Here is a 57671-nt window from a genome sequence, read left to right as displayed (position 1 = left end):
TTGAACTTTCCCTGTGATTCACCGCAAGGTAAGAAAGTGCATTAATGGTGGTCTCTTCTGCTGCACCCGATTTGTTAAAGCTCAAAGTATGGTCATTTAAGTCTTCGATGTCTGTCAGCGTTATCTGTTCTAGCAAGGCATTTTGAGCGAAGTAACCACGATGACGTTTGAGAACTAACCTCTCTTCGCTCCAGTCATCTAACGAGAAAGGGCCGGTCCCCATATAAGCACTTCGGCCACTAGAGAAATACGTCCGCTTACAACGATAAATAGACGCGTGTGCACTGCACAACGCATAGAGGAACATAGGATTTGCGTGCGTTAGTTCGATAATCAGTTGTTTATCACCCACCACTTGTACATCACGAACTTGTTCAAATAACGACTGCACCGGACCATCAATACTTTTTAACCGCAATAAGCATTGAGCAACATCTTTGGGAGTTAAAGTATTACCGTCATGGAATAGTACATTTGGTCTCAACCAAAAATGCAGAAAGCGCCCTTCCATCTTCCAATGATGTGCGAGGCTAGCTTGAGGCTTACCCTCATGATCTTGGACTAACAGAGTATTGTAGAGGCTTCTTAAGATGTGATGCTCAGCCGTTCTGTACGTTTCGGCGGGCTCAAGGTTATCAACCCATGGGTATTGAGTAATCAATAAATGTTCATTTTGCTCATTGAACAGACTATGTTTTTCAGTCGCCAACGTCAGTGCTTTTATTGCAGGTGCACCATAGTTTTCTAAAAAACGGGGAATAGCGTTAAAACGACCTTGCTCTAAATGCTGTACCAAAACTTGTTCTAACGCTTCGGAAAAACTGACTAGGATTCGGAACTGGCTAAGCTTGCCTCGACCTTTAGATGGAGTCCAACAAATCCAGTGATATTCAGACAAGCACTTAAGAATGATCGAAGTGTTTCTACGAGAGGTCGACAGCGAATGCTCTAGGTCATCTATCGTGAGGTGATACTCTTCGCCTAACTCATACTTTACAATAAGCTGCTGAAGTCTACGTAAATTAGCGTCGTTCATAAGAGTCCAGACTGAAGCGATTAATCAAGTGTCATTAATATCAGTATGGATTTATAAATTCAACCTTATACTGAACATTCCACCACGAGCTTTGTTATTTAATTCAATAAATTACTAAGATATAAAATCCTCGAGTTACTCAATGTTACTTGGGTTCCACTTCCCTTCATGAATCGCCGAGTTGACATCTCTTCTTGGTAGCCAACCCATGGTTTCAAGTTCTGGTTTATCTTTGAAGTGATCAACGTAGCCGATACACAAATACGCAACGATATCGATGTTCTCTGGGATATCTAGAGCATCACGTAGTGTTGAGTCGTGAAGGATACTTACCCACCCTAACCCTAGGTTTTCTGCCCTTGCCGCAAGCCATAAGTTTTGAACTGCACACACGGTGCTGTACAAATCCATCTCTTGTTTAATGGTTCTGCCGAGCACAACCTTTCCAGTTCGATTGCGATCGCATGTCACGCAGATGCCGATAGGTGATTCAACAATACCTTCAAGCTTTAGGCGCTTATACATCGCCTGCTTTTCATCGGTGAACATTTCAGCGGATTCTGCATGCGCTTGATTGAAGCCCACTTTGATCTGCTGCTTGGTTTCGATATCACGAACAACGACAAAGTCCCAAGGTTGCATAAAGCCAACGCTAGGCGCATGGTGCGCCGCAGTTAACACACGCATCAATACGTCTTCAGGGATCTCATCAGGAAGAAACTGACCACGAACATCTCGGCGAGAAAAAATCGTTTTATATACGGCTTCGCGTTCATCTGGTGTAATTTCCATACTTCCCTGTCTTATCGTCGTCTTAATTGAGCCAGTATTATCCAACTAAAGTGTGTATGTTGCTAGCAGTACACAAGCAACATGGTAGAATGCCGCCATTAATCTTATCCTTGTATAAGATTGTTGAACCTTTCCATCGCTATTTAGCCAAATCATACCGAGAAACTTATGCCATTTTCCAAGCTTGGATTAAGCTCACCTATTGTTAAAGCCGTTGCAAAACAAGGCTACGAAAAGCCAACCTCTATTCAAGAAAAAGCAATTCCAATTGTACTTTCTGGTAAGAACCTTATTGCGGCAGCACAAACAGGTACAGGTAAAACTGCGAGCTTTGTTCTCCCTATCTTAGAAATGCTAAGTAAAGGTGAAACACAACGTAAGAAACGCATCCGTGCTGTGATCCTTACACCAACGCGTGAGTTGGCGGTTCAAGTTGAGCAAAACATCAAGAAGTACGCGAAGTTTTTAAACCTAACGTCTTTAGCAATGTACGGTGGCGTATCTTACCAACATCAAAAAGATCGTCTGATTGAAGGTGTTGATATTCTAGTGGCAACACCAGGACGTTTGATCGATATGTACGGACAGCGCGCGGTTCACTTTGATGAGGTTGAAGTGTTAGTACTGGATGAAGCAGACCGCATGCTAGACATGGGCTTCATCGAAGACATCAACAAGATCATCGCTCGCTTACCGCAAGATGTGCAAAACCTGCTGTTCTCAGCAACGCTTTCTACACCGGTTCGTGCACTAGCGAAGAGTGCTATCAGTGATGCTGAAGAGATTTCAATTGCCAAGACAGACGCTTCGAAAGCGAACATTGAGCAATGGCTAGTAACAGTAGATAAAGACCGTAAATCGGCACTACTGAGCCACATGATTACTGAAGGTAACTGGGATCAAGCGCTTATCTTCATCGAAACCAAGCATGGTGCAGCAAAATTGGTTGCTCAACTTGAGAAACGTGGTATTCAAGCTGAAGCGTTCCACAGTGGACGTAGCCAAGCGATTCGTGAAAAGATCTTAGCGGACTTTAAGAAAGGTCACCTTAAGTTCCTAGTGGCAACGGGCGTTGCTGCACGTGGTATTGATATCGATAACCTACAACGCGTTGTTAACTACGATATGCCTTTCCCAGCAGACGATTACGTTCACCGTATTGGACGTACTGGTCGTGCTGATGCAACGGGTGAAGCGATCTCTTTCTTATCAAAAGATAACTTCAAGAACCTATGCATTATTGAAAAGCGCCTTGGTCACTTGATTGAACGCCGAGTAGTTGAAGGTTTTGAACCACGTAAAGAAGTGCCTATTTCGGTGCTGAACTTTGTTCCTAAGAAGAAAAGAGAACAGCAAGCAAAAGAAGGCAAGTAATTAGCCGAGCTTGATTTCAAGCCAAAGCGTATTGCTAAATTATGACAAAACGAAGCCAACTATGGCTTCGTTTTGTTCTTTAGACCAGTGAGAGTTAGAGAGAAGCCAATGATTACCCCAATTGCAACACGATTAACCCGAGGCCAAGACTTAAAGCTTGAACTACAAAAGCTAGTGGCTAAACATAACGTCGCAGCGGGCTCTATTGCATCTTGTGTGGGCTGTGTTTCTCAGATCAATATTCGCTTAGCAAACGCAAACCATACAAAGTTAATTCAAGCGCCGTTCGAAATCGTGTCTGTCATGGCAACACTAACGCCTAACCACCAGCACGTTCACATTTCGTTAGCTGATGAGAATGGCGATGTAATTGGTGGTCATTTACTTGAAGGAACCATCATCGCTACCACCGCTGAATTGATTCTTCATCGCTACGATACCTTGACCTTCAGCAGAGAGCATGACGATTCGACAGGTTACACTGAGCTCACTATCATTGATAACCCGCAATAAGCTGGCTACACCGATGGCAATACCAACGCTTATATAAAGCGATACAGATAAACAGTTATTAGGAAACACCATGGCTCCACACTCCGCAGACTCCGTTATCGTTCTCGATTTCGAAACCACTGGCTTGTCCCCAAATATGGGCGATCGAGCGATAGAAATTGGTGCCGTGAAACTCGTTAATGGCGAAGTGGTCGACACCTTTCAACAACTGATGAACCCAGGATTTCGCGTGAGCGGGTTTATTGAAAGCTATACCGGAATCACTAATCGCATGTTAAGCACTGCTGCTAGCTGTGGAGAAGTGATGGATGAATTTGCGGACTTCATTCAAGACAGCCAATTAGTCGCTCATAATGCCTCATTTGATAAGCGCTTTCTTGATGCAGAGTTAGATAATATTGGTCGCGATTACAATGGACAATTTGCATGCTCAATGCTGATCGCTCGCCGCCTTATCCAAGACGCACCAACTCATAAGTTAGGTGACCTTGTGCGTTTCAAGAGTATCGACAACGATGGTACTTTCCACAGAGCGTTAGCCGATTCAGAGATGACAGCAAGACTATGGTTATTAATGATTGATGAGCTGCAGAGTGACCACGGTATATATCAACCTAGCTTCCAGTTGATGCAGAAAATATCGAAGACAGCCAAAGGTGCAATTCCAAAGCTCCTGATGAGCAACCGAGGTTAAGTACATTCGCAATAATTAGAATAAGTAAAGGCTGCTCTATATTTCTAGAGTAGCCTTTTCTTTTATTGGCAAGGCTTACTTGCGCCCTACTCTTGCAAGGTAATCAATGTTGACTCAAGGCTCTCTAATTCATTCATGAAATAAGACCATTGCTTATCACTACTTACCGCTGCGATACCCACTAAAAACTTGGCGGATATCTGCATATTCTTGTTAAGTTGAGATTCCAAACCGTCAGGGTAATAAGACTCATTGTTCAAAAGCAACTTCATAATAATCGGCTGAGAGATGTGCAAGTCACTCTTCTTTTCCATCAGTAGAGTGAGATCTTGATAAGTATTATTTTGGTACTCTCGCCAGCTATTATTGGTATTTATCCACTCTTGAGACCAAGTCACAATGATCTGTTGTTGTTCTTTTGATACCGATCCTAACCATCGCTCTAGTCGTTCCTCTATTCGCTCGCGATATCGCTCTCTAGAATCATCATCATTCAAAGACAATCTGTCTTCGTAAAACTCCTGCTGCTTTTTTCTAAAGTTCTTTAAGAATTCGATATCTTGTTTAGGGTTAAGTTGCATACTTAACGCGTAAATGTCAGGAGAGAATTTATTAACGATGGTTCGAATGTGATTTTTTATTTGCTCACTTTGTTCAACAATAAAAGCGGGGCTCAACTCTGAACGATTAATACTTTGCAGCACTTCTATCTGTTCAATATAAAGTGGTAGCTGAGTTTCTTTATGCCATGCTTGCAATGAATCTAAGCGCGCTTCTAACTCAGACTCTTGGCTATTGGATAACGAAACAAAGTCTTCTATATAGCTCACCGCAAACCAGCTGATATTGTTATATGCGAATTTGGTTCCGCATCCGACAAATAGGAAACAACCCAATAGAAGTAACCAACGCCATTTTCTCATTACACCCTCTCACAGCCTATTACTCATCAGCAAACACAAGCGAACTGATAGATTTAATCTTGACCTTATAACATTAGCTATAAAAGCAAGTTCTCGTAAAACTTTGAGATAATTTGAGACTTAGCCTTGCCAAATAAGTAATTTCGGCAAATGATTAAAATAAAATATATTAATAGTAGTGATGAGATTCAGCTTTTATTACTCGCAACCTAGTACAAACAGTCAATATTTTTGTTTAGGTTGAATGAGTATTGAATGATCAGTATTTGGGAGGCACGCTATGGCCGCTATTCCTGAGAATACCAGCTCGTTGGAATACGAGCTTTGCTATTTTGACGATGGGAAAGTAACCACCATCACAATATTAGCAAGCAACCGACAAGAAGCGATGACTTGGTATCTTAACGAAGGGAAACATCTGAATGACCTTTATTCGATAAGACCTGATGAATAGAGAGTTGGTTAATCGTCTTATATAATGGGTCAATAGACCAACCCATTGTGAAAGACCCTTTACTGCACCGCGCTTAACGTGACAGTAAAGGGCTAGAATCTCGAATTACTTCAGAATTCGGGCGCGGAATTGACGCCCCTTCATTTTACCTGATTCGATCTTGTTCAGTGCTTTTTTAGCGACAGAGCGTTCTACAGCAACGTAAGCACGCATTGCAAACAAGTTGATCTTACCTACTGATTTACCATCGATACCACCTTGACCAGTCAATGCACCAAGAATATCACCCGCACGAAGTTTAGCTTTCTTACCACCATCAATCTGGATGGTTACCATGTTTGAGTAGTAAGGCTTAGCAATTGGTTTTGCCGGTAACTCAGATGGCTCAATCGGCATGTCCATGTACTCATCAATTTGAGCAACACGGTACATCTCTTTTTCGCTAAAGAAACTAATAGCGACGCCTTTGCTACCAGCACGACCTGTACGACCAATTCGGTGTACGTGAACTTCAGGGTCGCGAGATAACTCGAAGTTGAATACTGCGTCTAGGTTATCAACATCTAGACCACGAGCCGCAACATCTGTCGCCACTAGAATCGAGATGGTTTTGTTTGAGAACTGGACCAAAGCTTGGTCACGTTCACGCTGTTCCATGTCGCCATGCAGCTCGATAACACTGAAGCCACGGTGGCTAAGTTCGTCAGTTACGTTCTGTACTTCTTTCTTAGTGTTACAGAACACAACCGCAGATTCTGGTTGGTGATGAAGTAACAGCAACTCTAGAGCGTCATCACGAGCTTCAGAACCTTCTAACTTGTAGAAGTGTTGTTGGATGCTTGAGTGATCGTGTGTTGATTCAACCTTCACCATTTCAGGGTTGCGCATGATGCGGTCTGCAACAGATTTGATCTGTTTAGGGAAAGTCGCACTGAATAGCAGAGTTTGACGTTCTTTTGGTGCTGCATCGATAACTGCATCCAACGCGTCTTGGAAGCCCATCTCTAGCATGCGGTCCGCTTCATCTAACACAAGCGTGTTCAGCTCAGACAAGTCAATGCGGCCTTTCTCTAGGTGATCAAGAATGCGACCAGGAGTACCTACAAGAATGTGCGCGCCATGCTCTAGTGAACCAATCTGTGGCCCCATTGGCATACCACCACATAGTGTCAGCACTTTAATATTGTGAATGCCACGAGCAAGAGTGCGAATCTCTTTTGCTACTTGGTCTGCCAGTTCACGAGTCGGACATAACACTAAAGACTGAACACGGAAACGCTTAACGCGCAGGTTTTGTAGCACGCCTAAACCAAAAGCAGCTGTTTTACCTGAACCCGTTTTACCCTGACCGATAACGTCCTTGCCATTTAGGATAGTAGGAAGACTTAACGCTTGGATCGGCGTCATTTCAGTATAACCAAGAGAATCCAACGTATGCAGAAGCTCAGGTTTAAGGGCGATTGAAGAGAATTTTGAAGTGCTCAATGGAAATATCCAACTGGTGAAAAACAGAGTGCATTATGAGTGTTTTTGAAAATTATTCCACCTTAATCACAGTTTTGAAGAAATAGGTCGGGCGAACACAAAAAAGCCAGCTTACATAGCTGGCTTTGACTTCTATACGAATTGCTTTCTATGGCACACCGTGGCCTTTAGAAGCTACCCACACGCGATACCATTGTTCGCGGGTCAGTTCGATTTTCAGTGCATCAACTGCAGTCTTAACGCGCTCAATCTTACCTGAACCAATAATCGCGATCGGATTCGATGGTAAACGACGAACCCAAGCGTAAATCACTTGGTCAATGCTGTCTGCACCCACTTCTTGACGAATCGCTTCTAGCTCATCACGAACGCGAACCGCTTGTGCTGAGTCACCACTAAAGATGCTACCACCACCAAGACAAGACCACGCCATCGGGCGAGTGCGGTTCATCTGCAGTTGATCTAGCGTGCCATCATGGGCAACGTCGAAATTCAATGGGTTGATTTCAACTTGGTTGGTCACTAACGGCTTACCAAGGCGAGATTGAAGAAGTTCGAACTGACGCGGTGAAAAGTTAGAAACACCGAAGTGCTTAACTTTACCTACTTTGTGTAGCTCTGCGAACGCTTCTGCTACTTCATCTGCATCCATCAATACGTCTGGGCGGTGAATCAACAATACGTCGATATCGTTAACACCTAAACGCTCTAGCGAGTTATTTACTGATTGGTAAATATGCTGCGCGCTGGTGTCATAGTGATTGATCTTACGATCAGGAGTGTGGTCACCACATAGGTTAATATCGCACTTGGTGACGATTTGAATATCATCACGAAGGCTTGGTTCAAGCGCCAATGCCTCACCAAATAACTTTTCACATTGGTAGTTACCGTAAATATCCGCGTGATCAACCGTTTTGATACCAAGATCAATATGTTGCTTCAGGAAAGTCAGGCGTTGTTGCGGGGTCATGCCCCACTCTGCTGTACGCCAGTATCCTTGCACCAACTCAGAAAGTTCTGGGCCTTGTGGCGCTATCGTTACTTTTGCAACCATGGGTTGTCTCCTTTATCAATACTGAGCGTATCCTATGCTCGTTTTACCGAGGGCTCAACGTTTAACAAATGGCAAAGGTAAACGCTTGCTAAAACTGTGAGAGCAACAGAAAAACCAACACTCAAATCAATAATAGCTTGCTGTCTGGCTCTCAGGCGTTCTACGAAAAAGGTGGTTTACTCGAATGAAAAATAACACTTTCTATAAATTTGAGTGATTAAAAGCGATTAAGTTCCACGGTCAGACTCGCACCATCGCTAATGACCTCAACCCAAGGTGATTCAACATTAGGGACATTCCACCGGCTTATTTGCTCCGAAGAGTTGTGCGAACCATTCATAAACTCGATCAACCGCTTGTCCACGATGTCAGCACTTACTCCTTCCCTTTCTGCCTGCTCAAGTTGGCTCACAACATCGAACTCATCTTCCCCAATACGAATTGAACTGAGCGCAAAACCATCTTGGCGTAGGTAAGCTTGAAGTTTGGTATAACTTAATTTGGAATATGGCAGGGTGAAACGAACGGCTTCGACACTTAATTCTCTTAAGTCCAACTCTACATACACATCAAGATCGTAGTACTGCGTTAGGTCACTGCACAACTGAGTGCCTTCGACTTCACCACAATCCATTAAATCTATGTCGTTAATATAGTGCTGGGAACTAGGCTGAGAGGGACTCGTGTTAAACACGGTTCGCAGCCACCAGCTTTCACTCGCGTATACAGAGAAAGACAATATATTGAGAGCTAAGAGTATGGTGAGGGCAGAAAGACTTTTCATTAATGTTGCTTATTCAAATCACTAGACGTGACTCATTATACGTGACCAATCAACCAGCAACCTGTTGAGTCGCAAATTTTAGGCGAAAAAAAACGGGCATACATGCCCGCTAGATAAACTCATCACCGAATAACGTAATCCGTCACGTTGAGAACCATTACGAAAGAGAGAATATCACTCTCCCACGATAGTTACAACATATCGTACCAATTATTTATATCCACCTTCAATAACAGGCTCTTCAAGCGACAATCTCACTTTGTTACGTTGAATAGCTTCTGGCGGCAAACTAATGAAACCGTATTGGTTCAACACGCCTTGATGAGCTTCTGAAAGGGTTAGGTCAATAAAGAATTTCTCTTGTTCAGTAAACCCTTTGCGGTGAGCCGGGATGTTCAAATACATATAGTACACAGTCGCTAATGGGTAACGCCCAGAGAGGATGGTCTCTTTGTTAAGGTCGTAATTTACCCCTAAGTTATCGACAACACTTAGCCATTTCACATCAGAGATTTGATCTGAGTATACGGTGTAACCAATCGCCGCCTCTTCGTCTTCAATCTTGTTTATAAGATGCGGCAAGTCCGATAGGAATTGAGTATGTGCATATTCTCCATCGGTTCCGCACTCAACCCAACTCGAAAAGGTGGTATGGCCTTTCAAGTTATGGTCAATGGCGAAAGGCAACATATGAGTGTCGAGGCTTTCGCCGTTGCGAGCATCACTACTTGACGACCATTTAGGGTGCTTAGGATCATTCGAGCATCCAAACACATCGATAAGTTCAGCAACCGTAATGGATGTAGCAGGGTTATCCTCATTGGCCAGAATCGCAATCACATCGGCAGTAAACATAAGCTCTGTCGGTCTATAGCCATAGCGCATGTCAAACCTTGCCATCTCTTTGTCGGTCCACTTTTTCGAAGTAATACCCACACGCGAACGCTGCATGATCATTTGTTCTGCCACGCTGTCACTCAACAAAAGCTCCAAGTCGATCTCTTGACTCTTAAGCAAGTCTTCAACCAAGGCTTCCATATTAGGCTCAATAGCGACTAAGCCGATCTCAGTGACGTCATTCGCTAATATTACTGGTGAGAAAAGGACCGGTATAGTGGCAAGCAGTAAGCCAGATTTATTCGATAGACTCTTCATTACTGGCCTCCTTCCGGGTCAATCATTATCTTAGATTCAACGTCACTGTTACTATCTAGCTGCATCTCTGAGGTGAAAATATTCCAAGATGGATTCACTTCCATACTCTCGGTTTTTAACACAGCAATGGTTCTACGTTTACGCTTGTGAAGATGCTGAGTTAGGCTGGTAATCTGCGTAAATTCTTGCTCAAAGATACGCTTGCTATCGATTCCGCGGTCGATCAGTGCGTCTCGGATAACGCCCGTTCTTTTCTTAGCCAATGCCTTGTTGTAAGTGTTGGTACCCTCTGAGCTGGTATCACCCACCAAGGTTACTGAAGCGTCCGGTTGCTCACCAAGCAAACGAACTAGCTCATTCAACACCGCTGTATGCTCTGGTTTAAGGTCGTGCTTATCGAAATCAAATGCCACGCTGAGCACTTCAACGTCTTCTACGATCTTCCAGTTAGCACAGCCTTTGATATCAACGGTTACGCCTTCAGGTGTGTCTGCACACAGGTCTCGTTGGTTGATGACACCATCACGGTCGTTATCCGCTAAATCATCAATTTGGTGGCGAGTCATGGTGGTGTCTGGCGTTTCTGCACAGCCCATCAACAAAATAGAACTAAGTAGTGCGAGTTTAAAATGTTTCATTACTTGTTCTCCCCTTGCCACTCTTCTGGGTGTTCAACCCTCAATGCGTAGGTCAACATACCCATCGCATTCAATACTCGGTATGCCGCTAATGTCTGATCGTATTCAGTGCTGATGAAATTTCGTCGAGCTAAGAAAACCTCGACCTTGGCATCGAGAACATCCAGTAGGCTTCGTCTGCCGACATTAAATTGCTGGATATAACCTAGCTCGGCTATTTTGGCAGCATCGACGTTCTGTTGAAGCAAAGACTTTTGCTGTTCGAGCATTTTGTAAGCATTCCAAGCGAGTTGAGTCCCCTCTTTCACTTCGCGTTCAGTTCTGACTCGAATCGCTCTAGCCTCTTCTACGCGCCACGCTGATGATTCGACACGTGAATCTGTAGAAAAACCATTAAACAGATCGTAATCCATGGTCAGCATGATTCGCGCATCTTCGTCGACACCACCTGGTGGGTTAGACACGTTGTCATTCTTGTTCGCATGAAGCTCGAGTTTTAGTTCTGGGTAGTAATCCCCTTTCTCGCGGCGCATCTCTTTACGAGCCGCATCAATATCAAGCAAAGAGGCTTTGATTTCCGGGTGATTCTCGACAGCCTGTTCAAGAGCAACTTCAGCAGAACTTGGTAACAGAGCGTAATCAAAACGTGGATACACCAAGTTCACCGCAGGCTTGCCCACTAAACGTAGGTACTGGGTCTGCAAATCAAACAGATTGTTTTGAGCCGCGATCAATGAAGATTGTGCCGTCGCGACACGAGCCGAGATCTGAGCTAAGTCTGAATTACTACTTAAACCTTTGCTCTTTTTATCCTGGATATCTTGATAGATCTCTTGGTGCTCTTTCACGTTACGTTTAGAAAGCTCCAAAAGCGTCTCTGCTTTCAGAATATCAAGGTAGTTTCGCACTACATCCAGTGACACATTTTCAGCACGAGAAATCAGCGTTAAACGCTCCGCTTCCGCTTCATAAGTTAAACGGTCGACATTCGAAGTCGTTTTGAAACCATCGAATAGTAGCTGAGAGACTTTAACGCCAATTTCTGTTCGTGTTAGGCCTCGGTCGTCGGTATCAAGCTTGCTGCCGCTGTTATAGCGAGTCTCTTCATAACCCGCTGCTGCATATAAATTGACTTGTGGCATATACAAGCCACTCGCCGCATCTCCGTCTCGTATTACCGATTGGTATCTGGAGTACTGCGCCAATATCTCTGGACTATAGTCAATGGCAAATGCCACCGATTCTTCTAATGAGGCAGCTTGAGAAAGCCCGCTCATTAGTAAGCAAGAAGAGAGTAAGAATTTTGAATGCATTACACTTCCTTTTATATTTATGCTGACGCACTTCATCGCTCGCGAAGTGAGTTTTCCTTAGCTCGTAAAATAGGTTTTAACCAATAACTCAATACTGTTTTTTCACCGGTTAAGATATCAACCGCCACTTGCATCCCTGGGATAATGCTAAAGGCAGAGTTTTGTTGCTGGTCTTCGTTTAATTGAATATGGGCTCGGTAATATGCGTTGCCGTCTTCAGTTTGCAAGGCATCGGCGCTCACGTAGGTCACCTCGCCTTTTAGCCCGCCATAAATCACAAAATCGTAAGCCGAAAACTTAATGGTGGCGTCTAACCCTTTGTGAACAAAGGCAATATCTTGAGGAGAGATCTTAGCTTCCACAATCAGCTGACTGTTGGATGGGATCAGCTCAATAATCGGCTCACCAGGGCGGACAACACCACCGATAGTGCGAACAAAGATCTCTTTCACCGTGCCATCGACAGGCGCTACGATTTCCGTTCGTTTCAGTTGGTCTGCGATTGCCTGTTGGCTTTCGTTTAGCTGCGCGATTTTGCTGGTTACTTCGTTGAGCTGACCTTGCACCTTAGTTCTAAAATCCAATGCAATGCTGCGGTGATCGGCAATAGATTCCGAATACGCCGCCATCTGTTTCTGAGCTGCCACTCTTGAGCTCGCAATATCACCTTTAAGCTTTACAACGTCACGATTCAGTTTTAATAACTCAACTTCTGCAACCGCACCGCTGGCCACCACATCTTTGAGCATGTTGCGCTCTCGAATCACGATATCTAAGCTGCTCTCAAGAGTCTGAATATTATTCAGGGTATCAACACGAGCCTGAGCTTGTTGCTCGATACGTAGTGCCGCCTCTTCCAGTTCCGACTTTAATTGCCCTAAACGCTCAAGATAGTTCGCTTTGGCGTTCATTAATGCAGGGTGGCTTGATACATCGACAACAATGTCTTGTGGCGCCAATACCACTCGCTCATACCACTCTTTAGCATCGTTGTTTAACACCACGGTCGAGAGTTCGGCTCTTAACCTTAACTGTTGAGCAAGCAAAGTATCCGCTTGTTGAGCCGACTCTAAAAATGCAGCCTTAAAACGCGTGTCTTCTAATTTCGCCAGAGGCTGGCCTTTCACCACAGATTGACCTTGTCGCACCATGATCTCTTGAACCAAGCCCCCCTCTAAACTCTGAATCGTTTGTACCGAAAGGCTAGGCACCACTTTGCCCTCACCAATCACCACTTCTTCGAGAGTTGCCCACGTCGCCCAGCCGATAATCGACACGATCAACAGTGCGCTTAACCAAATCAACTTACGTGAACGAAATGCTAAGTGGTTATTGGTCCATTGAATATCGTTACTCATGACGACCTCCTTTCACCACTGAAACCGTCTTAAAGCGGCTCGCTCCTTTGGGTACGCTTCTCTTCTGCAGAGATAAAATATCTTTGGGCTCACCTTCCGCGACTATCTGTCCTTTATCTAACACAATCACGCGGTCACACATCATCAAGAAGGAAGATTTGTGCGAGCTGATCAGCATAGACGTTTCTCTCGGCATGCTTTGCAGTGCATTGAAGAACTGTATTTCAGCTTGGTTATCTAGCGCGCTGGTTGGTTCATCCATGATCAAAAGTTTTGGACAGCGGTAAAGGGCTCTTGCAATCGCGACAGCTTGACGCTGACCACCTGAGAGCAATCGACCGCCTTCGCCCACTGGCGTTTCTAAGCCATTACTTAAACGTCCCATATAGCCATTCAAACCCGATTGCTGCAGTGCAAGTCTTAACTTCTCTTCGTCAACGTTGGTCGCGCCTAGGGTGACGTTGTCGTATACGCTACCAAAGATAAGGTTGGTATTTTGTCCTACCCAGCCCATACCACTTCGTAAGACACTGGTCGGCCAAAGCTGTCCATCAATTTCTTGATAGAACGCTTGCCCTGTCGTGGGTAGATACTGGCGAGCAACAATCGATAGTAATGTGGTTTTGCCGGCACCAGCCGCACCAATCACACCCACTCGCTCACCCGGTTTAATCTCCAGTGAGATGTCCTTCAATACAGGGCTTTGCGTCTCTGGATAAGAGAAGGTCACTTCATCAAGCCTCACCCCACCATCAAAGTCACCCTTGTCTATCACTTGATGTTTCGACTCTTCCTGAGGCAACTCCATTATCTGGTTCAAGCCTTCAACCGCCGAACGAGTTTGCTGAAACCTCAACATAAGCAGAGAAAGTTGATTAACCGAACTCGCGGCTCTGCCACTCAACATCACGACAGCAATTAAACCACCCATGCTGAGCAGGCCCTCGGAGATCTGATACACGCCGAAGATAATGAGTGTGATGGTGACAATCTGCTGACTCGATTGAATGGAGTGCGTCACGATGTTGGAGTAATGGCGAGACTGAGTCTGCCATTGAGATAGCGACGAGATCGTCTGCTCCCAACGCTTTTGAGTAATGCCTTCCGCGTTGTTCTGCTTGATATCAGGGAGTGTTGTTAAACAATCGAACAGCTGTGCTTGTCTTTGTGTCGATAGACGCGCAGTTTCATCAAACGTTTTTTCTACTTTGCCCTTCATGGCAATGCTGAGCACGATAAGCACCAACATAATAGCGACAGGAATAAACATCATCGCACCACCAAGCCACCCGATCAGTAAAAGGAACAGCAAGGTGAATGGCAGGTCGACTAACGTCACCAAAGAAATGGAAGTAAAGAAATCTTTTACGCTGTCGAAGTCTTGAAGCTGCCGTGCGAATGCACCTACCGATTGCGGTCGGTTTTCGAGCTTCATTCCAAGGACTTTTGAGAATAGTTGGGAAGACAGCTTATTGTCTATATAGCGCCCTGCCATGTCCGTCACAGAGCTTCGTGAGCTTCTCAATACCCAATCAAAAATAACCACGATACCAACGCCGGCGGCCAGTACCCAAAGTGTGTTGAACGCTTGGTTGGGTACTACACGGTCGTATACGTTCATGGTAAACAGCGGAACGACTAGCGCCAATACGTTAATCAAGAACGAAGCGATAAACAGGTCTCGGTACCAAGGTTTCACTTCTTTGACCACACGCCAAAGCCAGCGCGTATTTGATTTACTATCACTGCGTTCGTAAGATTGAACACGAGCATCGTCGAGAGCTTGAGCACCAACTTGCCAAACGTACGATTCGACTTGTGCGACCAACTCTTTTAACGAGATAGTCTGACTAGAATCAGTTTCACAATCTAAAACATCAAAGTCATCACCAGCGCCTTGCGTAACAACTACGGGAGCTCCTGTCGCTGATTTCACAGCAACAACCGGAAACTGACATTGAGTCAGCAACTCTTTTTTTACATGACTCAGAGTCAACCCTGATTTCTCAATCGCTCTTGGGAAAAGGGACTCATTAAGCCTTCCTTGGTCTAAAGGTAGGCCAGACACTATTTTGGACGGGTGGCTACGCACATTAAAATGCTCGCATAACCACTCCACACAACCTAGCCAGCTGTCTTTTTGTTCTACCAATCTAAAACTTCCTTTTATAGACTGTACATCTAACTTACAGCGTTAAATTATTGTCTTCTATCATTTTTTGTAAAATTTGTGCTTCTAATGCACTGCTGCTATCACCCTGATACAAATCGTCATACGTCACATCGGCGAGCAAGATATTTTGTTGGACGTCATCGTCTCCATTGGCCTTGATCGAAATCGTTACGCCTTCCGTTGATTCTTCTAGATCGAGGTACTGTGTCGCACCAATGCCCGTCGCGATACCTAAGCCACCCAGGATTCCTGACAAATCAATCGCATCCGTGTCTGGTGAGGCATCAAAATCTTGAACCACATCGAAGCTCGGCGAATCTGCACTGCCTAAACCTGAAGATTCAAATACAAAGCTATCCGAGCCTGTACCACCAATTAGCAAATCATTGTCATCTGTTGCGGTAATCGTAGAGTCACCTTCAGCCACAAACTCAACCGATACGGTTTGTGGGAGTCCAACCGCTTGGTTATTGCCAATTTCTGCTGATGGCTCAATCGTTAGATCAAATTGATCACCACTGTTATAGCCCCCGGTAATCGCTAGATTAGGCACATCCGCTAATTCCACGACATACTGACCATCAACCATAGAACCATGCGAGAAAGTTAAACCTGCTGGGATGTCATAAATGGTAATAAAACCTTCTTCTGAATCGGCAGGGTTAACCAGAGAAAGGTCTAAACCAAGAGGAATCGTGCCGCTTGCTTCAGCGACAATTGATGGGTATTCAAGGCTTAGCAACGGAGCATCGGGCTCTGGTGTAATCATCAAAGTCATATCTTGTGAACTTGGTTCGCCAGTATCTGTGACCAAATTACCAAGTACCGTATTTTGGTCAACCGTTTGACCTGTGATCGTAATATCGAGGTTGCCCCAAGCGTCTCCAGCAAAGAACTCAAGCTCATCAACGGAACTTGCTTTAACGAGGATCGTAGCTTGTATAATGCCGCCAACATTAGTGAAAGAGCTTGTTTCAGAACCAATGCGAATTCGATCCAAACCAATCAAACCACTCGGATCTGAAGTTCCGTTTACGGTAACCGTAATTGACAAGAATTCATCACTGTTGGTCTCGAAACTATTCGCATCAAGCGGAATAACAATGCCTTCATCTTCACTTCCCGTCATCTGTCCAGGTAGGTCGAAGAATTCCACCTTGTCACCGATAGGATTCACCCCTACGGTAAATTCAGATTCGGTATAACGAATTTCTGTGGTACCGATTTCTTGAGTGATGGCCTCAAGCACAAGGTCCATATCACCACTGAAATCTCTTGGCGGCATAATCACTAAGTTAGCCAACTGGCTTGGATCTAATTGCCACTCATAAGTAGGGTTGCCATTGAACGTGCCGCCATCTGCGCCGTTATTTGGAACCAACTCATATGAGTCCCCCACTTTTATCGCAACGACAGCCCCTTCAGGCACACCTTTTAGTGCCAAAGACATATTTTCAGAGCCATCTTGGTCAATCAGCTCTGCACTGAGTGAGGACAATGAGATATAAGTGTCTTCATCACCAAGAATGTCTTGTGTGACCAAATTAGCCTCATCCGCGACTGGCTCAACAGTGATAGTCACCACTGTGGTTTTATCTTGCGTATCGGTTTCAGTGACACAATCCGCTTCATCGGTAATGTTGGCAGTTACAGTCAGGGTAATCTCGCCACTATAATGTTCAGGAGGTGTGACTAACACATCACTCAATCGGCTAGGGTCTGTAACCGTCCATGTACCGTTACCATTATCAACCAACAAACCTGTATCGGAAGGACTCTCCGATAGAGTTCCTCCGTTTGATATCGTGATGGTCAAAGAGTTAACGGTCTCTTTACCAGTCGCACTATTACCCTCACCAGTGATTAGCTGACCGTCTTCGACACTGTCACCTAACACAAGCTCAAGATTAAGGTCTGTCGCTGTGTCTTCTTGAATTGTCGTGGAGTCAGCTTCCACTGTAATGTCATCAACAACAGGCAGAACTTGAATGCTAATTGTCTGTTCTGTGGTTACGGTCTGACCGTTACATGGCGAGGTCTCAATGGTCTCTATCGTAAAGTCGATACAACCAGCAAAGTCTTCATCCAATCCGGTTAGGGTTAACTTTGACAAGCCATCAGCAGTAATCGAGTAACCCACAATTTCACCTGATGCGTCGTATTCTGCAATCACACCATCACCAGAAATTTCTACGCCTTCTGGCAGTGAATCTGCTGGAATATAGAAAGAAATTTCATTGTCAGGGTCACTCGCCACATCGGTATTTAGCAAGCCCGTTAAGTCGATATCTTCACCTTCGGGAGTCTTAATCTCACCATCAGGTTGAATTGGGCTAGGTGGTCCAACAGGGTCACAAGAGCCTCCACCGCCATCATGCCCAGTGATCTGAATTTGAAATGAGGTATTAATGTACTTCGAGTCTTCGCCATCTATAACACGAGCTCGGACAACGATATCTAAAACCGGCGTATCATTCGGGCTAGAGATTGTCATACCACTCAAGATTTCTTGAGCCAGTTCTTGAATAGAATCACTCGTCAGCCCATTAGCCGAGATAATCCAGTTACCAGAGCCATCTTGAGCTGCACCATTAGGGTGATCGATAATCAAAGAATAGCCATCAGGCACGTCGATCAGGATGTAGTCTAAGTACTCAGAGCCATCGATATCAGCATCAACAAAAGTGACCGCGTCCGATACATTAACTGGAGAGCCATCATCACTGATGTATATTTGCCCGGAACTCTCTAAACGAGTATCTAATTCAACTCTCGCATCTACGGTGACACTGATTGTGCCTGAAATGTCTTTTACATCCGTTGCCCCTGTTGGCGAGGTGTCCGTCACTTCATAGGTAATGGGTATTGTGAATGTGCCACTCAAATCTTCGGTTGCGGTTACCGACAATCTGCCGCTGTTTAAAAGCTCAGAAAGGGTTGGCGTTGTGCTATCTAATAGACTCTCTAAATCTAAACCTGAAGCAGGCACTTCAATCACACTACCATCAAAATAGAGAGTCAGATCAGCAGGAAGGCTATCAATGACATACCCCGTCAAGGACTCACTGCCATCCACATCTTGATTCACAGATGGCTCTAGATTCAAACCTATTTGGCTGTCTTCGATGCCTTGAGTGTTAACGACTTGACCATCTTCTTGATCAACGACAGGTGCTAGCTCGACCTTTAAGGTCATCGGAAACTCGCCCGAGTCACCATCAGGTTCCGTTGAGATAGCAATGACTGTGAGCTCCAATTCACCACTGAAATCAGGTACTGGCTTGAGGTATAAGTCATTCAGTTGAGCGTTAGAAACTTGGAATACTGGTCCTGTGACATCATCAATGTACGCAATCGTCAGCGATACGGGCTGACCCAACGCATCCACCAGCAAAGTGCCTTCAGGGATGTTGGTAAGCAGTACGTTAATCTCTTCTGATACATCGTCGTCTGAAGTTTGGACCACAAAATCCAGTCGGATCAAACCATCTTCGTTAAGCACAGATTGATTACTGATAACTTTAGTATCGCTATCGTATTCCCAGTGCGCGTTGCCCCCATCCACAACGATCGGCTCATCGACCACACCTTTGAGGAAAATATTGATGGTTTCAGTGTCGCTAACCGCCTTAACGTTGACAGGCGCTAGCGAGTCAATAGTCGATTCATAAGAGACGGCCGTTACCTTAATGTATAGGTCTTCTGTAAATGAACTGATGTCTTCTTTTGGTATTAAATAAGCGGTGCCGTTCTCTATCGCTTCTGCAGATACCAGATAAGTGTTAGGACCAATCAGATCAAATAACCCACCTTGAATTGACCAACCGTCTTGTACTTCGATTTGGTAACTTAACGATTCAGAACCGTCAGTATCCGTCAGCGCACCACTGGTTACGTTCTTCAGGAAAATACTCTCATCTTCCAGACCTTGATAATCTTTGACAGATAAAATTGGTGTATCAGCGTCAGGTGAAATGTCTACGGTAACAGTATGAACATTATCAGCCGTTTTATCGTTCGGATCAGCGAAGGAGTTTCCGGATTCAGTGGCAATCGCAGTAATTTCAAATTCAAATCGACCCGCTAAGTTTTCATCAGCTCTGATTTCCATTTTGTCGATTTGATTCTGAGTGTACTCCTTACCCTCTTTAACGGCATTTCCGTTCAAGGTGATATTTAGCCCATCAGGAATACCACTTATCGTATAAGTTAGTGTTTCCGACGAATCTTGGTCAACGAGTTGAGCGGTAATATCAAGCCTGATAGGGTCGACGTCATCTTCCACAGATTGATAAGTGAAAACCGAATCAGACCAATCTGGAGCGTCAGCTACAGGCAAAACAGAAACAGTAATATCAGCGGTAAGCTCTTTTGGTACCGTGTCGGTACTAATGATGGCATTGATTGCCAAAATAACCGTCGACGTTGTATTAGATTCATGAAGCGCAGGGCGATAGGTTAACTGCCCGTTCGGCCCCGTAAACTGACTATCAATCATCGTCAGCTGGCTTCCAGATAAGGTGACCTTGCCGTCAACAACTTGAAGCAATACCCCATTAAGATACAAGCTACCGCCATTTAATGATGCTTCGGAGAACTCGATAGCGGTAACGGTTTCACTTTGGTCAATATCACCGGTTGAGACACTGACGACAATAATCGCATCGTTATCTTCTGTGGTTTCAGAATCTTCATAACGAATAAAACCTTCGTTATCATCGAGGACAAGTGTCGCAGTACTATCGACTTCATCACCATCGGCATCTCGGACCAAGTAATCAATGTCATCAACGATTTTTGGATCATTTGGATCAGTCGTTACATTAGGATTCGTAGTGAGCTGGTAACTACCATCAGGTGAAAGCGTAAACTGGCCGTAAATTGACCCGTTGTCATAATCATTAATCAATTCGATCGTGATTGGCGTACCTGCGCTATCAAACGTATAAGTGACATTACGATAAGTGACGCTAATGATTTCTGCACCGTCGGCGCTTGCAAACTCTTCGGTTAAGAATTGTCCAGTAAGATTATCACCCTCGACCATTTCAATAGAACCATCTCGAGCAGTCGGCACATCATCTTTTACGTTAACAGAATAAATAGCAGGGTCTGAGCTGTCTCCATCCGCATCGTTCACCACTAACTCAAAATTAAGAGCTAAGTTATTCTCACCATTATTACCATATGCGTGATCTAGTGGTGCATAGAGATCAAACTCAGTGGTCCCATCAGTATTAAAGCGAATCCTAAATACGTTATTGCCGTCAGTGTCTTGCCCATAATACCAACCATCAGAATCAACAGCTTGAAGGGATATCGCTTTACCGGCACTGGTGTAGCCAAGTGAATCAAAAGCAGCGGTGTTGACCGTGACAGAAACAACATCATCGGAGCCTTCAATTATACCTAAAGAAGGACTGCTATCTTCGACTCCAACTTGCTGACCATCGCCTAGCAAACCATCTTCATCAACTGAGATGCTTCCAGTCACCGAAATTTCAGGATCTTTACCGTCATAAATTTTAATATCAGACTCTTGCGTGTCTCTCGAACCATCGGAATCAATGGTGACGATAGAAGCTGGAATCGTCAGCTCGGTGTCTTTAGAACCAGAGCCATGATCAATGGACTGATACAGCTCAATAACGACATCAACGCTTGTTGAACCATTGGCTTCAAGGCTGAAGCTATCTGGTAGTTTGATTCTGAAAACAGCATCGCCATTACCAAGAACTGCATCAAAGGTACCATTGCCGTTATCACGCCAAGTCAGCGCTTCACCATTGCTGGTTACCGCTAAACCATCGCTATCAAGAACAGCTTGGCCCGTGGTCACATCCAAACCTAAGAAAACCAGCGGGTCATTACCTGCGGTAACGGCTAAGCTCACGTTTGCTGTTGACCCAACTCCCGATGGAGTACTATCAGCAACAGGAATTTCACTCAATTCAACCATTCCAGAACCAATCGTGGGCTCGCCGCCATCAGTCACTGATACATTCAGGGTTAATTTGGTTTCATCGTTGTCATCATCTCTAGCGGTAACAACAAATGGAATTTGGTCCGTAGGAGAGCTTTGATCCAAGCCTTTGTTTAGAACAAATGTGTAGGTGACATTAGAGTCAACTTGGCTATCGGTTTGAGGGAAGCTAAGCGTAAAAGCAACGTTCTCTGCACTTACAGAACCAACGTAACCGGTGAGTAAGTTTCCGTTAGGCGAGATAGTGTAGACAATCTGTTCGCCTCCGCTAAACAACAAGGGTTGATCTGCTAAATTGAAAAAGAGTGCCCCCTCATAATCACTACCTAAATTGAGGCTGAAAACACCTGTGCTTGATGTGACGCCACTTGAGAGATCAGATTCATCAACGGCAGCATTGCTCACACTATCTAAGCTAGGATTCCCCCCATCTTTGACTACCCATTTAAAATTGCCGTCAGTTAATGCGGTGCCATCCAAATCAGTCCCTTTAACGTTCAGTGATAATGTGAGTGAATCTCGGACAAAGTCGTGGTTAAGCGGTTTATTCAACACTAGGGTAACGTCTGCCAAGACATCATCACCACTCGCGCTTGCTGCTAGCGTCAGCGTAAAAATAGTTTCGCCGCCAACTTGTGCTGTAATCACTTTACCGTCAACTGACAAGGTGTAAGAGAGCGGTATCAGAATATCACTCGTAGTTATATTCAGCGCATCAAGTTGATTCAAAGTACTAATATCAAAAACTAGTGAGTCTGGATCAGGGTTATCAGAACCTCCTAAGACGGAGAACTGACCGACTACCGTTTGAATACCCTCTGCAACATCTGTTTCTATTGTTGTCGTACTACCATCTACAATTTGACCACCTGCACCATCAATAATATTGATAACAGCTGTACCACTACCAAAGTCGTTGCTGATATCCCCAGCGACATAATTAAATGTAATATTTTGGCTGACCGTATGATCAAGGTTTCTATTAGCAACAAAATTCCAATGACCATTCGCAAATACAGTCAAAGTACCTTCGCTAGTAGTAAATGAAACTGGAGAGCCACCGACAATCGTCTTAGTCATGCCATCAACTTCAACACTTTTTATCGTAAGTTGAGTATCTAGGTCTATATCGTTATTAAGAACGTTACCAGATGCTACTTCCCCCTCGACCATTTGATAAGATTCATCAAAAATAAGCGGCTCAGAATCTTTAATGACAATAGGCAAATGGCCGATGACCAGCTCCGTAGTACCATCTGAGTCCGTTTGCAAACCTTCAATAACCAAAGACGTTTGAATAGAATTTAAACCCGCTTCCTGATCAATCGCCTTATAGAATGTGATATTAACGTTATTACCAGAGATAGCAGCATCGAACACTACTTGCCCATCGCTTCGAGTACCCGTTAGGCTTTGTTTGTCACCTGATACAGCAATCGTTATTGACAAACCTTGAGATGTTAACGACTCAGCTATATTTTGGTCATCGCTAAATGAAAAATCTGCAAAATCAATCCGTATATCTGACGACTGGCTTTCACTTCCAAAGATCCCGACAATAGTTTCCGAAAACACCACTGACTCAGGAAGAATAATCGTCGGCATATCATCGATGGCTTGGTTGCCTACTGTATTGAAAACTTTTGCGTCGATCGTCCATTCCGAAGACGAATCTAGGGCAGAAATATCAATATTCTCTACCACCCAGTTACCCGAAGAATCAACAACCCCTTCAAAGACTAGGGTCTGAGTCCCATCGCTTACTTCAATGTAAACTGGGAGCCCTTCTGCAACATTGGTTGTACCCTGCATGGTGGTAAGTTGGCTACTACGAAAGGCCAAAATGCTAAAGCCGTCTAACGTATCAATATCAATAACAGGCGAGACGGTATCAATGACAATGACCCCTGTACTATTTACCGCAGTAGCTGGGTTACCAGCTATGTCAATAGTATCAGCCTCGATGGTAATACTACCGTCAGCAAAACTCGTTAAATCCACACCTTCCACAGACCAAGCGCCATTGACTACCGTTGCCGTCAGCACGATAACGTTGGTGGTGCTGTCTGAAATACGGATGTTTACCGTTTGGCCATCCTCAACATTTTGAACGATACCGAAAAATTTAGCGGATTGAATTTCGAAACTGTTGAGGACACCATCTCCGCCATCATCAACACTTGCAGTAATACTCGCAAGCGTATCTTTGACAATGGTGTCAGTCGCTGTGGTTGGGTTTCCGGCGATATCTATGGTGTTAGCAACAACCGTCAGCTCCCCTTCCGCAAAACTTGAATAGTCTTGAAGGGTGAGAGTCCATGTACCACCCGATACAGTCGTTGTGTATTCTTGGGTGAGGCCTTGGCTATCAGTAATGGAAATGCTTATCGTCTGACCATCTTCAACATTGGCAACGGTGCCGACTAGCGCTCCGTTGGCAATTTCGAACTGGTTGTAAAACTCATCACCAAAACCATCAAAATCGACATCGATTGTGGCTAGGGTGTCTTTGATTGTTGAGTCATTAGCTGCAATGCTATTGCCAAACTCATCAGCAATCACCGCATCGACCTTGAGATCACCCTCAGTTAATGAAGAGAGATCAACGCCGTTTACTACATAAGTTTCATCGCTTGTGATTGCCGTTGTGGTTACCGTATTACCATTAATGTCAGTGATCGTTAGCAGAACGGTACGCCCGTCTCGAACATCAACAGCAGTACCCGTTATCGTAACCGAAGGCACTTCGAACTGATTTTCGTACCCATCACCACCATCTAAAATATCTACGGTTAACGCGGCACTCGGTAAAAGTATGTCGAGGTTGCCTTCATTCGATGTTGCGTCGTCTTCAAAGTATTCTGTTGGTCGAGTATCAAAACCGGCTTCTGCCAGGGTTTCGTCTAGTGTAGATCGGACATAGGCAATAAAAGAGGCACTAGCGCTAGGTTGGTCGTTTGAAGCACTCGGCTGTTCTCGCGAGCTTTCAATGTTGTTTACAAGCTGTGTCACAACCTTTTCCAACTGTTGTTCTACCGCTTCTATTTGTGGTTCTGTCAGAGGTTGAGTCTGGTCCAAGTTTTGAGGTTCAATACTCACCACTTGCACGCCATCGACCTTCGCTTGCGTAGCGGGTAATAGCTGCCAAGTACCGTCAGGAAATACCTGCCAAATTACCCCGCCAACTTCGATATATAAAATAGGATCCATCCTAAACCTCTTCCTTACAAAAATGCTGACCTTGAGAGCATCAATTTACTCAATAAAAGGCTGGAGAAATCAGCGAACTCTCTCTCATAAATACTAGCAAACAACAAATCATTAACAGTTAATTAATTACCATTGATACGCTGTAAAGTAAACCGATATGCTGTGACTTGCATTCAGTTATATCTATCGTCACAAAATACATTCAATGAATGTGTCATAATGTTGAAATTACTGGTTAATTTTCAAGGAATGTCATGACGGCAACGAACTATCTCAACCAACTGAATCACAAGTACCTTGCGACTCATAAAACCAAAGAAGACTTCTTTTGGGATACTTACATGGGCATCAGTGACGACCATGATGGCTCAACCCTCGCTCAAACTCAGTGGACCGAATTTCTAAGCTCTGCTGAACAGATAAAGGCTATCGAAGCCCAGCTAAGTACCATCGACCAAATTCAAGATCCTCAAGAAAAAGAGAGTACCTTAACCGGGCTCAATGGTTGGTTAGCTACGTTCAAATCGCATGCTATCGAATCACAAGATTCACAAGCGCTAAAGGCCGACCTCATCAAGTTTGAAGGGGAATTGTTTGAGAAAAAGCAAAACCACGTGATGACTTACGTAAATGAAGCGGGACAAGAAACAGAAGGCTCGCTTCCGGTTCTAGGTTCAGCCGTGAGGAGTAACAATAATGAGCAAGTTAGACATTCAGCACACCAAGCCTTATTGGGGCTAGAACAATGGCTACTTGTGAACGGCTTTATTGAACTTATCAAGAAACGGAATAAGTTTGCCCAGTCTCTGGGGTTCAAAACATTTTTCGATTATTCCGTCGTAAAAACTGAGCAGATGACCACAGAACAGCTGTTTGCGATTTTGGACGACTTTGAGGCTCGTACCCGTGATAGTCACCAAGAAAGTCTCACCAACTTAGCTGCGCAAAAGGGTCAGAGCGCCCTCGAAGGCCATAACTTCACCTACTCTTTTGCGGGTGACGTAATGAATGACCTCGACCCTTATGTCCCTTTCTCAAAGTCATTGAGACGCTGGATTGAGTCTTTTGGCCGCCTGAATATCGAATACTCTCAAGCCACCTTGAAGTTAGATTTGTTAGATCGAAAAGGTAAATACCCTAATGGTTTCTGTCACGGGCCTATTCCTTCTTTCTATGACCAAGACACTTGGGTGCCAGCTCAAGTCAACTTCACGAGTAATGCTAAGCCCGATCAAGTAGGCAGTGGCTATGATGGGATCAACACACTGTTTCACGAAGGTGGGCATGCAGCCCACTTTGCTAACGTGAAAATGAACGCGCCGTGCTTCTCTCAAGAGTTTGCACCGACCTCAATGGCTTATGCCGAAACGCAATCCATGTTCTGTGACAGCTTGTTGAATGACGCAGACTGGCTCAAACAATACGCGCTTAATGCTGATGGCCAAGCAGTACCTGACGAGTTAATCAAAGCAATCATCGATAACAAGCAACCCTTCAGAGCTTATCAAGAACGCAGCATTTTAGTGGTTCCCTATTTCGAACGAGCACTTTACGAATTGGCAGATGAAGATCTGACGCCTGAAAAGATCACAGAACTCGCTCGTCGTAGCGAAAAAAGCATACTCGGTTTGGATTGCAGCCCACGTCCATTAATGGCGATCCCGCACCTGTTATCAGACGAAGCCTCTTGCGCATACCAAGGTTACCTGTTGGCTCACATGGCGGTGTATCAAACGCGAGCTTACTTCACTGACAAGTTTGGTTACTTAACCGATAACCCTGAGATCGGTCCTTTATTGGCTAAGCACTATTGGTATAAAGGCAATAGCGTAAATCACAATGGAACAATAGAGAGCCTGACTGGAGAGGGCTTCAATGCCAAATACCTTGCTGACGAGTGCAACTTAACACCTGATCAAGCATGGGCAATTGAAGAGAAAAAGATCAAACAACTGGCTTCTCGTGAACGTGCACAAGTCGCAGATTTAAATGCGAAAATATCGATCGTCGATGGCGTAACTGAATTAGCAAACAATGAAGGGTCGAACGAGCAAATGTGTGATGATTTTGAACGTTTTATTGTAGAAAAGTACGGACGTTAATCAGCGTTAGAAACCTCCCACACAGCAAAAAGCAGAAAGGACGATACTAATCGTCCTTTTTCTTTTCAATATTGGCATTCCGCCGTAGCGCACGCCGAGCGTATTTCGGTATCGAATTCAATATCAACCGATTCAACGCTTCTCAAAGACTTTCTGTGAATGCCGTATACCTGTCCCGTCAAAACAATATAAAACTTTTCAGTTTTCAGTAAGTTCCATGCTTCGTCTAAAGATTCTGCGTAGACTTTATTTTGTGAGTCTTGTGGACGAGTACCAGCAGCTCTTCCATGTTTACGTGCCAATTCAAACAATCCATTTCGATTAGGCTTGCACGTAAACAGAGTCTCATTGCCATAAATGACACCCTTGCCAGATATGCTCTTAACCATTTTGTATCTCCAGATAATAATCCACTCGTAACGCTTGAGTGGCATACCACATGTCGAACAGTGGATGCTTAAGCTGCGCAAAGAAGAGAATATGGTGTAAAGACCGGGCAGCAAGTACACCATGACGTTCAGTCTCAATATTCGAGTTTTAAAGTCTTAGGCTCTCAAGCGCGCCTAAGCCTCGACACTACTCTTAGAAGTAGTAGTAAGCAGCTGCGAATACGTGTGTTTCTTCGTCGTATTGCGTATTACCAATTGAGCGTGCACCTTCGATATCTTGTTTAATATCAATACCCATGTCTGCGTTATCAGCAATACGGTACATAGCTGCAACGTTGATGTACGAAGAGTCGACATCTGATAGGTTATCTTCTTCGTTAGTATTGAAAGCGTAACCGGCTGCAATCGTTAGGTCATCAGACAATGTGTAACCGCCAGAGAAGTAGAAGCCTGTATTCTTCATCTCATCGTTTTGATCGATCCAAGAGTTAAGACCTAGCTTCATTGAACCTAACTTCATACTGCCAGTTACTGTGTATACTTCGTAATCTTTCTCATCGTCACGAGCTTCGTAACCAGCGTATACGCTAAATACTTCTTGCTCGATACCGATGTAGCCGTTAACGCCTTTATCTGCGTCGTTATGGTCATCATCAGTCTCAAAGTAAGAGATTGCGTAAGCAATACCGTTAGTTGCGCCTTGGAACTTAACGACGTTGAATGCATCAGAAGCGTCGCCAGCAGAAGCACCAAACTCGTAAGTGTTATCACCAGCTCCGTCAACCTTATCTAGTGCCGTATCGTTTTCCCAACCGAATGAAGCGATACCGTAACCAGTGTCGAAACCTAACCACGCTTTATCAACGTCTGTCGCTGGGCCTGTATCAATGCCATTCACCCAACCAGATGTTGCTGCGTCGTTCGCTGCAACGTTATTGTCAGTTGTGTAGTTCAGCATCATGTCAGTTTCGAAGTAACCAACAAAACGGTTGTTACGGTAGCTTACCGCCAGTGTTAGACCAGTCGCCCAGTCATCGTAAAATGCTTTTGAACCTGTGTCGTAGTAACCACCAACACCGAAAGAACCTGCTACTGAGAATTGATCTTTGTGCATAGAATCAAAAGCAAACATCTCTTCATTCTGGCTATTTTGGCTGCTTGTATTTACAGCGAATGCTGAAGTTGAAATGCTTGCAATCGCAAGTGCTACTAATGTTTTTTTCATGATTACCACTACCTATATATTGATTCGGCCTTGTTAGTCCGGCCTTTTGGAGTGGCGCTATTGTTCAAAAAATCTAGCTATTGATATACCGTAAATTTACTTAAAATTTTATAGTCAGGGTGAATTTAATTAAATAATGATATGTTGATATCGCTTTTATATTGAGAAGCGCACACCAAGCGTAAAACCGATATCGGTACTGTTATCCATATTGCGAATGTTCTCAATCATCAAGGCTTCTAAAGCAAGGCGATACAAACGATAACGATACCCCACAACCACCTCATTCGATGGCTCCGAGAAATCTGGATCATTGGTCGCCCAACCTTGATAGTTAAGCGATTCAAGGACAAAGCTATGGCGCTGATTCCATCGATATTCATACCCAACAGCCCAGCTGGCACTCACGTTTTCAAGTGCTAGCCTCTCATCACTAACTAAGTGACCATCGCTGTTTCGATGCACAAGGCCAATGGTAGAAAAGAAACTGTGCCTTGGAGTGATATAGCTGTAGTTGAGTTGGACACCCTGCTCGAAACTGGTTCTCGCAAACTGCCCACTTCTAACATTGTTGTAAAACAGTGAACCACCAGCCGACAGTGACATCGGCCCTCGAGAATACAGTAGCAACTCATTGTAGAAGGTAATCGCATTGGTTAGGTCATCACCTTCGAAATCTGACACATGGACACCGGCATTATGAAAATCCATAGTGAACTGGTCTTCTGCAACCTCATCACGGCCATTCTGTCCAACACCAAACAGATCATGAAATCCCATAACAAAACTATCTAAGCCGTTATCTTTTGCTGTGACAACACGATAATCGAGTTCAGTTTTCCAAATCGGAGACGCTTGCCATTGAACAGCAATGTTCGACTGATTTTGATAATAATCTAAGGAATAAGCTTGTGTATGTGCCCATATACTGGCCTGCGTATAAGAGGACTTAAACTCTATCGTACCAGTCCTATTTGGTTCAGCAGATCGAAGCTGTGTAGAGAGTACATTCGAATGAATTGGAGATTGTCCATAGACGAACATCGGAGATGCTACAGCACTGTGAAAAGGCAATATCGATAGGGATACAGTCAGAAGTGTTCTTAACGCTGTCACAACTTTCTCAATGGTTTAAAACTCCCGATTCTCTTAAAAAGAGCCTTCAATTAATGCAGCAAATTTACTGCTTTTCGCTAAAATACATAGAATAATGTGTTCTAAAAAAATCGACCTAAGAACACCTTAACGATCTTTTAATGTTCACTTGCTCTCGAGCGTTTTAACGAATATCTTCACCGCGTGAATGAATAACCTAATTTTTGATAAGGATAAAATGTGAGCGTCTCTAGCCAGAGCTTTGAGCAATTGTTGATGAATCAGTCTGAAACTTTGATCAATAGTGATCCAAAAGATTTTACTGCAACTTGGGCCACGGCAAGCTTTGACGTTCTAGACTGGTTTGATATTGACAGATTAACCCTGTACCCAAACTCTATGGTACTGCTCGAAGATGGGAAAACAATCTCGGTATCTAAATCACATATTCCACCTATCGATAAACAAGACTTTTTAGGCTGTAACCATCTCGAGTATTTAAAGCTACTTAAAACCCAAGAGACCTACTTAGAGTTCTCAGAAGATCAGCTCGCTAAAATTCAAAACGATATCTTGAGTCGACTTTATCAACAAGGCGGCAAGTGGCACTGTATTATCCCTTTGCAGTTGTTTAATCAACGTTGGGGCGCACTCTCTTTCACTAACTTCCACGACAATAAAACCACATTGGGTTTAGAAGACATTAAGCGTCTAAAGCTTGTGTGTGAGATGTGGCTTTGTTATTGGCAGCATTCAACATTAGCGCGAACGTTGAATCAAAGTGAGAACTTGTGGGAAGACGATAGTGATAAGCTGTTGTTGTTATCGAAGAAGCAAACCAAGGTGCTATCACTTATCGCTCAAGGGTACACTGCCAAAGAGTGCGCAGATAAATTGCACCTCAGCCCACGTACCATCGAATCGCATAAGTACCGAATGCTTGGGTTAATGAACCTAAATAATCACAATGAATTGGTTCAATTTGCTTTGCGTAACGGCTTAGGAATTACTGAAAATAGAGACGCGACTCGATAGGCTTGTTTATCCTGGTTCCGCTACCCATCAGTTACTCGTTGCCTTCACTTAACGCGAACTTTATCTCATCAGATGAAAAACCTTTACGACTGAGCATCGCATAAGCCTTAGAGCGCTCTTTGTGGTCGTTAAGATCGTAAGACTTTTTCTGCAGCTGTTCTAAACAAGACGAGTAGAAGTCCAGTTGCTCTTCGTTGATTAATCGATCGATTAACGCAGATAGCTCGCTGGTATCGATTTGTCGTTGTTTCAGCTCTTGCTGAATGGCAGTCAAACCCTTCCCTTTTCGCGCGTATTTCAACACTTCTTTCTCCAAATCAGCTTTCTCGGCCTTGATCTGAATATTACTCTTAAGCTCATGAGCTTGTGGATGCTGAACGATCGCGATTTTGACTTGTTGATAGCTGAAGCCACGTTTTTGCAGTGTCGCTACAAGCTTTTCACGGCTCATCGTAAAGCCTGAATAGTAATGATTGATTCGATCGATCAATATCATTTGTTCATCGATGTTTTTATCAGCAGATACCTTATGAATCGCATCGGAAATGACCGAGTCGGTTAACCCTTTCTTCTTCAACTTCTCAATGATGTATCGCGAGCCAAATTCGCCAAAGAAAGCTTGCTCGACAAATTGCTCTGCAAAATCCTGATCAGACTTTAGATACCCGTAACCTTTCAAGTTCCTTAAGGTTTCGTCGATCCAATCTTGATTGTCCGTTTTCACTTTCAGTTTCGCAGTCAACTCACTTTCTGTCATATCCCTCTGGGTTAAGTGCCACATGGCAGAGTTCATGACGCTTTCGATTCGTCGCGCTTTTCTTACTGTTGTTTTTTTTGTGTTAGGGTTTTGCTGTGAATCATCCATTCGATTTCAACTATCCAGACTGAGCCAGCCCCATGATAACGTAATTCTCAGTTGGGTGAAGGGAGATAAAAGAATGAAAATAAGATACACCAACAAAAAATGGACGCCTATTCAGCGTCCATTTAATTACCACGTTAATCAATAAGTGATTAGCTCTCTTCGTGATTGTATACATGCACATCACGTTGAGGGAATGGAATAGTGATGCCCTCTTCGTCGAAGCGTTTCTTCACGGTTTCCGTCACATCCCAATACACATCCCAGTAATCGTCGGTCTTAACCCATGGTCTTACGACGAAATCTACAGAAGATGTGTTTAAGGTATGCAGCTTGATCATGTGCTCTGGTTTTTTCAACACAAGAGGATGCGCAACAATGATTTCGTTTAATACTGCTTTCGCCTTATCAATGTCATCAGAATAACCAATGCCAAATACCATATCGACACGTCGCACACGCTCTGCAGTGATGTTGTTGATCACATCACCCCAAATTTTATTATTTGGAATCACTAGGCGCTGGTTATCGATAGTCTGTACTGTGGTTGATACAAGGCTCATGTCTTTTACCGTGCCTTGAACACCAGCCACTTTCACCATGTCACCCACATCGTACGGGCGGTAGATCAAGATCATCAAACCAGAAGCAAAGTTAGATAGCGTATCTTGCAATGCGAAACCAATGATCACACCGGCAACACCGAAACCGGTTAGTAGTGGTGCTAGCTCTATCCCGATTTGCGACAGCGCGATAAGCAAACCGATAAACACGACTGCTTTCGAGGCAATTGACACAAAGAAGTCCTGCATCAATACACTGAAGTCCATTTTCGAATGCGACACACTCTTACGAACAGTTTTGCGCGCAACGTTCGACAGTAGACGCGTTACATACAAAATACCTAGGAACAGAGCCAGTTTAACAACGAATGATGGCGTGTTCTCGAATGCCCAAGCACTGAATGAACGAAGCCAACCATCTAAAAGCTCCAATGCAACATCAACGTCTAACACATCAGCATTAATGTCTCCCGTTGTCGCCAGCAACACTCGCTTGTATGAGGTCACATCGACGCCAAACGGTTCCATCAGAGAAATTGTCTCTTCTAAGCTGGCCACCATCACGCTCGTGCGTTCACTAAAGCGTTCAAGCTCCTTCTTAATAGTCGCTTTCTCTTCTTCGTTAACAAAAGATAAGCGAGCTTCTAAATCTTGTCGCTGCGTATCTGTGTAGAGAATCGCGTTTGTTAAGTATTTAGAACGAGAAACTAGCGCCTTTTTAAGCGTATCTTCCGATGCTGTAACATCGACACCACGCTCTTTTGACCATGCTAATGTTTTAGCGAGCTGCTGGTAGTAGGTGTCCATCATTCCGATTCGTTTCTGAATGCGTAATTCAAGACGCTTCTTAACATCACCTTCAGCCGAACGGTTTTCTTTACTCATTGAAACGATTTTATCTTCGTTCAATGTCAGTAGCTTTTGTAAAAGTTCAACCTGCTGAGCCAGAACGGCATCTAGCCCTTCTTTCTTGTCTGAAGAGAGTTGTGTAAAAATCTCCTCACGTAGCCCTTGGTTTTTGCGTCTCAAAATATCTTCAAGAAAGGGTTTCTCAGCATCATGCGCCGTTTCTAATGTTGCCAGATCGAGCATAAGTTGATCTTGTACTTGTGTTATCTTATCGACACTTTGCGCGAAACTTCCAAATGCGACAAACGTCAACATTAACAATAGACAACGCCAAACCTTCATCATATTAATTCCTATTACTGTCTAAATTGACCCTATAAATAGTAGTAAAAAGAAGATGGATAACAAGCATTTAAACGTATGTTGTGTTAAAACTTCGCAAAATATCAGCCCGTATCTAATATTTGAGAGTTCCAATCCATCTCCATGACCTGTAGAGTACGCATCCAACAAAGAATAACGACTGAGATCGGCTTTAGGCGCATGCTTTGAAACGCCTTATTAACCGGTATTGGTTACAGCAAGAGAATGAAAAAATGAACAACGAACTTGATGTAATTAAAACACTTGAAGAACTAGAACAATTCCTAATTTCAGTAGAAGCTGGCGGTTTAGGCCTAGAAGGTGTTGAAGGCGTTGGTATGGCGACCAATAACTCTGACGGTCGTCACTTTGTTGCTGTATTCAATAGCAGCCACCAAGTTCTACTTGCTCGTTGGATCACTGACGAAGTCTTTGAAAACGGCAAAGACCTAGTGCGTAACGGCCCACGTCGTAGTCACTAAAACGGCTGGCAGGAAGTTGGAATACTAGGGTTTCTTCAGCCACAGATAAAAATTTAACAAGCCCAATCAGCTCCCAAGTGAATGATTGGGCTTTTTTGTACCCGAAATCATCGCAAGCGTTTGTTAGCAGCACCGTAAAAAGAAATATTAAAAAAAGATCAGATTCTTATGAACTTAACTCTAATCGCGGTGCCTTAACGTCTAGGTTTGGGGGTGATGTACCTTTGGGCTTTGACAGTTTTATGACTTGTAGCACGAAGCAAAGTTATCTAAGCTAGCCGCCATGAAATGAGCTGTTTGATTACTCGGTGAGTAAAGATAACTCGTCAATTTAAAGACCAAGACCCGATATTAACTGATTCTATTACTAATTGATTTGCTAAGCACACCTAGATTCTTTTTATCTCAACAAAACCGCCAACAAAAGCAATCGCTTTGGGCGCTTTTCCTTACCGGACTGGTTATTATAACCTGTCTGGCGAGTACGCTGTCTGCAAATAAAGTGACGTTTTCCAACTACTCTGTTAGTCAATCAACACGCCTTGGTACTGAAAGCAGTGACCCGCAAGCCTCTACGGCTTCGTCGGAAAAAATGTCTGAGCTTTATTCCAGTGTATTCGGTTCTCAAGCATCTAAATCACTGTCTGCGCCAACTTCAAGTGCCTGTGACCTGAGCTCCCAATTGCTCACCTTCGCGACACCTAAAACTGGCTGGCTGCTCCCTTTTATTCTTCTGATCGCTGTAGCATTCAGCCTTCCACCTCACATATCGAGATTATCTAGAGACAATCATCGCTCTGCTCGACCAACAAAGCACCGCTTACACTTAAAGCACTGTATATTTAGAGAATAAATAACCGGGCCATTACACCCTTTTATTTATTTTTTGGAGATACATTTGTGTACAACACAGTTCTAACTAAGTTTGCCGATTGTTTGGCATTCTGCATGCGTACATGCGCGAAAACTATAGTCACTGCACTACTGCTAATGACGTCATTCACCGCTCTGGCACAAACGACCGGCTGGCTAAGCGTGCCTGAGCATCCGCCTGTAAAAATGCGCATGATGTCGACTGGTGAGCAGTCGGATGACGGTTCTAAGGTTCAAACCGTTCTTGATGTTGAGCTCGACGGTGATTGGAAAACCTATTGGCGTAGCCCTGGAGAGGGTGGCATACCGCCGAGCTGGGACTGGTCTGGTTCAACCAACATCAAGTCAGTGGAATGGCATTGGCCGATTCCTAAGTATTACGAACAACTCGATGTGATGACGCTAGGCTACAAGCATCATGTGAGTTTTCCGATCACGCTGACATTGAAAGACAACACGCAACCAGCATTATTCAGGGCGTCACTCACCTTTCCGTCTTGTACCAATATCTGTGTCTTAACCGACTACGACATTGAACTGCCGATCGATCCTCACTCCTTACAACTTGATGAGCAAGCCATGTTCTTGTTCAACCAAGGCATGAGTCAGTCCCCACGTGAAGCCAACCGTACCTCAGTCAATGGACTATTTTGGGATAAAAGCAAGCAACAACTGGTAACGCAACTAACTAGCAAAGAAGGTTGGGATAAACCACAAGTGCTTATCGATGGACAAGAGGTTATTGATGACTTTTTCGCTCAACCAAAGATCCATATTACCGATAATACTCTCACGGCTGTTTTCGATGTCAGTAATTGGCTTGGTGAAGTCGACTTAACGGATCGCACGGTGAGTGTCACAGTATCGGACACGAACTTTGCCGAGGAGATGACTGCGCAAGTGGGCTCAGACCCGATAGCTTATCAAGAGAGCAGTAACGGCTTTATCGCGATGATCGGTTTTGCCTTAATTGGTGGCTTGATCTTGAACATCATGCCATGTGTGTTGCCAGTATTAGGAATGAAGTTAAACAGCATCATTCAAAACCAAGGTGCATCAAATCGTCATATCCGACTTTCGTTCTTTGCTTCTGCTGCCGGTGTTATTACTTCATTTGCGTTGCTCGCTCTTGGTATGACGCTCTTAAAAGTAGGTGGTAATGCGATTGGCTGGGGAATTCAATTCCAGAACGTTTGGTTTATCGGATTCATGCTCATCATCACCTTGCTGTTCTCAATTAACCTATTGGGTTTATTTGAGTTCCGACTGCCTTCAGGTTTAAACACCTGGATGGCAACCAAAGGGGACGATTCACATTCGGGTCACTTCGTTCAAGGCATGTTTGCAACGCTATTGGCAACTCCATGTAGCGCACCATTCCTAGGAACGGCTGTCGCTTATGCGCTTGGTGCTAGCTACCAAGAGTTATGGGCTATCTTCATCGCTCTCGGTATCGGTATGAGTGCACCTTGGCTGGTTTTTGCTGCCTTCCCACGTCTAACCAAGCTAATGCCTAAGCCTGGCCCTTGGATGTTCACAGTTAAGTTGATTTTCGGCTTAATGATGTTCGCTACCAGCCTATGGTTAACGAGTCTACTGAGCCCATTCATTGGAAAATTCCCAACGATAGTGCTTTCTGTTTTGATCCTAACAACAGTATTGATTTGGATTGGCAAGAAGCTCGGCACTAAGGTACTCGCTCCTATCATGGCGACCACGACTCTAACGTTTGGTGCTGCGCTCATCATTGGTAGCGTGACAGCTGATAACTGGGCGACCCCGATTGTCGATGACCTACCTTGGCAGAAATTAGATGCTAAACAAATTCCTCAGTTAGTTGAGGAAGGTAAAACGGTCTTTGTTGATGTGACCGCAGAATGGTGTATTACATGTAAGGCGAACAAAATCGGCGTCATTCTTCAAGACCCTGTTTATAGCCATCTGCAACAAGAGAATATCGTTCTAATGAAAGGCGATTGGACCACTCCAAGCGAAAGTGTCACCTCATACCTGCAAAGTAATGGCAGATATGGCGTGCCATTCAACATTGTGTATGGCCCAAGTTACCCAAGCGGTATCCCTCTTCCCGTGATCCTCAATAGTGAAACCGTTGTTCAAGCCATCGATGCAGCGAGGTAGTTGATGAAGACTCAAAATAGTGCAAAGAAACCAGATACGACGGAAGACGACTCTGTGAAAAGCGAAACCCAAAAGCCAAGTCGCCTCAAAAAATGGGGAAAGGAGCTCGTTTCAATGATACTGATCGTTGGTGTGGTTTCCTTTGCGATGGATTTTTATCACAGCAGAAGTATGCCTCAAGGAGACGCGGTTCCAATCGTTGGACAGTCAATCCAAGGCGAAGATATTGATGTTATTGAGCTAAGCAAAAACGGTAAGCCTGTCATCGTCTATTTTTGGGCAACTTGGTGTGGTGCATGCAAATTTGTTAGCCCAACCATAAATAGCTTCAATGACTCCCATCAAGTGGTCTCTGTAGCGCTTTCATCAGGCCCCAATGAACGAGTTCAACGCTTCATGGACGCCAAAGAGTATGACTTTCCGGTGATCAATGACCTTTCAGGACATATCAGTAGAGACTGGGGAATCAATGTCACGCCAAGTATCGTCATCATCAAAGACGGAAAGATTAGCAGTATCGCAACAGGCGTTACTTCTCCAATCGGACTTTGGCTAAGAACTTATTTTGCATAACTTATCTGCAATTAAGTCAATTTAAACCAAATAAAGAACATTAACGCGAGCGCAACCCAATAGGCGCTCGCCATTACAAGAATTTGAGATTATTAACATGAAAAAACTTCTGATTAGCACTCTGATTTTAGGCTCACTAATGAGCACAAGCGCTTTCGCAGAACTAAGCAAAGAACAAACACAGCAACTTGAAGAGATTAACCAATTCCTCAAAGAGAACCCTTCTACAATTTCGGGTCTACACACCAGCTTAGAGCAGTATGTTGCAGGACAAGCACAAGCAAAGAAAGCCCAAGCAGAAAGCCATGATTGGCTGTATAACAACGATACCCATCCAATTACTGGAAACCCGGATGGTAAGTCGGTGATCATTAACTTCACCGACTACAACTGCCCATTCTGTAAGCGTTTAGAAAAAGGCTTAGTTCAATTAGCTTCAGAAGACAGTGATATCAAGGTCATCAATGTTTACCTGTCGTTCAAGCAGCAGCAAGTGAGCGGTCTTAATACCAATGCGGCATTATATGCGATGAAAGTATGGAAGGATAAGCCAGAAGCTTTCCCGGAAGTTGATCGACTATTGATGGCGAAAAGTGGTATCCACACCAAGTCATCACTGCAAGCTGTCGCGAAAAAAACGGGAACAGAAGCACAATTAGAAACTACACCTGATCAAAGCCAAACACTGCTAACCAACCACCAAACGTTTAGTGCACTTGGTTTAACAGGCACACCAACATTGATGATGAATGGACAAATCTTACCAGGGTATGTTCCTTACGATCGCTTAAAAGAAATTGTGGATGAGGCTTTTTAATCACGCTAATAAGTAAAGATAAAGCCACCCATTAAAAACCCCAAAAGCCTAATTGTTTAACTCACAGTAGGCTTTTTTGTTTATCAGTATTTGATCGCAGCGGTTAGAGGTCATGACTGTAAGGTCATCATTTTGAAATAGAAAAACACTCTAAGTGTCACCGTCTCGCAATGGATTCTTAATCTATTCTCGTTAGCCTAAAAGCAGTTCTGTCGAAGAGTGCGAAGACGTGTCAACTCGAGACAACTGTCCTTTGACCGAGCTTGGCTCGGTCTTTTTTTAGGTGTTTCAAAGGTGATAGAGCAAGTGCCTAAAGGTGAAAGTCGATAGGAGCTAACTCAATAAACGACAGACAAGCGCACCTGGTTCTCTCAGCGCATCCACGTTATAGCTAAGGACACGTCCAGCAGATGGCGCATGATAACGACGGCACTCATTACCAAACGCATCATATTGAACAGCCAACAAGTCATCCTTATCTACACTTTGTAGAAGTTCAACTTGAGGCAGCACAAATCCACCAATATCAGCACGAATCGACACCACGTTGTTGCCTTCAACCCAATCCATGCCAGGTAACTGCTTGTTTATCTGGTCACAGGCTTGATCAGATTCAAACATGTCATAGTAAGAGAGCATATTAAATACGCCGTCAACCGCTCTTTGAATCATATCGGGCTGAGTAAACTTACCCATCCCTACTTCAACCGTAATACTTGGAATTCCACTTCGATTCCAGACCGTTTCAAGAATGCCGGGATCGCCGGGATCATTGAGCACGCAGTCTGGCTGCATCAGTCTCGCCATCTCTAAACATTGGTCAATTCTGTAATCCGCAAATACATATAGCGGGTATACCGCACCACGAGTTTGGGTATGTAGGTCGACGGCGAAAGTAGCATTGTGCTTGAGTAAACGCTCCCATAAAGAAGCAACAAAGCGCTCGGCTGCCAAGCCATGTGGGTCTCCGGGGAAAAGTCGATTAAGGTTGGCAGGGCAAGAACCTGGGTCCGAAGAGATGAAGTCTCGGCTATGATTCAGTAAACCTGACAGATTCACCGTTGGTACAACAGTCACGGTTCCTTTTAGCTCTTTCCCCACTAAGTCTCGGATAATTTGCTGTGCAGCCAGCACACCATTGAGTTCATCACCATGGATACCAGCGGTGATCATCAACTTAGGTCCATCTTGGCTGCCTTTAAAAACAGAGACCGGCATATTTTTTGGTTGTCCTAATCCATCGCTAGTGACTTGAAACCAAAACTGATGCTCTCCAATCGGCAAGTCCTCAACATTCAAAGAGCCAACAACCTGCCTACCTTGTAAAACATCGCCTAAGTACTCTGTTCTCATCCAACTTCTCCATGCTTTTGAACAAAATCTATTCTGTTGCCAGTTTTTGCATCATAGAGGATATCGTAACCAGTACAAGCAGTTAATCAGCCAAAGAGACGCTACTCGTTTGCTCTCCCTTCCCACTTCCTCAATTTATCTTTCAGATTGAGACCGCCCCGGTTACCACTCTCCAATTACTCTATTTGGATAACTATTCACTAATCACTCAACCAGTTGAAACAAAAGTGCAATAAAATCAACACTTAAAAAAGTTCCCTATTCACTGAAATGTAATTTTATAGAAATGAAAGCTTAATTTAGCTGCTCTAAATTAGCTTCATATCGAAACGGAGAGCACTTCGCTCACGGATTTTAAAATACAAGGTAAGTGATTATGAAAAAGGCAGTTCTAGCTTCTGCAGTGGTAGCAGCACTAGTTTCAGGTTCATCTCTAGCAGCTACCGTTTACAGCTCTGACGGTACTGAGCTTAAGATTGGTGGTCGTGCGGAATTCCGTGGTGACTTCATTGGTTCAGGTGGTGCTGAAGTTGAAGGTACAATGGAAGATAAAACTCGTTTCCGTTTAAACCTTGGCGGTAAAACAGAACTTACCGATACGGTTACTGCATTCGGTTTCTACGAAGCAGAGCAAAGCACTGGCGATAGCAAGTTTGATAACCGTTACATGTACGCTGGTGTGGATTTCGATGGACAAGCAGTTTCAGTAGGCCGCCAAGACATGGCTTCAGTCATTGTATCTGACTTTACAGATATCACTGAGTTCTCAGGTGTTCAGCAAGTAATCGATGCAGCTTCAGATAAAGAAGATAGCGTATTTGCATACCGCGGTGGCTTTGATGCCCTTCAGTTAGAAGCAACTTACCAAGCAAATAGTGAAAAAGACACTGATGGCTACGGCATCTCTGGTGTTTATTCATTGCCAATCGGTCTAGACCTTGGTCTTGCATACTCTGGTCAGGATCTAGGTGCGGGTAAAGGAAGCGCAAACCAAATCCTTGCTGGCCTAGCATATTCACTAGATAACCTTTACCTAGCAGCAACTTACTCAACGGGTGACTTAAACGATAAAGCCGTTGGCCCTATCGCTGAGTCATTCACTGCAATGGAATTCGCAGCACAATATAAAATCACTAAGCAGGTTTCTGCTGCAGCAGTATACACATACCAAGAAAATGAAGCGGCAAACGGTTCTACAGCCGACTCTGTTGATGGTATCGAGCTTGTTGGCTACTACAAACTAAACAGCAACTTCCGTACATACCTTTCTTACTACATCAATGGCTTAGATGAAGTGAAAGACGTAACTACAGGACTAACAACTGAAGGTGAAGATACGCTTCGCCTAGGTGTTCGCTACGACTTCTAATCTAAATTTACTTTAGGTAGACACTAAAAAGGTTGGGCAATTGCTCAACCTTTTTTCATATTCGAATATTCTGACCAACTTCATCAATGCTTTTTCTGGTTAAGTGGTGCTAAATCCGTATCATAGGCAAACCACATCAAATAATTAGAAACATCATGTCACAACACCATCCGATCCAAGGCGCTAGCTGGATGCTTACTGCAGGCTTAGCCTTTGCCGTAATTAACAGCCTGACTCAAATTGCTAGCATTCATTTCGGACTGACTTCTACTGCCGTTGCCGTCATTCAATACGCCATCGCTTTATTAGCCATTCTTCCCTACTTGAAAACACTAGGCATTCGCCGTGCACTCCAAACCGACAACCTCAAACTGCACGTGTTTCGTGTCTTTTTATCGGTCATTGGTATCCAGCTTTGGATATGGGCGCTCGCTTACCCAGTGCCGATTTGGCAAGGTATCGCCCTTCTCATGACGTCACCCTTGTTTGCGACAATAGGCTCAGGATTATTCTTAAAAGAAAAAGTTGGTGCTGCACGCTGGGGAGCAACATTAGCGGGCTTCATTGGTGCAATGATCATTCTAGAACCGTGGGCGGAAGACTTTAGCTGGGCAACCTTATTGCCAGTTGGCGCTGCATTCTTCTGGGCGTGCTACTCGCTGATGGTAAAGAAGCTCTCATCACAAGATAGTCCGTCAACTATGGTGGTCTATCTACTGTTGTTGATTACACCATTCAACATCATGTTAGCCGTGCCAGACTGGCAAACACCGAGTGGCGTTACCATATGGGGTATTTTAGCCGTCATTGGTGTTTTAACCGCCCTCGCACAATGGGCCATTGTAAAAGCTTACTCAGTGGCTGATGCATCCTTTGTCCAACCCTTTGACCATGCAAAATTACCTCTAAATGTGCTTGCTGGATGGCTAGTTTTCAGTTGGGTACCGCCAGGTCGTCTATGGTTAGGTGCGGCAATCATTATTGCGTCTGTCGCCTTCATTACCCACTGGGAAACAAAAAAACCAGCTAAAACGAAGAAAATTTAGAAGGTTTGAAATAAATAGTTCTGCTGTCCGTTCTATATTGATAAGAGAATTTGAAGCGAGGTCGTAACCATGAAGAAACCAATCAAGATTACACTATACCGTTGGGCAGGCAGCTGGGGTCCATTTAAAGTAAACATCCCATGTGGAGAATGTACCCTTACCAAAGACATTCTGAAAGACACCTTTGAGAATGAACTGGCAGATGTCGATGTCGAACTAGAAGTGAAAGATTGGTTGTCTCACTGGTGGGAGCCTCTAAAACTTGGGGCTTGGCATGCTCCTATCTTAGTTGTGGAAGGCAAGGTAGTAAGCCAAGGTGAAGCGCTCAACCGTGGTGTACTCGTCCAATCTGTAATCCAAGAGTGGACGAAACGAGACAGCCTAAAAGGCAACATTGTTTACGGCAAAGCGACCTGCCCTTACTGCGTAAAAGCTAAAAAGATGCTAGATGAAGCAGGTGTCGAGTATACCTACCATGATGTGGTTAAAGACAGTGCAGCTCTGTATCGAATGATTCCAGAGGTAAAGGCACATATTGGTGAAAAAACGCCAGTGACCGTGCCTCAGATCTGGCTTGATGGTAAGTACATCGGCGGGGCTGATAACTTGGAAGCTTGGATGAAAGAAAATGGTCTAGATTCCATTCCAAACAATGTGGTCGACTTATCCAATCAATCAGCAGGCTGATCTTTCTTAGACAATTTCAGTCGCCCATTAATGTTTTTTGTGTCCATCCACAATAGAACAAAGCGATAACATCACCTATCGCGCATACGAAAAAGGCCTTAAACTTCAATGAGTTTAAGGCCTTTTAAAATTCCGTTTTGAAAAATGCTTACTTAGCCATTTTCTTCATCATTCGCTTGATGAATGATGCTTTTTTCGGCTTTGACTTGCCGTACATTGCTTCGTGCATCATGTTTTTTGCTGCCATTTGACCAAGGTATGCGTGGCCTAGTTCGTAGTTCATGCTTATCTCCGCACATAATCAACTTTCTTGTGCGAGGATTTTACACTTAACACTTACAAAAACAAGATCTAAATCACACTTTATTGCAAGTCACCTATTTTTATTACAACACACCTTTTATGCGTAAGAGCGGCTTGAGATATTCACAAAAAAAGCAGCTCAAGTGAGCTGCTCTTTATGAATGTTTTGCTTTACAACAGCCGTTTCAAACTATCGCTATGGCTGTTAGCGACAACGAACGTTTAGCTACGCTTTGGCTGTCGGTAAGTTTTACCAGCAATTTGATAAGTCTCTTTTTGCTTTAGTTCGAACATTGTTTCAAAGAACCAAGCGGCAAATTTGATCAAGTCATCGCCTTCGTTCATCACATGCTCAATGTACTCTTGCTCTTCGCCTTGTTCATTTTCTTGAAGCGTCACGTGGTAAATGCGCTTTTCGCCTTCCACTTCAGCTAGCGCAAATTGACCAGTCAGTGATGCGGCAGCCTCAGCGACTTCAGTATCCTCATTGGATTTTAATAGCTCAAGTGCCTGTGGCAGGCCATCTAGTGCGCAGATAGCTTTTACCAGTACTTCAAATTCATTTTGCTGCATTTTTTATTACCTATTAAATGGACGCCGGTATTGTAGAAAACCATCTATCCAAATACAACGTCTTAAAGGTCGTATACACAAACATCAACACAGGAAACTAACTGTATTCGACTTCGGTATCGCTAAGCTTCTTTTTCATTCGTGTTGAAGACCACAACACCGAGCCCATACCCGCGCCGATCACCAGGTAAAACACACCAAGTTGTAGATGAGTCGTTACCCAACTCTCAACCAAGTACCCGCCTAACAGACCCGCTAAACACATTTGAATAGACCCAGATAATGCAGATACCGCACCCGCTTGTTTCTTATGTGGTTCCAACAACATACTAATAGAAAGAGGGAATGAGATGCCCTGTGCAATGGTCAGCCAAGTAAACGCCCATACTAAGTTAAAGATGGTTAATTCATGTGTCAGCAACCAAGCTCCAGACGCTAAGATAATCAAGATCGCAAAGCTCATTAATTGAGGTGTACTAAAACGACGATTCAGAACATTCAATGCCACACTGCCAATCAGCAAGCCCGCCGAAGGCACAATCATCAATGACCCATATTCCGCAGTTGTCAGCCCCAATTGCTCCTGCATTAAGAATGGGAACAAAGACAACGACACCAAACTTGCCATGTAGCTCATCCAGTTGTAACTGGCACTACTCAACACTTGTCGATTCGTTATCAAACTTCCGTAGTTCTTGACGACTTGGCTTACTTGGAAACGACTCTTGCTATAGGGGAGCGTCTCGTGAAGAACAAAATAGCCCAGAGTGAATATCGCGAGTAAATAGAGCAAAACAAACATGAACACCGCTTCCCAACCAAGGTGGAATGAAATCCAGCCACCAAATACAGGCGCTATGATTGGCATGATCGACGCGGTAATTGAGATGTAAGACAAGGCTTTCGTAAGCTGAGCGCCATCATAACTATCGCGAAGCACGCTACGCCCGAGCACTGAGGCACTACCTGCCCCTAAGCCTTGTAACAAACGGCCTACTTCTAGTGCTGTCATGTTGTCAGAAAAGACCACACAAACAACAGTACCAATCAAATAAACACCCTGACCTAACAAGAAGATAGGTCTTCGTCCAACTGCATCAGACATCGGTCCGTAAAATAGTTGAGATAAACCAAAGCCCACTAAAAATAGTGTGACGAGCAGCTGTACATCAACCTGAGTGACACTTAAGTCAGCAGCAATCAGCGGCAGTGATGGCAGGTAAATACTGACACCCACTTGCCCAGTAGCAATGATCATCATTGCCAACAGTAATGGTGTTTTTTTAAAGATCGATTGGCTCAAAAAATTTCCTTTTCGTTTGTTATTTGTTCAAAGATGAGTTTACATTCAGAGCCAGCAATTGATAATTAACCAAATTGGAATTTGATTAAGTCCCAACAGGAAAGAATATGGATTGGATACTTAACGTAAAAAGTTATGTAAAAGTGGTGGAAGAAGGCAGTTTTAATGGTGCTGCACGTAAGCTTAATACCACCAGCTCTGCGATCAGTAAGCGGGTGAACTGGCTTGAAGAGCGTATCGGAACTCAGCTACTTAAGCGTACGACTCGCTCGATTAGCCAAACCGAAGCAGGCGCACTCTTTTACCAACGAGCCAAAGATCAGCTCGATAACTGGCAGTCGATCATTGATGAGACCCGCTCGGTTAACCAGACCCCCGCAGGCCTATTAAAAATTGGGGCAACCATAGCGGTTGGGTCTAAATTTCTGGTCCAACACATGGACGATTTCTTAGAAAAGTATCCAGACATAAAAGTACAGCTGATTACCACCACTTCAGGGCAGCTGCCTGAACTTGGCTTAGATCTGGTAATAAGTCGCGAGCTCGAGCAACTCAACTCGTTAAGCTTTAAAAAAACACCTTTGTTCGAGCACAAAGCGGGTTTCTATGCGGCTCCAAGCTACTTGGCGAAACATGGCTACCCAAGCTGTGAGCAAGATTTAGAGCAACACAATTCGCTGATTTGGGGTGAGCGCCCTACTCGTGAGGTTACCTTAACGAAAGGGCAAAGAATTACATTGAATGGAAACTTTGCGACAACCAACCCTGAGGCTCTATTTCACGCGGCCAAGCGAGGCATGGGCGTGTTATTGACCATCAAAGCCATGATCAAAGAAGATCTAAAACAAGGGACATTAGTTCCAGTATTGCCAAATATCACCGCTGATGAGGTGATGGTTTACGCTTACTACCCTAAGCTTGATTACTCGCATACACGAACCAAACTGTTTTTGGATCACCTTAAAGATAGGCTAGACAAAGAACGTAGCACTCAGATTTTGTGAATCTAATCACAAATAAATTTGAAAAAATATGCATCGAGGACAATAATAAACAAGACACATATCACAATTGTACGCGGTGATTCTGGTTAACTATGGATGGTGACTATGACTCAACATACACAGAACGGCATAATAAACACAGAGCGCATTGGTCGCTTATTGAAGTTGGAAGGTGTCGACCTTCTTGAGTCTGCTGTGCTCACCTTACACCAAACCTTTGATACGCAGTACACCAGCATCATTGAGAAGAAGTACTTTCCAGACCAAATCGTTCCTCTCGTCATCGCGCACTCTGATCATGTTTTACACGATAAGATAAATGCACGTCACGGACATATCTACCAGCAGGCTGTTAATCAAAAACACCCGGACTGTTCGTTTGCTCAATATGTTGTTCAATCTCTACCTACATCGGCCTTTCGGCAGGAGATCACTTCACAAAACTCTATCGCGATCCCGACTCGTACTCAGAGTGGTGAAGTGATGGGCGTACTATTTTCAACTTTCACGTCACCACTTAGTCCAACTCAGCAACAAGAGGTCATCAAACATCATCAGTTATTCGCTGACATCATTATCCATACATTAAGGGAGATGTGGTTCAACGACCGTTCTGAGCAACTGGTGAATCAACTTAGCTATGAAGTCTCGCACGACAGCTTAACAGGCTTACTCAACCGTAGCTGCTTGTCAGATACGCTAGAGTCAATCACTCAGCAAAGCGTGACGCCCTTTTCTGTTGCCTTACTCGATATCAACAGCTTTAAAGCTATCAACGACCAGCACGGAAACTATATTGGTGACAAAGTGCTACAGTTCGTTGCTGAGACGTTGCGCCGCACCTTACCTGAGAACAACCTTACATTTCGTACCGCAGGCAACGAGTTTGCTTTCATCACCTACCACTCAGACCCAATCGCCATTTGTGAGCAAATACTAGCGAAAATCAAACACGGCTACTCAAGCGTCGACATCAAGATCGATTTTGAGGTCAGTATTGGTATTGCCCGCTCAGAAGGAGACAACAAGGATGTCGAGCAGATCATCTTCAACACCAGCTTAGCTTTAAAAGAGTGTAAACAAAGCCCCGATACCCATATTCAATGTTATGACACCCATCTAAGGTTTCGCTACCAAAGAAAGGCGGAGCTCATTGCCGCACTGCGAAGTGAACTTGAAAACCCTATTTCCAATAACCTAACGCCAGATGGCAATGGCATGTACGTGGTTGCCCAGCCTATCGTCGGCCAGGGGGAAAAACGTTGGGAATACTTTGAGGTGCTGACACGCTGGAAAACCGCTCAGCATGGCGATATTTCTCCAGTGGAGTTTATTCAAGTAGCAGAAGAGTCTGGATTGATTGTTGAATTGGGTGAACGCATCATCGAGTTAGTGTGCCGTGCAAAGAAAACGTTAGAGCAAGGGCTAGGCTATAAAATCAAGCTCGGGATAAACTGCTCTGCCCACGAGCTTACCGACTCTAAACGTTATATCTCTTACCTTACTCGAACCATTGAGCAACATCACTTTGCAGCAAACGAGTTTGTTATCGAGCTAACCGAGACCGTATTGCTATCACCGACACAAGAGACAAAAGCCGCACTTAACTACCTCAGAGAGCAAGGTTTTACTATCGCTTTGGACGATTTCGGTACTGGCTACTCCAGTCTGAACTACATTCACAGCTATCCGATCGACTGCATTAAGATTGATGCTACTTTTATTCGCAATTTGCTGACTAACTCCACCTCGGAGAGCGTCGTTTGGTTGATTGTCCAACTGGCGCATCGACTGGATGTGTCACTCGTGGCTGAGGGTGTTGAGAAACGGGAACAGTTAGAAAAGTTGCACGCAATGGGGTGCGACAAGATCCAAGGATATCTCTACTCTCCACCAATGAGACCAGAAGCGATTGTCAGCTACCTGACACATTCTGAGCCACTCGCTTGAGCATACCTAGCGTAGAAAAAGCCCCTAGCCTTGAGAACAAAAAAGCCGCGATACATAGCCTTATAATTCAAAATTAGGCTCAATATCGCGGCTATTTCAATAGTGTGGTCTTAAAAAACTTACTAATGACGACTAAACGTCATTCATTAACTCTTGTTTGATTGCGCTTCTAATTCTTGCTGTAGCAAGGCATCCGCTTCGTCTCTCGCCGCGATAAACGTTGATTTTTCCTTTTTCGGCACAGAGTCTGCCATTGGAATATTCGCTTTCATCGCATCGACAGGACGACCACGTTCAATCAGTTCGTAATGAAGGTGTGCGCCAGTAACTCGACCCGTTTTCCCTGATAACCCGATACGTTGGCCACGAGAAACTGTTTGGCCTTTACGAACTAGAATCTTGCTTAAGTGCAGGTAACGCGTTTTATACGTACTACCGTGTTGAATCACTACGTAGTTACCTGCATAAGGGTGTTTACGCGTCATGATCACTTTGCCGTCACCGGTTGCCTGAACTGGCGTACCAATCGGCGTTGCGAAGTCAGTACCGTTGTGAGGTGAAATTCGGCCTGTCACAGGGTGCAAACGCTTAGGGTTGAATTGAGAGCTTTGACGCCAGCTGCTGCTTACCGGATAACGCTGGAAAGCACGTTGCAAGCTATCACCGCTTGCATCGTAGTACTGCCCATCAGTATGTAAGTACGCAGAAACAACGCGGTTCTTGTTGATGATCTTAATCGCTTCAATTTCGCGCTTGCCAGTGGCAACACCATCGACAAACTGTGCTTTCTGCAGCACTTCAAACTTATCGCCAGCACGTAGGTCGCGGCTAAAGTTCAGCTTATCTTTTAGCAGCGTAACAATGTGGTCGATCTCAAGGCTATTCAAGCCAAGTTTGTTTGCCGAAACAGAGAAGCTGCCTTGAATGTCACCCACTAAAGGTTTTTGCTTCCACTCACCAGGAATCGAGATGTCTTCAAATTCATAAGAGCCATCTTCAAGCAGACGATAAACTACCTTGTCGGCAACGCTGAATTGAAGTTCCATTTTAGAAAGATCGCCAGTCGCTTCATCACGCCAAAAACGTAACGTATTACCAGGGCGAAGCGTGTCGAGTGCAAGGAAGTTTAAGTCGGTTTCCATCACACTCATCATCGATTTGTAAGAGAAACCAAGCTGAGTGAAAATGCTACTTAAGTTGTCACCAGTTTGAATTTGATACTCAAACGTTGGCGGTTCAATAACCACAACAGGAGAAGATGACAAGATAGACTCAATCACAGTTGAGTCAGGTAAATTTAAATCGATCGTTTTGGTCAGATTCGATTGTGACGATTGCAAAGCAACACCAATTGCTGCAATAAGTGGCAGTCCTAAAATCGCAACTTTTTTTACAGGTGAAAGCTCAGCAAACGGAGAGGAAAATATTTTTGAATACACGGTAAACAGGTCTTTCTACGACATAAAGGCATAGGATATGCTTTTCAAACGCATAAATCATCAATGCATTGTCATAATATGACGCGAATCTTGCTCAGTATCGCTAAGTCATTGAGTTGCCGTGACTGAAACCGTGCTTATCTTAAAATAAAATTAACCGCTAAATTTGAAAATAAAAAAGCAGAAACGGCTAGCTTCTGCTTTATATTGATTTACGTTATTCCGTTTCGATTAATTAATAACCGGAGCGAATTCGTTGATGGTTCCAGCGAATAGCCTAGTGCACTTCGGCGACTCTACCAACCAACGTTTGGTAAAAATACCAATTTCAAAAATGAGCGATTAAGCACTCACCGTCGACACTAAACAGTTGTCTTCACCAAACTCATTTGGGATGTAACGATCGGCATTAGCATCGTTTACCCATTGCTGGTCGTCAACAAGGTAGCGGAATTGAAACTCGCCATCTTTAGGCAGGCGAGTTTTGAATTTGTAAACCTTCCCCTTCGCCAACTTTTTCATTGGTGTTGCTTTCCAATCAAGAAAATCAGCAACGATGGATACAGAATTCGCTTCTTGAGCCTCTAGCTCAAAAGTCACTTCCACTTCATCTTTCGTTTTAAAAAAACGTTTATTAATCATTCGCAAGCTCCATTTGTAAAGTAAGCAGACACAAAGCTATGAGTGTCTAAATTTCATTCATCTACCTAAGATAATATGTAATTTGGCTCACATAAACAACAGATCCTCACATTAACGAAAACGTTATTGCTTACCAATTGATTGCGTATCAAAAGAAAAACTCATTAACACCTTTTCAGATGGGGCTTCTACAAAAGATTGTTCCGCAGAATGCTGAGTAAAACCGATAAAACCTTCCCCGTTTTGTTTACCTTTTGCTTGAGTGACGTCCGGCTGAGCAACCTCTAAAGTTTGAATTTGTACGCGATCACCAAGGAAAAGTTGGTCAACCAATACCACGCGGCTACGCTGTTGATCATGCTTAAATAAACCTAAGTAATAGAAGACCCCGCTGCCTTGGTTAGATACCCACATTGGCGCAACGAAAATGTTGGTATCTCCCAATTCAACACCCAACAACTTTTGAGTATCTACCGTCACCACACCTCGCTCCACGCCCGAATCGTAGCGACCAGAGGCCAACGACTTAGCTTCATTGACTTCATTAATAAAGGCGTAAGCGTTCGTTTCAGGTACTTTGATTGTCCATGGGTTGGTCGTCTTCAAATCAAACACGGTTTCAACAACCGTGTCATAACTCACTTGAGAAGAAGGGAACTTCGCCAAGATCTCTTCATCAGTTAAACTGAAGCGGTATACGCCCGCCACCACCACGACAACCAACATCACAATTGGAATCAGTAAGATCAGGGGAATTGGTAAGATTTTCTTTTTCATGAGCAATTTTATTCTTTTGTTTTCATCCTGTTGTGCAGACCATAAAGGGCTTTAGTATAATTATCAATACAGGGCTAATCAGAACTGGAGCACGGATGGATATCAATCATAGTAAAGATAAAAATATCAGAAGTTGCGAATGTCGCTGCGGTGCGGTCAATCTCGTGTGTAGAGGAGAGCCTCAACGAACCTCTGTCTGCCACTGCTATGAGTGTCAAAAACGAACCGGCAGTGTTTTTGGTGTACAAGCTCGATTTCTAACAGAGCAAATTTCCTTGAGTGGAGAGGTAACCTCTTTTTCACGCATAAGCGATACTGGCAATGAAGTTACTTATCAATTCTGCCCTAAATGTGGCACTACTATGCTGCTCCAATCCGTTGCTGCCGCTGACTTTTACATCATCCCGCTTGGATTGTTTAAAGAACAAGACTTTCCGTTACCGAGCTTTTCTGTCTACGAAGAACGTAAACACGGTTGGGTCAAATTTGACCATCAAATGAGCCACTATAATTAGTAGCTTTCATCTGCCCAATATTGCGATTACATTTGCAAAGAAACTAACTGCAATAGTGTTGCCTAAGATCAAATATCCAAGCCCCACAGCGCTAGCGTATCTTTTCGCTAGCGTTATAATTTGCCCCTCTTTTTCAACCCAAGGTGAACAACATGATTTCTAAGCTACCACGTTGGGTTGAATACGGGGCTCTCCTACTAGCAGCCCTTGCTGGCAGCGTGAATGCTATCGGACTACTTGGCTTTCAACACCAAGCTATTTCGCACATTTCAGGTACGGTCTCTTTATTGGGGAGTAGCTTGCTCACTCCAACCTCTGCTTCAGTACATCTATTACTCGTCATCATGAGCTTTATGCTAGGCGCTGCTTTCAGTGGTTTTTTCATTGAAAACCAGGCTCTAAAATTAGGTCGTCGATACGGCGTTGCTCTGTGCATTGAGGGTGGCCTACTATTTTTAGCATTATGGGCACTGCTACAAGGCTACACATCCGGTCAGTACTTTGCTTCCGCGGCATGTGGCCTGCAGAACGCAATGATCACTACCTACAGTGGCGCCATTATCCGTACCACACACATGAGTGGGATCATCACGGATCTTGGTATCATGATTGGCGCGCGCCTCAAAGGTATGCCCTTTGACCGCCGTAAAGCCAAACTGCTGATGTTCATCGTCATGGGTTTTCTATTTGGCGGCTTAACGGGTGCTTGCTTATTCCAGCGCTTTGAAATTCTCGCTCTGGCTTTCCCTGCCTCTTTTGCCTTTTTTATTGCGTTTAGCTACTGGCTCTACCTGTCCTATCGAACTGATACATCAGTGAATTTATAAAAAACTGGCAATATATCCTCAAATTACGTAACATCCGCAACACTTTATTCTAAACTCTTAATGGTTAGCAGAATAACCAGCATGAATATTTAGCGATATTTGATGAATAGTATTGCAAGCAATATTAATACTGGGTAATCTTGCATCCATTAAGAAAACACGGACGTTTAGTGAATAAAAATGCCAAGGAAGTGGCTTTTTTACGTGTAGAAATTCGAGAACAATAACATGTCTAACAACACGAATACTGCTCAAACAGAGAAATCTAAAGGCAGTTTCTGGGTTTTCCTAATCCCATCATTGATTGGTTTATTCCTTTTCATGGCTCCAATTAGCTACCAAGGCGATCTCACTATCCCTGTTGCTATCCTAGCCAAGTCAATTCAAGCAGTTTTCGGTGAATACCTAGTCTCAATTATCACTGCAATCGTCGCTTTCATGTCTGTAGCTTCCGTTTTAAGCACCATTTTCAAGCCTACATTCATCACATCGAATTCATTCTTAAACGGTCTTTTCAACCCTTCTCCCCTGTGGTTGTTGGTTCGTTTGATTGGCGGTGCAGCAGCGTTCATGGCGTTCTTCCAAGTAGGTCCTGAGTTTATTTGGGAAGAGAACACCGGCGGCTTAGTGCTAGAAGGCCTGCTGCCTACACTATTTTCAGTGTTCATTTTTGCTGGCCTGTTACTGCCTCTTCTACTTAACTTTGGTTTATTAGAACTGTTCGGCACACTACTAAGTAAAGTCATGCGCCCTATCTTCAACCTGCCAGGTCGTAGTGCTATCGACTGTATGGCTTCTTGGTTAGGTGATGGCAGCGTTGGTATCCTGCTGACAAGCAAACAGTACGAGAAGAAGTTCTACACACAGCGTGAAGCTGCGGTTGTAGGTACGACTTTCTCAGCGGTATCTATCACGTTCAGTCTTGTGGTTATTGCTCAAGTAGAGCTAGAGCACCTGTTCTTACCTTTCTATGCAGCAATCTGTCTAGCGGGTATCGTTGCGGCGGTAATCATCCCTCGCCTACCACCTTTGAGCATGAAGAAAGACACTTTCATCGATGGCAGCAAGCCAGAGAAAGATGCAGATGCAATCCCTGTAGGTCACTCAACGTTCTCTTGGGGCCTTGAGCTAGCAGTAAACAAAGCATCACAAGTTAAATCAGTTAAGTCTGTATTTAGCGAAGGCGTTCGTAACGCAGTGGACATGGTATTTGGTGTACTACCTGTGGTTATGGGTCTTGGTACAATGGCGTTGGTCATTGCAGAATACACTTCTGTATTCTCATTCTTAGGTCAACCTTTCATTCCGTTCCTTGAGCTATTAGGCGTTCCTGAAGCGGTTGCAGCATCAGAAACCATCGTGGTTGGTTTTGCAGACATGTTCATCCCAGCGATCCTTGCAGCGTCTATCGATAACGAAATGACTCGCTTTGTAATTGCAGCAATGTCGGTAACTCAGTTGATTTACATGTCTGAAGTTGGTGCTCTACTTCTAGGTAGTAAAATTCCTGTCAATATCGCAGAACTGTTTATTATCTTTATTCTGCGTACATTAATTACACTTCCAGTTATTGCAGGCGTTGCTCATCTAATATTCTAAATTAGATACTACTTATATAATTAAGTAAGCAACCCGAATTATAAAGCCTCACTTTTGTGGGGCTTTTTATTGTCCAAAATATGGGCAAATTATAAATTCAAACCCATTTATGTTTAAAAATGGCATATCATTTAAGTTCATATCTTTTATCTAAAATGCCTACCGTATATAGAAAACCAAACGCATAAGTGCAAAATTAATACATTTTTAATTTCATCTTAAACACCCAGTTTGCTTATTCTTCAACTCATTGAAGCAATTACTAAAAGTAACAAATATGTGATTTAGTGAATTTTGTATTGTTTAGATTGTTGTATTTTTGTAGTCTATTTTGTGAATTTACATTCAAGTAAATTTCCATCCTGTCGATACATATAAATACAAAAACACAATTAACTTTAGTCTTCGCAAAGCCTGTGAGAAGGGGAAAATTCAATGAAATTTAGCCATAAGGTGGTTGCTGCATCATCAGCCTTGCTGCTAGTGACAGTATCATTGCTTTCAATACAACAACTTTACACTGTGAGAAGTGCTGTACAAAACAACGTTAATGCGAGCCTAGAAGAAATGGTATCTGGTGTAAAAAACACCGTAGTATCAGAAATGAACGCCAAAAAAGCATTGGCGCAATCGACGACTGAAGTCATCGAGATAAACCCTCAAGACCGCACCTACGTTAAAACTATTCTAGAAAAACCAAAACTGAAAAACAGCTTTCTAGCGGTTGGTTTTGGTTATGAAGCAAACGGTTTCGTTATCGAGAATGATGACGGTTGGGAAGCAGGTCCGGATTACGACCCTCGAATTCGCCCTTGGTATATTGATGCTAAATCCCAAAACAGTTTAGTTGTTACCGCTCCTTATGTGGACGCATCAAGCAAAAAAGTAATTATTTCGGTTGGTACACCAGTTAAAGATAACGGACGCTTCACAGCAGGTATGTTCTACGATTTGGAGCTTACAAACCTGGCAACCTTGGTTAACCAAGTAAACTTATTCGATGCCGGTTACCTATTCCTTGTGACTGCTGATGGCACAACGATTGCCCATCCAAACGCTGAGAATAACGGCGAAAAGCTTTCAAGCTACATGCCACAAGCAACCATTCGCGAAGGCTCTCAAGAGATCGAAGTCGACGGTAAGATGTTCCTAGTTAACTTCACTCATATCCCAAGTGAAGATTGGTACATTGGTGCCATCCTTGATGAAGAGATCGCTTACCAAACGGTCGAAGACTTGAAAAACAGCTCAATGATCTATTCTTTGATCGCTGTGATTCTTAGTATCGTTGCACTCACGGTTCTGATTCGTGTGCTAATGCGTCCACTCGATGCTCTTAACCAAGCGATTCAAGACGTGGCTAGTGGCCAAGGTGACCTAACTAAGCGTCTAGATACCAATACAGATAAAGAGTTCTCTGACCTAGCGAAAGGCTTCAATACCTTTACTGAAAACCTACAAAATCAAATCATTCAATCGAAAGCGATTGGTGTGGAGATTAAACGTGGTACTGAAATCACAGTAAAAGGTGCTGGAGAATCAGCAAGCGCGATGAACACGCAACTGCAAGAGCTAGAACAGCTAGCGACCGCAATGAACGAAATGGCAGTAACGGCAACAGAAGTAGCCAACAATGCTCAAGGCGCAGCGGCAGCAGCTCGTGAAGCCGACGACGCAACACTAGACGGTACTTCTGTAGTAAGTGAAACTACTCAAGCGATTGATAACCTATCTGAGCGTATCGACCAAGCAGTCGCTGAAGTACAAGTTCTAGAATCAGCAACAGCTAACATCGAGACAATTCTTAAAGTTATCAACGATATTGCTGACCAAACCAATCTACTGGCACTGAACGCGGCAATTGAAGCAGCACGTGCGGGTGAGTCTGGTCGTGGTTTCGCAGTCGTAGCCGATGAAGTTCGAACTCTAGCGCAGCGTACTCAAGAGTCGACAACTGAAATCCGCAACATGATTGAACAGCTACAAGCCGGTGCTAGCTCAGTATCTAACGCGATGAATCAAAGTAAAGATACTGCCACTGATGCCGTTGAACGTGCTCAGCAAGCAAACTCTTCACTGGACCGTATCCGTGACGCGATTCAGCGTATCTCTGATATGAACATTCAAATTGCTTCAGCAGCAGAAGAGCAGAGCTTAGTAGCGGAAGAGATCAACAACAACACAGTTAAGATCAAAGACCTTTCAACACAAGTGTCGACTGCTGCTCAAGAAGCGAATACCGCGATGCAAGTACAAACCGACAATGTTCGCCAGCAAGACGAGCTATTGAATAAGTTTACGGTGTAGTTACTTTTGACTGCTAGGAACTAGTTTCTTAGCTTCAAATTAAAAAGGCCCGCTACTCACTCGAGTATGCGGGCCTTTCTTTTGGTCTTTTCATCTTCTGGCTGATCTATTGATCTTTATGAGGCTCAGATTAGTTGGTTATCAACATCATGCATTGATTAGGTTCAACCTTGATCGTAACGGTGTTATCAACACACTCAATCACATCACCGGACAATAAATCCGTTACAGGCCCAGTCCAAGTCAGCGAAGCCGTTTTGCTGCGCTTCGACTTGTTGATCACAACAATGCCTTTGTCTCCACGAACAAACACCATTAAGTCATCATTTGCTTCAACCACACGCATCGCTTCACCATGAACATGATTGTGGAATTGAATCATGCTTTTCATGTAAGGCGCTTGCCAATCATTGAGCCAACGAGGCTGACCATTCTGATCCAGGATACCACTTGTGCTTAATTCACTGTAAACCAGTGGTACACCGCCATCTCGACCAAGAATGAAGGCATGAGCCAAACGCTCGTCCACTTCATCCATTACATGCTCCAAAAACACCTCGTTGTTTGGAATGTCATGAGTTACTGCAAAGGTTATCGCTCTCATGTTCGACAAAGCTTGCCCAAAACAGTACGGGTTAATCAAAGATTTAAAACTGCCCTGCTCTTCAAAGGCTTTGAAGATAGTATTGAACAGTGGGAAATCGTAAGCTCCTAAACGAGTGTGCTTTAGGTAGGGCTCAAGAAACAGTTGGTACTCTTCCTCTGTCGCGCCACCATCGGTGATGATCTCACCAAAGATGTGCATTTCTTCGCAGATATCATCCGTCCACACTTTGCGCAAGTGTGACAGTGTCATGTGCTTTGCAGCATCAATGCGGAAACCTTTCACACCAATCGCTTTCATAGCTTTTAGGTAAGCTCGCTGCTGTTCAACCACATTGTCGTTGTCTAACAGGGTTGGTAAGCCCGGATCGCTGGCTCCGCCAGTAATACGTCCATTCTGCACTTCCCATGTGTCTTTCCAGTTTTTGATTCCAAACGCTTCTACGAAGTCATTTTCATTAAATAACGACTCAGAAAGATCACCAAACAAACGGATAGATTCATAGTATTCAGGGTCTTTTTGGTAAGACGCCATATCTTGTTCATTTGGATAGGTCAGATCACTGCGGATGTCAGACTCGTTTGCCATGTGGTTGAACACCACGTCCACATAGGTACGCAGCCCATGTTGCTTTAACGTGTCTACCATCGCTTTAAAATCTTGTGTGTCACCCAACTGATTATCAATCACACGATAATCTTGTGGCTGATAACGTTGCCACCATTGAGTGCCAGACGCTCTATCGGCGCCCTTAGGGCCGCGCAACGACTTCATCGCTGGTGAAACTAAAACTGATTTATAACCCAACTCTTGGATCAGTGGGGCGTTCTTCATTACGTCAGCGTAGCACCAGTCAAAGGCATGCAAAATAACATCTGTCGCTGGGTTGCTTAACATAGCTGAACTCTCCATGTTGTTCTCCTACCAAACTCGTTTACAACTTTCTAGATAAGGCAAAGGCTAAAAGGCAAAGCTGCTTAAATTTCCTCAAGAATGGTGTTTATTATATGAGTTACTCATTAAAAACCCTCATCCTCCTGCCGATTAGTCACGGCGGATAGTTG

At 44.0% G+C, this 57671-nt stretch carries 45 protein-coding genes (1 of these 45 cut by a window edge); 20 read left to right on the top strand and 25 right to left on the bottom strand.

Annotated features, from left to right (window positions below):
• Together F0232_RS01235 and bluB are read right to left on the bottom strand one after the other, a co-directional pair.
• Nucleotides 1–1036 carry the 5' portion of an ABC transporter substrate-binding protein gene (locus F0232_RS01235; RefSeq protein ID WP_105058386.1) on the bottom strand. The gene continues 620 nt to the left of window position 1, outside the view, so only the first 1036 of its 1656 coding nucleotides appear in the window; it begins with the start codon at nucleotides 1034–1036; its stop codon lies beyond the left edge, outside the window.
• A 135-nt stretch (nucleotides 1037–1171) separates the two neighbouring features.
• Entirely contained in the window at nucleotides 1172–1828 is a 657-nt protein-coding gene (bluB, locus tag F0232_RS01230; protein WP_105058387.1) for a 5,6-dimethylbenzimidazole synthase, read from the bottom strand.
• A 168-nt stretch (nucleotides 1829–1996) separates the two neighbouring features.
• On the opposite strand from bluB, the gene F0232_RS01225 reads away from it, so the two are divergent.
• The 3 genes from F0232_RS01225 (at nucleotide 1997) to F0232_RS01215 (ending at nucleotide 4409) form a co-directional block, all read left to right on the top strand.
• Nucleotides 1997–3202, top strand: a complete 1206-nt coding sequence (locus tag F0232_RS01225; RefSeq protein ID WP_105058388.1) for a DEAD/DEAH box helicase — start codon at nucleotides 1997–1999, stop codon at nucleotides 3200–3202.
• Between the two features lie 108 nt (nucleotides 3203–3310).
• A complete protein-coding gene (locus F0232_RS01220) occupies nucleotides 3311–3715 on the top strand; it encodes a PPC domain-containing DNA-binding protein (RefSeq protein ID WP_105058389.1) in 405 nt (134 codons plus the stop codon).
• Nucleotides 3716–3785: 70 nt separating this feature from the next.
• Nucleotides 3786–4409, top strand: coding sequence for a PolC-type DNA polymerase III (locus F0232_RS01215; RefSeq protein ID WP_105058390.1), 624 nt, complete (start codon nucleotides 3786–3788; stop codon nucleotides 4407–4409).
• Nucleotides 4410–4495: 86 nt separating this feature from the next.
• Here the strand turns inward: F0232_RS01215 and F0232_RS01210 are convergent, their stop codons facing one another.
• Nucleotides 4496–5332 carry a DUF6279 family lipoprotein gene (locus F0232_RS01210; RefSeq protein ID WP_105058391.1) on the bottom strand — a complete coding sequence of 279 codons (837 nt, stop codon included), beginning with the start codon at nucleotides 5330–5332 and terminating at the stop codon, nucleotides 4496–4498.
• A gap of 280 nt (nucleotides 5333–5612) precedes the next feature.
• On the opposite strand from F0232_RS01210, the gene F0232_RS01205 reads away from it, so the two are divergent.
• The gene (locus tag F0232_RS01205) at nucleotides 5613–5786 is read left to right on the top strand and encodes a hypothetical protein (protein WP_061032245.1); all 174 of its coding nucleotides are present in this window, start codon (nucleotides 5613–5615) and stop codon (nucleotides 5784–5786) included.
• 105 nt (nucleotides 5787–5891) lie between these two features.
• Here F0232_RS01205 and dbpA read toward each other — a convergent pair whose 3' ends face one another.
• From dbpA to F0232_RS01160, 9 genes are all read right to left on the bottom strand, one after another.
• Entirely contained in the window at nucleotides 5892–7271 is a 1380-nt protein-coding gene (gene dbpA / locus F0232_RS01200; RefSeq protein ID WP_008215605.1) for an ATP-dependent RNA helicase DbpA, read from the bottom strand.
• Nucleotides 7272–7419: 148 nt separating this feature from the next.
• Nucleotides 7420–8328 (bottom strand): aldo/keto reductase family oxidoreductase, encoded by a 909-nt coding sequence (locus tag F0232_RS01195; protein WP_105058392.1) that lies wholly within the window; start codon nucleotides 8326–8328, stop codon nucleotides 7420–7422.
• A gap of 217 nt (nucleotides 8329–8545) precedes the next feature.
• A complete protein-coding gene (locus F0232_RS01190) occupies nucleotides 8546–9112 on the bottom strand; it encodes a hypothetical protein (protein ID WP_061032244.1) in 567 nt (188 codons plus the stop codon).
• 210 nt (nucleotides 9113–9322) lie between these two features.
• Nucleotides 9323–10267, bottom strand: a complete 945-nt coding sequence (locus F0232_RS01185; protein ID WP_105058393.1) for a PstS family phosphate ABC transporter substrate-binding protein — start codon at nucleotides 10265–10267, stop codon at nucleotides 9323–9325.
• Entirely contained in the window at nucleotides 10267–10905 is a 639-nt protein-coding gene (locus F0232_RS01180; protein ID WP_017068397.1) for an OmpA family protein, read from the bottom strand. The genes F0232_RS01185 and F0232_RS01180 overlap by 1 nt, the downstream gene beginning before the upstream one ends.
• Nucleotides 10905–12218: a TolC family outer membrane protein gene (locus F0232_RS01175; RefSeq protein WP_105058394.1), complete on the bottom strand. Its 1314-nt coding sequence runs from the start codon at nucleotides 12216–12218 to the stop codon at nucleotides 10905–10907. Before F0232_RS01175 ends, F0232_RS01180 begins: the two co-directional genes overlap by 1 nt.
• Nucleotides 12219–12250: 32 nt before the next feature.
• Entirely contained in the window at nucleotides 12251–13576 is a 1326-nt protein-coding gene (locus tag F0232_RS01170; RefSeq protein WP_105058395.1) for an HlyD family type I secretion periplasmic adaptor subunit, read from the bottom strand.
• Entirely contained in the window at nucleotides 13569–15728 is a 2160-nt protein-coding gene (locus F0232_RS01165; protein ID WP_105058396.1) for a type I secretion system permease/ATPase, read from the bottom strand. The genes F0232_RS01170 and F0232_RS01165 overlap by 8 nt, the downstream gene beginning before the upstream one ends.
• Before the next feature lie 34 nt (nucleotides 15729–15762).
• Nucleotides 15763–24942 carry an RTX toxin gene (locus F0232_RS01160; protein WP_105058397.1) on the bottom strand — a complete coding sequence of 3060 codons (9180 nt, stop codon included), beginning with the start codon at nucleotides 24940–24942 and terminating at the stop codon, nucleotides 15763–15765.
• A gap of 254 nt (nucleotides 24943–25196) precedes the next feature.
• Between F0232_RS01160 and F0232_RS01155 the strand changes: the two genes are divergently transcribed.
• Nucleotides 25197–27044, top strand: a complete 1848-nt coding sequence (locus F0232_RS01155; protein ID WP_105058398.1) for a M3 family metallopeptidase — start codon at nucleotides 25197–25199, stop codon at nucleotides 27042–27044.
• 65 nt (nucleotides 27045–27109) lie between these two features.
• On the opposite strand, the gene F0232_RS01150 is transcribed toward F0232_RS01155, so the two are convergent.
• The 3 genes from F0232_RS01150 to F0232_RS01140 all read right to left on the bottom strand — a co-directional run bounded on the left by F0232_RS01150 (nucleotide 27110) and on the right by F0232_RS01140 (nucleotide 29735).
• Nucleotides 27110–27433, bottom strand: a complete 324-nt coding sequence (locus tag F0232_RS01150; RefSeq protein ID WP_105058399.1) for a hypothetical protein — start codon at nucleotides 27431–27433, stop codon at nucleotides 27110–27112.
• A 193-nt stretch (nucleotides 27434–27626) separates the two neighbouring features.
• Nucleotides 27627–28658: a porin gene (locus tag F0232_RS01145; RefSeq protein WP_105058400.1), complete on the bottom strand. Its 1032-nt coding sequence runs from the start codon at nucleotides 28656–28658 to the stop codon at nucleotides 27627–27629.
• Between the two features lie 156 nt (nucleotides 28659–28814).
• Nucleotides 28815–29735 carry a DUF3187 family protein gene (locus tag F0232_RS01140; protein WP_258166893.1) on the bottom strand — a complete coding sequence of 307 codons (921 nt, stop codon included), beginning with the start codon at nucleotides 29733–29735 and terminating at the stop codon, nucleotides 28815–28817.
• Nucleotides 29736–29993: 258 nt separating this feature from the next.
• Between F0232_RS01140 and F0232_RS01135 the strand changes: the two genes are divergently transcribed.
• A complete protein-coding gene (locus F0232_RS01135) occupies nucleotides 29994–30788 on the top strand; it encodes a response regulator transcription factor (protein WP_061032234.1) in 795 nt (264 codons plus the stop codon).
• Nucleotides 30789–30819: 31 nt separating this feature from the next.
• On the opposite strand, the gene F0232_RS01130 is transcribed toward F0232_RS01135, so the two are convergent.
• Together F0232_RS01130 and F0232_RS01125 are read right to left on the bottom strand one after the other, a co-directional pair.
• Nucleotides 30820–31653: a RecX family transcriptional regulator gene (locus F0232_RS01130; RefSeq protein WP_105058401.1), complete on the bottom strand. Its 834-nt coding sequence runs from the start codon at nucleotides 31651–31653 to the stop codon at nucleotides 30820–30822.
• Between the two features lie 149 nt (nucleotides 31654–31802).
• Nucleotides 31803–33407 carry a mechanosensitive ion channel family protein gene (locus tag F0232_RS01125; protein WP_061032232.1) on the bottom strand — a complete coding sequence of 535 codons (1605 nt, stop codon included), beginning with the start codon at nucleotides 33405–33407 and terminating at the stop codon, nucleotides 31803–31805.
• Nucleotides 33408–33658: 251 nt separating this feature from the next.
• On the opposite strand from F0232_RS01125, the gene F0232_RS01120 reads away from it, so the two are divergent.
• From F0232_RS01120 to F0232_RS01100, 5 genes are all read left to right on the top strand, one after another.
• Nucleotides 33659–33907 (top strand): hypothetical protein, encoded by a 249-nt coding sequence (locus F0232_RS01120; protein ID WP_008215629.1) that lies wholly within the window; start codon nucleotides 33659–33661, stop codon nucleotides 33905–33907.
• A gap of 502 nt (nucleotides 33908–34409) precedes the next feature.
• Entirely contained in the window at nucleotides 34410–34760 is a 351-nt protein-coding gene (locus F0232_RS01115; RefSeq protein WP_146107452.1) for a hypothetical protein, read from the top strand.
• A 95-nt stretch (nucleotides 34761–34855) separates the two neighbouring features.
• Entirely contained in the window at nucleotides 34856–36919 is a 2064-nt protein-coding gene (locus F0232_RS01110; protein WP_105058402.1) for a protein-disulfide reductase DsbD, read from the top strand.
• A 3-nt stretch (nucleotides 36920–36922) separates the two neighbouring features.
• The gene (locus F0232_RS01105) at nucleotides 36923–37492 is read left to right on the top strand and encodes a protein disulfide oxidoreductase (protein ID WP_105058403.1); all 570 of its coding nucleotides are present in this window, start codon (nucleotides 36923–36925) and stop codon (nucleotides 37490–37492) included.
• Nucleotides 37493–37589: 97 nt separating this feature from the next.
• A complete protein-coding gene (locus F0232_RS01100) occupies nucleotides 37590–38309 on the top strand; it encodes a DsbA family protein (protein ID WP_105058404.1) in 720 nt (239 codons plus the stop codon).
• Between the two features lie 333 nt (nucleotides 38310–38642).
• Here the strand turns inward: F0232_RS01100 and F0232_RS01095 are convergent, their stop codons facing one another.
• Nucleotides 38643–39662 (bottom strand): succinylglutamate desuccinylase/aspartoacylase family protein, encoded by a 1020-nt coding sequence (locus tag F0232_RS01095; protein WP_061032228.1) that lies wholly within the window; start codon nucleotides 39660–39662, stop codon nucleotides 38643–38645.
• Between the two features lie 376 nt (nucleotides 39663–40038).
• Here F0232_RS01095 and F0232_RS01090 point away from each other — a divergent pair, with 376 nt between their 5' ends.
• The 3 genes from F0232_RS01090 to F0232_RS01080 all read left to right on the top strand — a co-directional run bounded on the left by F0232_RS01090 (nucleotide 40039) and on the right by F0232_RS01080 (nucleotide 42764).
• Nucleotides 40039–41031 (top strand): porin, encoded by a 993-nt coding sequence (locus F0232_RS01090; RefSeq protein ID WP_061032227.1) that lies wholly within the window; start codon nucleotides 40039–40041, stop codon nucleotides 41029–41031.
• A 155-nt stretch (nucleotides 41032–41186) separates the two neighbouring features.
• Nucleotides 41187–42077, top strand: coding sequence for a DMT family transporter (locus F0232_RS01085; RefSeq protein ID WP_105058405.1), 891 nt, complete (start codon nucleotides 41187–41189; stop codon nucleotides 42075–42077).
• Between the two features lie 69 nt (nucleotides 42078–42146).
• Entirely contained in the window at nucleotides 42147–42764 is a 618-nt protein-coding gene (locus tag F0232_RS01080) for a glutaredoxin domain-containing protein (RefSeq protein ID WP_061032226.1), read from the top strand.
• A 148-nt stretch (nucleotides 42765–42912) separates the two neighbouring features.
• Here the strand turns inward: F0232_RS01080 and F0232_RS25170 are convergent, their stop codons facing one another.
• The 3 genes from F0232_RS25170 to F0232_RS01070 all read right to left on the bottom strand — a co-directional run bounded on the left by F0232_RS25170 (nucleotide 42913) and on the right by F0232_RS01070 (nucleotide 44943).
• Nucleotides 42913–43047 (bottom strand): hypothetical protein, encoded by a 135-nt coding sequence (locus F0232_RS25170; RefSeq protein WP_004737777.1) that lies wholly within the window; start codon nucleotides 43045–43047, stop codon nucleotides 42913–42915.
• Between the two features lie 242 nt (nucleotides 43048–43289).
• Entirely contained in the window at nucleotides 43290–43640 is a 351-nt protein-coding gene (locus F0232_RS01075) for a hypothetical protein (RefSeq protein WP_004737776.1), read from the bottom strand.
• Nucleotides 43641–43737: 97 nt separating this feature from the next.
• Nucleotides 43738–44943 (bottom strand): multidrug effflux MFS transporter, encoded by a 1206-nt coding sequence (locus tag F0232_RS01070; protein WP_105058406.1) that lies wholly within the window; start codon nucleotides 44941–44943, stop codon nucleotides 43738–43740.
• 107 nt (nucleotides 44944–45050) lie between these two features.
• Here F0232_RS01070 and F0232_RS01065 point away from each other — a divergent pair, with 107 nt between their 5' ends.
• Nucleotides 45051–45947, top strand: coding sequence for a LysR family transcriptional regulator (locus F0232_RS01065; RefSeq protein ID WP_004737774.1), 897 nt, complete (start codon nucleotides 45051–45053; stop codon nucleotides 45945–45947).
• 105 nt (nucleotides 45948–46052) lie between these two features.
• Nucleotides 46053–47897 carry a bifunctional diguanylate cyclase/phosphodiesterase gene (locus F0232_RS01060; RefSeq protein WP_105058407.1) on the top strand — a complete coding sequence of 615 codons (1845 nt, stop codon included), beginning with the start codon at nucleotides 46053–46055 and terminating at the stop codon, nucleotides 47895–47897.
• A gap of 146 nt (nucleotides 47898–48043) precedes the next feature.
• Here the strand turns inward: F0232_RS01060 and F0232_RS01055 are convergent, their stop codons facing one another.
• The 3 genes from F0232_RS01055 to F0232_RS01045 all read right to left on the bottom strand — a co-directional run bounded on the left by F0232_RS01055 (nucleotide 48044) and on the right by F0232_RS01045 (nucleotide 50755).
• Nucleotides 48044–49336: a peptidoglycan DD-metalloendopeptidase family protein gene (locus F0232_RS01055; protein ID WP_105058408.1), complete on the bottom strand. Its 1293-nt coding sequence runs from the start codon at nucleotides 49334–49336 to the stop codon at nucleotides 48044–48046.
• A gap of 342 nt (nucleotides 49337–49678) precedes the next feature.
• Nucleotides 49679–49978 carry an isoamylase early set domain-containing protein gene (locus F0232_RS01050; protein WP_004737771.1) on the bottom strand — a complete coding sequence of 100 codons (300 nt, stop codon included), beginning with the start codon at nucleotides 49976–49978 and terminating at the stop codon, nucleotides 49679–49681.
• Between the two features lie 123 nt (nucleotides 49979–50101).
• Nucleotides 50102–50755 carry a hypothetical protein gene (locus tag F0232_RS01045; protein WP_061032222.1) on the bottom strand — a complete coding sequence of 218 codons (654 nt, stop codon included), beginning with the start codon at nucleotides 50753–50755 and terminating at the stop codon, nucleotides 50102–50104.
• Between the two features lie 32 nt (nucleotides 50756–50787).
• On the opposite strand from F0232_RS01045, the gene F0232_RS01040 reads away from it, so the two are divergent.
• From F0232_RS01040 to F0232_RS01025, 4 genes are all read left to right on the top strand, one after another.
• A complete protein-coding gene (locus F0232_RS01040; protein ID WP_171730540.1) occupies nucleotides 50788–51270 on the top strand; it encodes a GFA family protein in 483 nt (160 codons plus the stop codon).
• 152 nt (nucleotides 51271–51422) lie between these two features.
• Complete coding sequence (locus F0232_RS01035) at nucleotides 51423–52097, top strand: YoaK family protein (RefSeq protein WP_061032221.1); 675 nt, start codon at nucleotides 51423–51425, stop codon at nucleotides 52095–52097.
• A 228-nt stretch (nucleotides 52098–52325) separates the two neighbouring features.
• A complete protein-coding gene (locus F0232_RS01030; RefSeq protein ID WP_105058409.1) occupies nucleotides 52326–53696 on the top strand; it encodes a YjiH family protein in 1371 nt (456 codons plus the stop codon).
• 435 nt (nucleotides 53697–54131) lie between these two features.
• The gene (locus F0232_RS01025; protein WP_061032220.1) at nucleotides 54132–56003 is read left to right on the top strand and encodes a methyl-accepting chemotaxis protein; all 1872 of its coding nucleotides are present in this window, start codon (nucleotides 54132–54134) and stop codon (nucleotides 56001–56003) included.
• A 130-nt stretch (nucleotides 56004–56133) separates the two neighbouring features.
• On the opposite strand, the gene F0232_RS01020 is transcribed toward F0232_RS01025, so the two are convergent.
• Nucleotides 56134–57519 (bottom strand): alpha-amylase family glycosyl hydrolase, encoded by a 1386-nt coding sequence (locus F0232_RS01020; protein WP_061032219.1) that lies wholly within the window; start codon nucleotides 57517–57519, stop codon nucleotides 56134–56136.
• Nucleotides 57520–57671 lie beyond the last annotated feature (152 nt).

Origin of the sequence: Vibrio sp. T3Y01 (assembly GCF_013114525.1) — a bacterium.
GTDB classification, from domain to species: Bacteria; Pseudomonadota; Gammaproteobacteria; order Enterobacterales; family Vibrionaceae; genus Vibrio; species Vibrio chagasii_B.
This window is presented reverse-complemented; position numbering and strand designations above follow the sequence as displayed.

What these genes read in the sequence shown, in the direction of transcription:
- F0232_RS01105 (WP_105058403.1), top strand. Translation starts at nt 36,923, where the DNA reads ATGAAGACTCAAAATAGTGCAAAGAAACCAGATACGACGGAAGACGAC.
- F0232_RS01170 (WP_105058395.1), bottom strand. Translation starts at nt 13,576, where the DNA reads ATGAGTAACGATATTCAATGGACCAATAACCACTTAGCATTTCGTTCA.
- F0232_RS01025 (WP_061032220.1), top strand. Translation starts at nt 54,132, where the DNA reads ATGAAATTTAGCCATAAGGTGGTTGCTGCATCATCAGCCTTGCTGCTA.
- F0232_RS01205 (WP_061032245.1), top strand. Translation starts at nt 5,613, where the DNA reads ATGGCCGCTATTCCTGAGAATACCAGCTCGTTGGAATACGAGCTTTGC.
- F0232_RS01225 (WP_105058388.1), top strand. Translation starts at nt 1,997, where the DNA reads ATGCCATTTTCCAAGCTTGGATTAAGCTCACCTATTGTTAAAGCCGTT.
- F0232_RS01075 (WP_004737776.1), bottom strand. Translation starts at nt 43,640, where the DNA reads ATGCAGCAAAATGAATTTGAAGTACTGGTAAAAGCTATCTGCGCACTA.
- F0232_RS01195 (WP_105058392.1), bottom strand. Translation starts at nt 8,328, where the DNA reads ATGGTTGCAAAAGTAACGATAGCGCCACAAGGCCCAGAACTTTCTGAG.
- F0232_RS01095 (WP_061032228.1), bottom strand. Translation starts at nt 39,662, where the DNA reads ATGAGAACAGAGTACTTAGGCGATGTTTTACAAGGTAGGCAGGTTGTT.
- F0232_RS01045 (WP_061032222.1), bottom strand. Translation starts at nt 50,755, where the DNA reads ATGAAAAAGAAAATCTTACCAATTCCCCTGATCTTACTGATTCCAATT.
- F0232_RS01185 (WP_105058393.1), bottom strand. Translation starts at nt 10,267, where the DNA reads ATGAAGAGTCTATCGAATAAATCTGGCTTACTGCTTGCCACTATACCG.
- F0232_RS01050 (WP_004737771.1), bottom strand. Translation starts at nt 49,978, where the DNA reads ATGATTAATAAACGTTTTTTTAAAACGAAAGATGAAGTGGAAGTGACT.
- F0232_RS01090 (WP_061032227.1), top strand. Translation starts at nt 40,039, where the DNA reads ATGAAAAAGGCAGTTCTAGCTTCTGCAGTGGTAGCAGCACTAGTTTCA.
- F0232_RS01210 (WP_105058391.1), bottom strand. Translation starts at nt 5,332, where the DNA reads ATGAGAAAATGGCGTTGGTTACTTCTATTGGGTTGTTTCCTATTTGTC.
- F0232_RS01180 (WP_017068397.1), bottom strand. Translation starts at nt 10,905, where the DNA reads ATGAAACATTTTAAACTCGCACTACTTAGTTCTATTTTGTTGATGGGC.
- F0232_RS01085 (WP_105058405.1), top strand. Translation starts at nt 41,187, where the DNA reads ATGTCACAACACCATCCGATCCAAGGCGCTAGCTGGATGCTTACTGCA.
- F0232_RS01065 (WP_004737774.1), top strand. Translation starts at nt 45,051, where the DNA reads ATGGATTGGATACTTAACGTAAAAAGTTATGTAAAAGTGGTGGAAGAA.
- F0232_RS01060 (WP_105058407.1), top strand. Translation starts at nt 46,053, where the DNA reads ATGACTCAACATACACAGAACGGCATAATAAACACAGAGCGCATTGGT.
- F0232_RS01175 (WP_105058394.1), bottom strand. Translation starts at nt 12,218, where the DNA reads ATGCATTCAAAATTCTTACTCTCTTCTTGCTTACTAATGAGCGGGCTT.
- F0232_RS01125 (WP_061032232.1), bottom strand. Translation starts at nt 33,407, where the DNA reads ATGATGAAGGTTTGGCGTTGTCTATTGTTAATGTTGACGTTTGTCGCA.
- F0232_RS01190 (WP_061032244.1), bottom strand. Translation starts at nt 9,112, where the DNA reads ATGAAAAGTCTTTCTGCCCTCACCATACTCTTAGCTCTCAATATATTG.
- F0232_RS01150 (WP_105058399.1), bottom strand. Translation starts at nt 27,433, where the DNA reads ATGGTTAAGAGCATATCTGGCAAGGGTGTCATTTATGGCAATGAGACT.
- F0232_RS01160 (WP_105058397.1), bottom strand. Translation starts at nt 24,942, where the DNA reads ATGGATCCTATTTTATATATCGAAGTTGGCGGGGTAATTTGGCAGGTA.
- F0232_RS01100 (WP_105058404.1), top strand. Translation starts at nt 37,590, where the DNA reads ATGAAAAAACTTCTGATTAGCACTCTGATTTTAGGCTCACTAATGAGC.
- bluB (WP_105058387.1), bottom strand. Translation starts at nt 1,828, where the DNA reads ATGGAAATTACACCAGATGAACGCGAAGCCGTATATAAAACGATTTTT.
- F0232_RS01130 (WP_105058401.1), bottom strand. Translation starts at nt 31,653, where the DNA reads ATGGATGATTCACAGCAAAACCCTAACACAAAAAAAACAACAGTAAGA.
- F0232_RS01215 (WP_105058390.1), top strand. Translation starts at nt 3,786, where the DNA reads ATGGCTCCACACTCCGCAGACTCCGTTATCGTTCTCGATTTCGAAACC.
- F0232_RS01145 (WP_105058400.1), bottom strand. Translation starts at nt 28,658, where the DNA reads ATGAAAAAAACATTAGTAGCACTTGCGATTGCAAGCATTTCAACTTCA.
- F0232_RS01035 (WP_061032221.1), top strand. Translation starts at nt 51,423, where the DNA reads ATGATTTCTAAGCTACCACGTTGGGTTGAATACGGGGCTCTCCTACTA.
- F0232_RS01030 (WP_105058409.1), top strand. Translation starts at nt 52,326, where the DNA reads ATGTCTAACAACACGAATACTGCTCAAACAGAGAAATCTAAAGGCAGT.
- F0232_RS01155 (WP_105058398.1), top strand. Translation starts at nt 25,197, where the DNA reads ATGACGGCAACGAACTATCTCAACCAACTGAATCACAAGTACCTTGCG.
- F0232_RS01080 (WP_061032226.1), top strand. Translation starts at nt 42,147, where the DNA reads ATGAAGAAACCAATCAAGATTACACTATACCGTTGGGCAGGCAGCTGG.
- F0232_RS01020 (WP_061032219.1), bottom strand. Translation starts at nt 57,519, where the DNA reads ATGGAGAGTTCAGCTATGTTAAGCAACCCAGCGACAGATGTTATTTTG.
- F0232_RS01120 (WP_008215629.1), top strand. Translation starts at nt 33,659, where the DNA reads ATGAACAACGAACTTGATGTAATTAAAACACTTGAAGAACTAGAACAA.
- F0232_RS01220 (WP_105058389.1), top strand. Translation starts at nt 3,311, where the DNA reads ATGATTACCCCAATTGCAACACGATTAACCCGAGGCCAAGACTTAAAG.
- F0232_RS01110 (WP_105058402.1), top strand. Translation starts at nt 34,856, where the DNA reads ATGCGTACATGCGCGAAAACTATAGTCACTGCACTACTGCTAATGACG.
- F0232_RS25170 (WP_004737777.1), bottom strand. Translation starts at nt 43,047, where the DNA reads ATGAACTACGAACTAGGCCACGCATACCTTGGTCAAATGGCAGCAAAA.